General features: G+C 65.1%; 45 protein-coding genes (1 of these 45 running past the window's edge). 25 read left to right on the top strand and 20 right to left on the bottom strand.

All coding sequences use genetic code 11. The annotated features are described in order from the left end of the window. Positions 1-596: 596 nt before the first annotated feature. From IEW22_RS06870 to IEW22_RS06880, 3 genes are all read right to left on the bottom strand, one after another. Positions 597-1,988, bottom strand: a complete 1,392-nt coding sequence (locus tag IEW22_RS06870) for a DNA primase family protein (protein WP_188585875.1) — start codon at positions 1,986-1,988, stop codon at positions 597-599. A 522-nt stretch (positions 1,989-2,510) separates the two neighbouring features. After that, entirely contained in the window at positions 2,511-2,723 is a 213-nt protein-coding gene (locus tag IEW22_RS06875; RefSeq protein WP_308421370.1) for a helix-turn-helix domain-containing protein, read from the bottom strand. 146 nt (positions 2,724-2,869) lie between these two features. Continuing rightward, positions 2,870-3,967, bottom strand: a complete 1,098-nt coding sequence (locus IEW22_RS06880) for a tyrosine-type recombinase/integrase (RefSeq protein ID WP_188585877.1) — start codon at positions 3,965-3,967, stop codon at positions 2,870-2,872. Positions 3,968-4,323: 356 nt separating this feature from the next. On the opposite strand from IEW22_RS06880, the gene IEW22_RS06885 reads away from it, so the two are divergent. Further along, on the top strand, positions 4,324-5,877 hold the full coding sequence (locus tag IEW22_RS06885; RefSeq protein WP_229742249.1) for an acyl-CoA synthetase: 1,554 nt from the start codon (positions 4,324-4,326) through the stop codon (positions 5,875-5,877). Positions 5,878-6,047: 170 nt separating this feature from the next. After that, entirely contained in the window at positions 6,048-6,230 is a 183-nt protein-coding gene (locus IEW22_RS06890; protein ID WP_188585878.1) for a YegP family protein, read from the top strand. A gap of 178 nt (positions 6,231-6,408) precedes the next feature. Here IEW22_RS06890 and IEW22_RS06895 read toward each other — a convergent pair whose 3' ends face one another. Genes IEW22_RS06895 through IEW22_RS06905 form a run of 3 tightly spaced genes read right to left on the bottom strand, consistent with a single transcriptional unit; the run spans position 6,409 to position 9,032 of the window. Next, entirely contained in the window at positions 6,409-7,392 is a 984-nt protein-coding gene (locus IEW22_RS06895; RefSeq protein ID WP_188585879.1) for an NADPH:quinone oxidoreductase family protein, read from the bottom strand. A 53-nt stretch (positions 7,393-7,445) separates the two neighbouring features. Next, on the bottom strand, positions 7,446-8,198 hold the full coding sequence (locus IEW22_RS06900) for an SDR family oxidoreductase (RefSeq protein WP_188585880.1): 753 nt from the start codon (positions 8,196-8,198) through the stop codon (positions 7,446-7,448). Positions 8,199-8,252: 54 nt separating this feature from the next. After that, entirely contained in the window at positions 8,253-9,032 is a 780-nt protein-coding gene (locus IEW22_RS06905) for an SDR family oxidoreductase (protein ID WP_188585881.1), read from the bottom strand. Positions 9,033-9,212: 180 nt separating this feature from the next. Here IEW22_RS06905 and IEW22_RS06910 point away from each other — a divergent pair, with 180 nt between their 5' ends. Both IEW22_RS06910 and IEW22_RS06915 read left to right on the top strand, forming a co-directional pair. After that, entirely contained in the window at positions 9,213-9,689 is a 477-nt protein-coding gene (locus IEW22_RS06910) for a MaoC family dehydratase (RefSeq protein WP_188585882.1), read from the top strand. 49 nt (positions 9,690-9,738) lie between these two features. Then, positions 9,739-11,238: an AMP-binding protein gene (locus tag IEW22_RS06915; protein WP_188585883.1), complete on the top strand. Its 1,500-nt coding sequence runs from the start codon at positions 9,739-9,741 to the stop codon at positions 11,236-11,238. A gap of 79 nt (positions 11,239-11,317) precedes the next feature. Here the strand turns inward: IEW22_RS06915 and IEW22_RS06920 are convergent, their stop codons facing one another. From IEW22_RS06920 to IEW22_RS06930, 3 genes are all read right to left on the bottom strand, one after another. Beyond that, positions 11,318-14,614 carry an acetyl-CoA carboxylase family protein gene (locus IEW22_RS06920; protein WP_188585884.1) on the bottom strand — a complete coding sequence of 1,099 codons (3,297 nt, stop codon included), beginning with the start codon at positions 14,612-14,614 and terminating at the stop codon, positions 11,318-11,320. Between the two features lies 1 nt (position 14,615). After that, a complete protein-coding gene (locus tag IEW22_RS06925; protein ID WP_188585885.1) occupies positions 14,616-16,322 on the bottom strand; it encodes an AMP-binding protein in 1,707 nt (568 codons plus the stop codon). A gap of 177 nt (positions 16,323-16,499) precedes the next feature. Continuing rightward, a complete protein-coding gene (locus IEW22_RS06930; protein WP_229742275.1) occupies positions 16,500-17,858 on the bottom strand; it encodes an MFS transporter in 1,359 nt (452 codons plus the stop codon). A 303-nt stretch (positions 17,859-18,161) separates the two neighbouring features. Between IEW22_RS06930 and IEW22_RS06935 the strand changes: the two genes are divergently transcribed. Beyond that, entirely contained in the window at positions 18,162-19,121 is a 960-nt protein-coding gene (locus tag IEW22_RS06935; protein WP_188585887.1) for a phosphotriesterase family protein, read from the top strand. A 119-nt stretch (positions 19,122-19,240) separates the two neighbouring features. Continuing rightward, positions 19,241-20,770 (top strand): AMP-binding protein, encoded by a 1,530-nt coding sequence (locus IEW22_RS06940; protein WP_188585888.1) that lies wholly within the window; start codon positions 19,241-19,243, stop codon positions 20,768-20,770. A 42-nt stretch (positions 20,771-20,812) separates the two neighbouring features. Here IEW22_RS06940 and IEW22_RS06945 read toward each other — a convergent pair whose 3' ends face one another. The 4 genes from IEW22_RS06945 to IEW22_RS06960 form a co-directional block, all read right to left on the bottom strand. Then, on the bottom strand, positions 20,813-21,544 hold the full coding sequence (locus IEW22_RS06945) for a TetR/AcrR family transcriptional regulator (RefSeq protein ID WP_188585889.1): 732 nt from the start codon (positions 21,542-21,544) through the stop codon (positions 20,813-20,815). Positions 21,545-21,672: 128 nt separating this feature from the next. Next, on the bottom strand, positions 21,673-22,791 hold the full coding sequence (locus IEW22_RS06950) for a phosphotransferase family protein (RefSeq protein ID WP_188585890.1): 1,119 nt from the start codon (positions 22,789-22,791) through the stop codon (positions 21,673-21,675). Between the two features lie 44 nt (positions 22,792-22,835). Continuing rightward, on the bottom strand, positions 22,836-24,101 hold the full coding sequence (locus tag IEW22_RS06955) for an acyl-CoA dehydrogenase family protein (protein ID WP_188585891.1): 1,266 nt from the start codon (positions 24,099-24,101) through the stop codon (positions 22,836-22,838). Between the two features lie 154 nt (positions 24,102-24,255). Then, a complete protein-coding gene (locus IEW22_RS06960) occupies positions 24,256-25,077 on the bottom strand; it encodes an SDR family oxidoreductase (protein ID WP_188585892.1) in 822 nt (273 codons plus the stop codon). A gap of 343 nt (positions 25,078-25,420) precedes the next feature. Between IEW22_RS06960 and IEW22_RS06965 the strand changes: the two genes are divergently transcribed. The 8 genes from IEW22_RS06965 to IEW22_RS07000 all read left to right on the top strand — a co-directional run bounded on the left by IEW22_RS06965 (position 25,421) and on the right by IEW22_RS07000 (position 36,390). Continuing rightward, positions 25,421-27,946: an ATP-dependent Clp protease ATP-binding subunit gene (locus IEW22_RS06965; protein WP_188585893.1), complete on the top strand. Its 2,526-nt coding sequence runs from the start codon at positions 25,421-25,423 to the stop codon at positions 27,944-27,946. Between the two features lie 186 nt (positions 27,947-28,132). Beyond that, entirely contained in the window at positions 28,133-28,480 is a 348-nt protein-coding gene (locus IEW22_RS06970) for a UBP-type zinc finger domain-containing protein (protein ID WP_229742250.1), read from the top strand. Positions 28,481-28,709: 229 nt separating this feature from the next. Beyond that, the gene (locus IEW22_RS06975) at positions 28,710-30,266 is read left to right on the top strand and encodes an FAD/NAD(P)-binding protein (protein WP_188585895.1); all 1,557 of its coding nucleotides are present in this window, start codon (positions 28,710-28,712) and stop codon (positions 30,264-30,266) included. 2 nt (positions 30,267-30,268) lie between these two features. Then, positions 30,269-30,700, top strand: coding sequence for a hypothetical protein (locus tag IEW22_RS06980; protein WP_188585896.1), 432 nt, complete (start codon positions 30,269-30,271; stop codon positions 30,698-30,700). After that, positions 30,697-32,082 (top strand): FHA domain-containing protein, encoded by a 1,386-nt coding sequence (locus IEW22_RS06985; protein ID WP_188585897.1) that lies wholly within the window; start codon positions 30,697-30,699, stop codon positions 32,080-32,082. The genes IEW22_RS06980 and IEW22_RS06985 overlap by 4 nt, the downstream gene beginning before the upstream one ends. Then, a complete protein-coding gene (locus IEW22_RS06990; protein ID WP_229742251.1) occupies positions 32,079-34,376 on the top strand; it encodes a cation:proton antiporter in 2,298 nt (765 codons plus the stop codon). Before IEW22_RS06985 ends, IEW22_RS06990 begins: the two co-directional genes overlap by 4 nt. A gap of 52 nt (positions 34,377-34,428) precedes the next feature. Further along, positions 34,429-35,268 carry a protein kinase domain-containing protein gene (locus tag IEW22_RS06995; protein ID WP_229742252.1) on the top strand — a complete coding sequence of 280 codons (840 nt, stop codon included), beginning with the start codon at positions 34,429-34,431 and terminating at the stop codon, positions 35,266-35,268. A 48-nt stretch (positions 35,269-35,316) separates the two neighbouring features. Then, a complete protein-coding gene (locus IEW22_RS07000; protein ID WP_188585899.1) occupies positions 35,317-36,390 on the top strand; it encodes an Rv2578c family radical SAM protein in 1,074 nt (357 codons plus the stop codon). Positions 36,391-36,456: 66 nt separating this feature from the next. On the opposite strand, the gene IEW22_RS07005 is transcribed toward IEW22_RS07000, so the two are convergent. Further along, positions 36,457-38,001, bottom strand: coding sequence for an MFS transporter (locus tag IEW22_RS07005; RefSeq protein WP_188585982.1), 1,545 nt, complete (start codon positions 37,999-38,001; stop codon positions 36,457-36,459). 154 nt (positions 38,002-38,155) lie between these two features. On the opposite strand from IEW22_RS07005, the gene IEW22_RS07010 reads away from it, so the two are divergent. After that, on the top strand, positions 38,156-39,217 hold the full coding sequence (locus IEW22_RS07010; protein WP_229742254.1) for an Lrp/AsnC family transcriptional regulator: 1,062 nt from the start codon (positions 38,156-38,158) through the stop codon (positions 39,215-39,217). 18 nt (positions 39,218-39,235) lie between these two features. On the opposite strand, the gene IEW22_RS07015 is transcribed toward IEW22_RS07010, so the two are convergent. The 3 genes from IEW22_RS07015 to IEW22_RS07025 form a co-directional block, all read right to left on the bottom strand. Continuing rightward, positions 39,236-40,534, bottom strand: a complete 1,299-nt coding sequence (locus IEW22_RS07015; RefSeq protein WP_188585983.1) for an amidohydrolase family protein — start codon at positions 40,532-40,534, stop codon at positions 39,236-39,238. Positions 40,535-40,623: 89 nt separating this feature from the next. Beyond that, positions 40,624-41,559 carry a PDR/VanB family oxidoreductase gene (locus IEW22_RS07020; protein ID WP_229742256.1) on the bottom strand — a complete coding sequence of 312 codons (936 nt, stop codon included), beginning with the start codon at positions 41,557-41,559 and terminating at the stop codon, positions 40,624-40,626. Between the two features lie 155 nt (positions 41,560-41,714). Beyond that, a complete protein-coding gene (locus tag IEW22_RS07025) occupies positions 41,715-42,290 on the bottom strand; it encodes a helix-turn-helix domain-containing protein (RefSeq protein ID WP_308421372.1) in 576 nt (191 codons plus the stop codon). Between the two features lie 401 nt (positions 42,291-42,691). Here IEW22_RS07025 and IEW22_RS07030 point away from each other — a divergent pair, with 401 nt between their 5' ends. From IEW22_RS07030 to IEW22_RS07055, 6 genes are read left to right on the top strand one after another with little or no spacing between them, the layout of a single operon-like run. After that, positions 42,692-43,996 (top strand): amidohydrolase family protein, encoded by a 1,305-nt coding sequence (locus IEW22_RS07030; RefSeq protein WP_188585902.1) that lies wholly within the window; start codon positions 42,692-42,694, stop codon positions 43,994-43,996. A gap of 24 nt (positions 43,997-44,020) precedes the next feature. Then, a complete protein-coding gene (locus tag IEW22_RS07035) occupies positions 44,021-44,179 on the top strand; it encodes a hypothetical protein (RefSeq protein ID WP_188585903.1) in 159 nt (52 codons plus the stop codon). After that, positions 44,176-45,510 carry an FAD-binding oxidoreductase gene (locus IEW22_RS07040; RefSeq protein ID WP_188585904.1) on the top strand — a complete coding sequence of 445 codons (1,335 nt, stop codon included), beginning with the start codon at positions 44,176-44,178 and terminating at the stop codon, positions 45,508-45,510. Before IEW22_RS07035 ends, IEW22_RS07040 begins: the two co-directional genes overlap by 4 nt. After that, entirely contained in the window at positions 45,507-46,274 is a 768-nt protein-coding gene (locus tag IEW22_RS07045; RefSeq protein WP_188585905.1) for a creatininase family protein, read from the top strand. Before IEW22_RS07040 ends, IEW22_RS07045 begins: the two co-directional genes overlap by 4 nt. Before the next feature lie 3 nt (positions 46,275-46,277). Continuing rightward, positions 46,278-46,892, top strand: coding sequence for a pyridoxine/pyridoxamine 5'-phosphate oxidase (locus tag IEW22_RS07050; protein WP_188585906.1), 615 nt, complete (start codon positions 46,278-46,280; stop codon positions 46,890-46,892). Continuing rightward, positions 46,889-48,313, top strand: a complete 1,425-nt coding sequence (locus tag IEW22_RS07055; protein WP_188585907.1) for an amidohydrolase family protein — start codon at positions 46,889-46,891, stop codon at positions 48,311-48,313. The genes IEW22_RS07050 and IEW22_RS07055 overlap by 4 nt, the downstream gene beginning before the upstream one ends. 216 nt (positions 48,314-48,529) lie before the next feature. Here IEW22_RS07055 and IEW22_RS07060 read toward each other — a convergent pair whose 3' ends face one another. Beyond that, complete coding sequence (locus IEW22_RS07060; RefSeq protein WP_188585908.1) at positions 48,530-50,260, bottom strand: glycerol-3-phosphate dehydrogenase/oxidase; 1,731 nt, start codon at positions 50,258-50,260, stop codon at positions 48,530-48,532. 86 nt (positions 50,261-50,346) lie between these two features. Here IEW22_RS07060 and IEW22_RS07065 point away from each other — a divergent pair, with 86 nt between their 5' ends. Beyond that, positions 50,347-51,372 (top strand): sugar-binding transcriptional regulator, encoded by a 1,026-nt coding sequence (locus IEW22_RS07065; RefSeq protein WP_229742257.1) that lies wholly within the window; start codon positions 50,347-50,349, stop codon positions 51,370-51,372. Between the two features lie 41 nt (positions 51,373-51,413). On the opposite strand, the gene glpK (IEW22_RS07070) is transcribed toward IEW22_RS07065, so the two are convergent. Together glpK (IEW22_RS07070) and IEW22_RS07075 are read right to left on the bottom strand one after the other, a co-directional pair. Then, on the bottom strand, positions 51,414-52,931 hold the full coding sequence (glpK, locus tag IEW22_RS07070; RefSeq protein ID WP_188585909.1) for a glycerol kinase GlpK: 1,518 nt from the start codon (positions 52,929-52,931) through the stop codon (positions 51,414-51,416). Positions 52,932-53,077: 146 nt separating this feature from the next. Next, the gene (locus IEW22_RS07075; RefSeq protein ID WP_229742258.1) at positions 53,078-53,932 is read right to left on the bottom strand and encodes an MIP/aquaporin family protein; all 855 of its coding nucleotides are present in this window, start codon (positions 53,930-53,932) and stop codon (positions 53,078-53,080) included. A 250-nt stretch (positions 53,933-54,182) separates the two neighbouring features. Here IEW22_RS07075 and IEW22_RS07080 point away from each other — a divergent pair, with 250 nt between their 5' ends. The 3 genes from IEW22_RS07080 to IEW22_RS07090 form a co-directional block, all read left to right on the top strand. Beyond that, a complete protein-coding gene (locus IEW22_RS07080; RefSeq protein ID WP_188585910.1) occupies positions 54,183-54,947 on the top strand; it encodes an IclR family transcriptional regulator in 765 nt (254 codons plus the stop codon). Next, positions 54,944-56,440 carry a glycerol kinase GlpK gene (glpK, locus tag IEW22_RS07085; protein ID WP_188585911.1) on the top strand — a complete coding sequence of 499 codons (1,497 nt, stop codon included), beginning with the start codon at positions 54,944-54,946 and terminating at the stop codon, positions 56,438-56,440. The genes IEW22_RS07080 and glpK (IEW22_RS07085) overlap by 4 nt, the downstream gene beginning before the upstream one ends. A gap of 206 nt (positions 56,441-56,646) precedes the next feature. Next, positions 56,647-57,671 carry the 5' portion of an SAM-dependent methyltransferase gene (locus tag IEW22_RS07090; protein ID WP_188585912.1) on the top strand. 343 nt of this gene lie beyond the right edge of the window, so 1,025 of the gene's 1,368 nt are visible here — the first part of the coding sequence; its start codon is at positions 56,647-56,649; its stop codon lies off the right edge, out of view.

A 57,671-nucleotide genomic window follows, 5' to 3' on the forward strand; every position in this document is an offset into this window, starting at 1 on the left:
GAGAACTCGCGGCGCCGGATACGATTCCACTGCACCCGCGCCCAGCGGGCCAACATCCAGCAATTCCACTGCTGAGCAGTGCCCGGCTAACTTCGAAGAGCCGGTAAACCTATCAGCCGGTAGGGACACCTACCCGCCCGTCATCCAGGCAGGGTTGTCGCACTACCTGACTGTTTCCGAATCTGTGCCCGACCCTACTCAACCTCGGCCAATGCCCGTAACGATGCCTGAGAGCGATTCTAAGCCGATTTCTAACCTAACCCTAGGTCGATACACCAGTACCGTATTCTGGACGGTTGTAGGGCCATTGCGCGGCCAGCAATTGACTATTGAGGCAACAATCCCCGGAACAGATGACAGAATCGGGCTTGTTCTCGTCTAGCTCGTGAATGGACCGTTGTACGGGTACGAAACGAGCAGGTTTATCGCGAATCAGAATCGGCAGTCACGAACTCCTCCAACACCAACGCCAAATGCTCAGCCTCCCGCGCCGACAGCCAAACCGTCACCGGACCCTGAGTGAGCATCACCCCACCAGCCTTCCGGTCACGGACCACTACCGGCCTCTTATCACTTGGGATCGTCCACTCCATTACTTAGCCTTCCGCAATCTTGATACCGAGGTAGCAGCGTGGACGCTTACCATCGACACGACGTTGCCCGGTCTCAATACCCTTGTCATGCAGCCGCGCCCCGAACTGTTGGGCGGTCATCGCCTTGACGTTGCCCTGCTCGCACCACGCCTTGTACTTGCTGAACAGCACACTAACCGGAGTGACCGCATCATCGTCCAGAACGCATTCATCCTCAACGAACGCGGTCAGGGGCGAAGTGCTGCGCAACATATCCTTGGTGGCCTCGAGCGACGCCTCAGGCACCGAAAAAGCATGTTGTGCGGTAAGTCTGTCGAGTCCGTCAAGCGCCCAATTCAGGATGCCTGGTAACTCTGCACGTAACCTGCCCAGTAAGCCCGCATCCTCACGGCCTAGGAACGACTGTCGCGTCTCAAGGATGATGAACCGGTTCGCCAATGCCATCGACGTGTCTTCAAGGTTGGGCAACTCGTTCGACAGCATCATTAGTCGTACGGGCAACCGGGTGGAGAACATCGGCATATATTTCTCCTCCACCTGCACCATGTCCTGACCGGTGATAGACAAGAGCCGTTCCACCACAAGTGAGTTGGAGGACGCTAGCCGCGCATCTCCGATCACCGCCAGCGACTTACCGATGAGCGGTGCCATGCCGAACTGTCGTGTCAGCGAGTCCAGGGAGATACCAGTAGCACCACCCCCGATAATGTCCTCAAGGATCGTGGCAATGGTCGTCTTACCTGATCGTGGTGCGCCTTTGAGGAACAATGCTTTGTGGAGGTCGACGCGGCCCGAGAGCACGTAACCGAACCATTCTGCTAGGAGGTTCTGAGAATCCTCGTCGGGCAGTACGTCACTAAGGAACTTGAGCCAGGACGCCGGTTCTGGTGCGTCAGGATCGAACTCGACTGCCGTCGTAAACGTGTTGAACCTGTCCGGTGTATGCGGCAACAGCGTTCGAGTGGCCGGAATTAACCATCCGTTCGAGACGGGTATCGCTCCGTCCTCTTGCGTAGTCGATACGTCCGAGTCATCGACTTTGGCTTCGAGTGCCTGCATGATGTTGCGGACGTGGCCGGGGTTCGGCTTCCACGGTTCTGGAAGGCCCTTGCTGCCGATATACGGCCTGCCGTCCAGGAACTCATAAATGCGTGACCGCATGCTGGCCTTCTTCATCGTCTGCCAGTAGGTGCCGGTATAGATGTACAGCCGTTCGTCACATGATTTGAACGGGTGTCCAGTGGCTTCGCCGTATGTGGCGAGCATCTTGGCGACGCCGTACGGATCATTTGGACCCGACACACGTCTAGTGTCGTTGCCGACTTCTACCGTGATGTCAGTGAGCGTGGCGAACACGTCGTTGACTTGCTCAGCAAGTAGATCGTCATCGTTCATTCGATTGTTCCTTCCGTGGAACTCAAGGGGGTGTCACGCATGCATGCGTGACGCTCAAACGGTTTTGACCTGTGGTTTTGTTGTGGTGTCACGGGTGTCACGCGACTTTTCCTATTGTTGACGTATCTCAGTTACACGAATTGGTGATTATCTGAGTACAACTAGTTTTGGAATCCATGCGTGACATGCGTGACGCTCAACAGTAGATACAGGTCAGACGGCATTTATCCGTCACATTTCATGCGTGACACTTGTGTGACCCATGCGTGACAGGTGCGAAGAGTGCGGACTATTGCGCCCGCAGAATGCGGGGAACTCTCAATGATCTAGCCCACATAATAATCATAGCAAACGGGGTTATCCACAGAAAAAGTCAAAGAACACGCCTACCTGCGGCTTCTTTACTAATGCCTGTTAATGAATCTGTGGATAGATTCGAAACCCTGTTCGATTGATATGCAAATGTTACCTACGTCTCACATATTGGGATTAGCTAACCGTCCCACACTAAGGCTCAATACCTCATGCAACCCGTTCCACCATCGCCGCCAACTCGCAGCGTCGAATCCGGATCACACGCGGCGACAACCGATCCGCCTGCAAACGGCCCGACCGATACCAACGCCGGATCGTCTTCGTTGAGACTTGAGCCTCTGCTGCCGCTTGCTCGACAGTGAGCCAATCTATGTTCGTCATCCTCGGTGCCTCCGATTTGTGGTCGATAATGCCCTGCATTGGACATGAAAGACGTTATGCGGCAACCGATTTAATGTCCACGTGAGAGGTAGTTTTTTACCCCTACCGCATGGCCGAAACACTAAGAACCGCACGTCAGACGCCACAGAGACGAAGCCAGAAAGGGTAAAAAGTTTCATGCTCCATCAGCCGAGAGCGTTACGCACCGCATCCCACTGAGACTCCGCAGCATCCGCATACCGCTGGGTTGTCACCAGGTTGCTATGCCCCAAGAGCTTGCTCACGGTGTCAATCGGGACACCCTTCTGAACAAGCGAACTCGCCCACGAATGCCTCAAATCATGGGTCCGCACCGCACCCACACGCCGACGATCCTTACTGCCCTCTGCCCCAACAAATGCCGCATTACCCGCAGCCGTCAGCCCATGAGCGAACGACGTTGGATTGATCGGTAGACCATTCGCACCCCGCAACACGAGGCCGTACAACGGACGCCGCCCACCCTGGTATTCAACATCGGGAGGCGTACCAAGCCCCTCATCGTCTAACCGCTCCTGAATCAGTTCAGCCAGCCTGTCACTGATCGGAACGGTACGTGCCTGCCTGGTCTTAGGTGCCTTCATCAGATGATTCCTACGATCCCAGGCCCACCGAATCCTGATCGTCTTTCGGTGTAGGTCCACGTCGTCGTAGTGCAGCCCGACAGCCTCACCCCAACGGGCACCACTCCCCGCCAGCACTTCGAACGTGAAGAGGTACGACTCCGCGAGAACAGCGCGAATCGCGTCCATCTCATCGCTCGACAGCCAACGTTCAGGGCTAGGCGGGATCGGGGGCAGGTTCAACGCCGTAGCCTCATTCGTGGACAGCAGCCCCGCGTTCATCGCGGCCCGAAGAGACGAACCGAGCACCGCTATCACCTTGCGCACCGACGACGGGGCCAATGCCGACAGGTCACCATCAACCCAAGCCTGAACATCAGGGCGACGAATCTTCGAGAGCGGTACGTCTCCCCATCGCGGCATGATGTGGTTCTCGATCCTGGACTCGTCCCGAGCGGCTGTCGACTGCTCCACCTTGCGGGAACGCACCCACCGCTCCGACCATTCACGCCACGTCAGATCAGACGACGGTTGCCGCTTACGCGCCTCATCCTCAGCCGCCACAGCCTTGCCAAGAGCTTGCTTTTCAGTGGCAAACGATCCCGCGCTCCTCCGCTTGCCATTCTCATCCCGGTACATCGCCCTATAGGTTTTCGAGCGGTTGCGTTCAGTCCAAGCCATGCAAGTAGGGTGCGCTGTCGCATGGCACTGGTCAAGTTGCATGTCAGTGCATGGCAAATCGACCTCGTGCGGTGTCCACTCGTGGGTACGACCTGGACCCTAGGCTGAACTGAATCGCGCTCTACCTGCGGGTCTTCCGTGACTTGACCTGCGTCAATCTATCGTGTTAAGTGAACGCTTGAATGGCCTTAAAATCCGCCAAGTGTCGGTTCGAGTCCGACTGGGGGCACTCCGAACTCACCCCGATGCACGAACTTTGAGTTATTTGCAATTCACTGAAATCGCCGCTCCATGCGCACTACCCTGACGCCATCCGGAGCCGAGGACGTGCTCGGCCGACGACAACGGGAGTGCGGATGTCAGCAACGGTCACCACGCCGGAATCGATGGAGCTTGGCTCCTGGATCTCTCGTCGGGCAGCCATCGGACCCGATCGGCCCGCGGTCACCTACGGCGACTCGACGCTGACATTCGCCGACTTTCAGCACCGGATCGACTGTCTGGCAGCGGAATTGGCTGCCGGAGGTATCAGCGCAGGTGACCGCGTCGCCTATCTGGGCCCCAATCATCCGGCCTTCCTCACCACGCTGTTCGCCTGCGCACGCGTGGGCGCCACCTTCGTCCCGCTCAACTTCCGTCTCACCGCGCCGGAGATCGCCTACATCCTCGACGACTGCGGTGCGCTCACCCTGATCGCAGATGCGGCGCTGGCACCGACAGTTGACCAGATACGAGACCAGACACCGGTCCGACGCTTCATCGCACTCGGCGACGTTGACGGCTGGGAGAACTACGACGACCTCCTCGCCCGCGCACAACCGATCGCCGATCCTGCGCATCCGGCCCCCGAGGACGTCGCCGTCATCATGTACACCTCCGGCACCACCGGTCGCCCCAAGGGTGCGATGCTCTCGCACGGAAATCTGTTCTGGAACAACGTCAACTCACTACTCAGCTTCGACACCCTCAGCACCGACATCACCTATGTGTCGGCGCCGTTGTTCCACATCGGCGGACTCAATGTCACCACGCTGGTCACCCTGCAGAAGGGTGGACACGTTGTGCTGGCACCCGGCTTCGACCCGGCCGCCGCACTCTCCGCAATCGAAACACACCGGATCACAACGATGTTCGGTGTTCCGGCGATGTTCCTGTTCATGAGTCAAGTGCCGCAGTTCCAGACCGCAGATCTGTCGAGTCTGCGCTACCTGATGTGCGGCGGTGCGCCCGTCCCCGAACCTCTGATGCGGAAGTACGCCGACAGAGGGGTCACGTTCGCACAGGGTTACGGACTCACCGAGACCGCACCATTGGCGTTGGTGATGGGAATCGACGAGTCGGACAGAAAGATCGGGGCCGCGGGGAACAAGGTGCTGCCCCTGTCAGATGTGCGGCTCGTCGACGCCGACAACGCCGAGGTCCCGCCGGGGCAGCCGGGCGAGGTATGCGTCCGGGGACCGCAGGTCATGACGGGCTACTGGAAGAACCCCGGGGCCACCGAATCCGCCATCGACAGTGAGGGCTGGTTCCACACCGGCGACGTCGGCCGACAGGACGACGACGGGTACATCTACGTCGTAGACCGACTCAAGGACATGGTCATCAGCGGCGGGGAGAACGTGTATCCGGCCGAGGTCGAAAGCGTCCTCTACAGCCATCCCGCCGTCGCCGAGGTAGCGATCCTCGGGGTGCCCGACGACAAATGGGGCCAGGCGGTCACGGCCGTCGTGGCCACCGTCCCAGGGGAATCGGTGACACTCGACGAACTACGAGACTTCGCCGCTGCGACACTGGCCCGCTACAAGCTGCCACTGCGCGTCGAATTCGTCGACGCACTCCCCCGCAACCCGTCAGGCAAGGTCCTCAAGTACCGGCTACGCGAACAATTCGGTGCCGTACCCACGCCCTGATCGCGACCGCATCCGACAAAGAACACATACGCCGCAGCAGTCGTCGAAATATCAAGGGCAGCAGCAATGTTGATTCCGGCAAGCGGCACATAACGCACCGCGACAACAGTGTCGGTCGGCAATAATCATCACAGTTCCACCCACTGATCCGACGAGCCGTGGAGGCTGTGATGCCCGGTAAGTTCCATGTCAAGAAAAACGCCGGCGGAAAGTACTACTTCACGCTGGCCGCCGGAAACGGCGAGGTCGTGGCCACCGGTCAGGCGTACTCGTCGAAATCGGCGGCCATCGAGGGCACCCGCGCCGTGCAGCATGCGGCCGCGACAGCAACGGTGGTCGAAGAAGAGGAATGACCCTGCTCAGCGGCGGGCGGCGGATAGCAAAAATCGTCCCCGCCAGCCCCGCCAAGGCGAATCTGCCCTCGGCGGCCACCACGGGGACGATTTTTGCTGTCGCGCCCAGTCGAACAACCTGATCAGGGTCGAACAACCTGATCAGGGTCCGACCACCGTCAGTGCCCGAAGCGCACCGTCAGGGTTGAAACACCACTCGACCGACCGTGGAACCGTCGCCGAGCCGTCCGATGCCATCGGCCACCTCGGTGAGAGGCAGGCGTTCGGAGATCAGCGGTTTGACCAGTCCCTTGTCGGCAAGGCGGGTGAGTTCCACGTGGCATTCGTCGATCACCTGCGGGCCCTTGGCGTGGTAGAGGCCCCAGTGCAATCCGACGATCGAATAGTTCTTGATCAGTGCGTGATTGAGCGCCGGCCGGGGAATCGTCCCACCGGCGAAGCCGATGATCACGATCCTGCCCTCGAAGGCGATGCACTTGGTCGACCCGTTGTAGGCATCTCCGCCCACCGGGTCGAACACGATGTCGGCGCCGTGCCCCTTGGTGAACTCCTTGACGATGGGAACGAAATCCTCAGAGTGCCGGTCGATCACCAGGTCGGCACCGAGATCCTGCGCGTATTTCGCCTTGGCGGGGCCGCCAACGACCCCGATCACCGTCGCGCCGGCCGCCTTGCCCAATTGCACCGCAGCACTGCCGACCCCGCCCGCCGCGGCGTGAACCAGCAGGTAGTCACCCTCGCGGATCTGCGTACGGCGATGCAGCGCGAACCACGCGGTCTGATAGCCGATGGTCAAGGCGGAGGCCTCCGCGTCGTCGAGTGCCGACGGCGCAGCGAAGGTCGACTCCTGCGGCAGCACAGCGTATTCGGCGAAGGCGCCACCGGGGAGAATCGGATTACCCACCACGCGATCGCCCACCGCGGCCCGCGTCACACCCGCTCCCACGGCAACCACCTCGCCGCACAGTTCGACACCCGGGGTGAAGGGAAGCGGGGGTTTGACCTGATACTCCCCTCGGCACAGCAGGACGTCGGGGAAGTTCGCCGGAGCAGCGAGCACCTTCACCTTGACCTGCCCGGCGGCGGGCTCCGGTTCGGCGACGTCGTCGAGCTTCAGTACATCGCGCGGCTCGCCCAGTTCGTGCACTTGCCAGGCTTTCATCGTGGCATCTCCTCGAGAGTTGTTGCGTTGTGGCGCTCGCCGATCAGCGACGCTCAGTCCTTCGGGCCGCCGGCGACGTAGATGACCTGGCCGGAGACGAATCCGGCACCCTCACTGACGAAGAAGGAAGCGGTATGGGCGATGTCGGCAGGTTCGCCGACACGGTTGACCGGGATCTGGGAGGCAGCAGCCTTCTTGAAGTCGTCGAAGTCCACCCCCATGCGCGCGGCGGTGGCGGCGGTCATGTCGGTCTCGATGAATCCGGGAGCGATCGCGTTGGCGGTGACACCGAACTTGCCCAGTTCGATGGCCAATGTCTTGGTGAAGCCCTGCATACCCGCCTTGGCGGCCGAGTAGTTGGCCTGCCCGCGGTTGCCCAGCGCCGACGTGGACGACAGGTTGACGATACGACCCCAACCCGCATCGACCATGTGCTTCTGGCATGCGCGGCTCATCAGGAATGCACCGCGAAGGTGTACGGCCATCACCGAGTTCCAGTCGTCGACGCTCATCTTGAACAGCATGTTGTCGCGGATGATGCCGGCATTGTTGACCAGCACGGTCGGCGCTCCCAGCTGGTCGGCGACTTTGGCCACCGCAGCGGCAGCCGAATCCTCGTCGGACACGTCAGCGCCCACCGCGATCGCCTTGCCACCGGCGTCGGTGATCGCCGCGACGGTGTCGGCGCATGCGGCCTCGTCGAGATCGAGCACCGCGACGGCGAGACCGTCGGAGGCCAGCCGCTTGGCGATGGCGGCTCCGATGCCGCGAGCCGAACCTGTGACGATCGCTGTCTTGTCAGCCATGAGTACTTGTTGCCCTTCTGAATTCGATTGAGGAGATCTGGCGGTGGCGAGCGGTCAGCCCACCGACGCGCCCGAGCGGTACGGAGCGGCGTCACCGAGACGCTGCCCACCGTCGATGACCATAACCTCGCCGGTGACCCAGGAGGCCGAATCCGACGAGAGGAATGTGATGGCCGAGGCGATGTCGTCGGGCTCACCGATCCGGTCGAGTGCGGTGGCGCCGGCCACCTCGCTCTCATGTTCCTTCCACAGCGCCTCGGCCAGGCGCGTGCGCACCACACCGGGTGCCACCGCGTTGACCCGCACCCGGGGTGAAAGCTCGAGCGCGAGCTGTTTGGTCATGTAGATCAGCGCTGCCTTGGACACGTTGTAAAGACCGATGTTGGCCTCGTGTCCGAGTCCGCCGATCGAGGCGGTGTTGACGATGGAGCCACCGTGCTCGCCCATCCACGCCTGCACCGCGACAGAGGTCCACAGCAACGGACCCCACAGGTTCACGTCCATGGTCTTGGCGAAACGTCCGTGATCCTGGGCGATCAGCGGACCGAAGGCCGGATTGGTTCCGGCGTTGTTGACCAGGATGTCCAGCGAGCCGAAACGTTCGACGGTCTCCTCGACACAGCGCCGCGCATCGGCCTCCTCGGCGACGTGCGCGCCGATACCCACGACGTTCCCACCGATCTCGGCGGCCGCGGCCTGCGCCGACTCGGATTTCCGCGACGTCAGCACGACGTTGGCACCCGCGGCCGACAGTGACCTCGCCGCGGCGAACCCGATGCCGCGCGAGCCCCCGGTGACCACGGCCGTACGGCCCGTCAGGTCTGGATTGCCCATGACGATGAAACCCCTCTCCCCGCATGTGTGGCGGCCGCGGCCTCGATGTCGAGCATCGAGACCGATCTCCGCTTCGTGATGTGTCCGATGCCCGAGTTACACCGAAAAGGTGACGTGCATCTCTTGGGTCCATCTATAGTTGAAGTCAGTTTCAAGTTCAAGTTCCGACAAGGAGAGTCCATGGACACCACCACCCTGCCCGTCGCGCCGACCACCCCCGCCGATCTGGCCGAACTGATCGGCGTCGAACTCGGGCCGACGCAGTGGTACGAGGTCGACCAGGACCGGGTGAATGCGTTCGCCGACGCCACCGACGATCACCAGTGGATCCACATCGACCCCGAGCGCGCGGCAGCGAGTCCCATCGGCCACACCATCGCCCACGGGCTGTTGAGTCTGTCCCTCGGCCCGCATCTGAGTCACCAGCTCATCGACTTCAGCGGGTTCGCACATTCACTCAACTACGGCTACAACAAGGTTCGCTTCCCAGCACCGGTTCCGGTGGGCTCACGCGTGCGCATGCGCGTCACACTCGTCTCCGCCGACGAGGTTCCGGGCGGGCTTCAGGTGACCACCGCCCAGGTACTCGAACTCGAAGGCTCCGACAAACCCGTGATGGTTGCCGAGTCGATCGCGCGCATCGTCGCCGGCGACTGACCGGCCGTACTCGACCCCTCATCCCGCACCTTCCAGGAGGAACATTTCGATGCCCAATGTCATCGACACCGTCGCCCGGCACGCCACCACCACACCGGATGTGATCGCCATCCGCAGCGTGGGTGATCCTCTGTCCTATCGGCAGCTCCTCGACGCGAGCCTGCGTTACGCGGGCGCTCTGGCAGCCGCGGGTATCGGCCGTGGCGACCGGATCCTGCTCGCCGCGCCGTCGAGGTCGGAATTCGTGGTCGCCTACATGGGGATTCAAGCGCTCGGGGCAACAGTGGTCACCGTCAACACGATGTCGACCGCCGCCGAGACCGAGTACTTCCTGAGCAATTCCGGCGCCTCGCTGGCGATTCGATGGCATGAACTCGGCCCGGCGGTCGCCGACGCCGCTGCCGTGCTGGGGATCCCGGCCTGGGATCTCACGGAGGGAGCGCCGGTCGATGCCGATCCGGTCGCCGACATCGTCGACCGGCCCGCCGACGACACGGCCGCGATCCTCTACACCTCCGGGACCACCGGAAGGCCCAAGGGCGCCGAGCTGACGGTGGCGAATCTGCTCGCCGCCGGGGAGACCGGGAACCGCGTCAGCCGCGGCACAGCCGACGATCGCATCGGCACCGGGCTGCCGCTGTTCCATGTCTATGGACAGGCCTCGGTGATGATGGCGGGATTCGCCGGCGGCGGCTCGATCTCGCTGCTACCTCGATTCACCCCCGACGGGATGATCGAGATGCTGCGACGTGACGCCATCACCGTGATGTGCGGTGTACCCACCATGTGGAATGCATTGCTGCACAGCGCTCCCGACGACGCCGCCGCACAGTTCTCAGGTCTGCGGGTGGCGGTGTCGGGCGGCGCCTCGCTGCCGGGCGAGATCGCCCGGGCGTTCGAGAGTCGTTTCGGTTGCACACTTCTCGAGGGTTACGGTCTCACCGAGACCACCGCAATGGCCACATTCAACGACATCGACAAGGGCGGGAAGATCGGGTCGGTGGGTGCGGTGAACCCCGGCACCGAGATCGAGATCCGCGACACCGAGGGCACTCGCTGTCCGACCGGCACCATCGGCGAGGTGTGCATCAAGGGGCCCACGGTGATGAAGGGGTACTGGCAACTACCCGAGGCGACCGCAGCCGTGCTGTCGGCCGACGGATGGTTCCGCACCGGCGATCTCGGTGTCTTCGACGAGGATCAGGATCTGCGGATCGTGGATCGGTTGAAGGACCTCATCATCCGCGGCGGCTACAACGTCTATCCCGGCGAAGTCGAGGAAGTCCTCTACAGCCACCCGGAGGTCGTCGAGGCGGCAGTGGTGGGTGTGCCCGACCCCCACTACGGCGAGGAGGTCGCCGCGGTCGTGGTCACCACACCCGGTTCGGCGATCACCGCCGACGACATCTCGGCGTGGTGCCGGGAACGGCTGTCGGCCTACAAGATCCCCCGGATCATCGATTTCACCGATGCGCTGCCGAAGGGTTCCACCGGCAAGATCCTCAAACGCGACATCAACCGCACCGACCTGCGCAAGACCCAGGTCTGACACGGAGATCAGACTCCCCCGCCCATCGGCGCCCGGTCCCCATGCGGGAAGGGGCGCCGATGTCGTGTCGGGGGGTGGTTCAGCTGCGTGAACGGCCCAGCTGGGCGATCCACGTCCGCGAGGCCGCCGGGTCGATCACGTCGTCGAGTTCGAAGGTGGTCGCCGCGTGCATCGCCTTGCCGCGCTGGTAGGCCTGCGCGACCAGCTCGTCGAACAGTTCGGCCTGGGCCGTGGGATCGCCAGCTGCCTCGAGTTCCTTGCGGAACCCCAGTCGAACGGCTCCCTCCAGCCCCATCGGACCGATCTCACCGGTCGGCCAGGCGACGGTGAACTCCGGGGCTGCGAACGAACCACCGGCCATCGCCATGGCACCCAGGCCGTAACCCTTGCGCAGGATGATCGTGCCGAACGGGACACTCAGTCGTGCACCGGCCACGAAGAGCCGCCCGAAGCGGCGCACGGTGGCCTCGGTCTCGGACTCCGGGCCGACCATGAATCCTGGTGTATCGCACAGCGTCACCACCGGTAGGCCGTGTGACTGGCACAGGTCGAGGAACTCCACGGCCTTGTCGGCCGCCTCCCCGTCGATCGCGCCACCCAGATGCGCACTCGAATTGGCAAGGACGCCATAGGCGACGCCCTCGACCCGGATCAACGCGGTCACCATCCCACGCCCGTAGTCGGCCTGCAGTTCGAGGACCGAGTCGACGTCGGCGATCGAGTCGATCGCCGAACGGACGTCGTAGGCGCGCAATCTGTTCTCGGGCACCACATGTCGGGAGAGTCGCACATCCGGCGCCGACCAGTCGTCGGTGTCGCCCTGGAAGTACGAAAGGTACTTCTGCGCGGTGGCCACCGCATCCGCCTCGTCCCGGGCCCGCACATGCACCACACCGTTGCGTGACTGCACGTCGATCGGTCCGATGTCCTCGGGACGGTGCACACCCAGCCCACCGCCCTCGATCATCGCCGGGCCACCCATCCCGATATTGGCGTCGGGGGTCGCGATCAACACGTCGCAGGCACCAGCCAATGCAGCGTTACCCGCAAAGCAGCGACCGGAGACGATCGCCACCGTCGGCACCTGGCCCCGAAGAGCCGCCATTGCTCGGAACGTGGGCACATCGAGTCCCGCCGCACCCGCAGCGTCGGTGTCACCCGGACGACCGCCACCGCCCTCCGCGAACAGCACCAGCGGTATCCGCTTCCGGCGCGCCACCTCTAGCATGCGATCGGTCTTGGCGTGATTGCGCTTCCCCTGCGTGCCGGCGAGGACCGTGTAGTCGTAGGAGATGACCACCGTCTCGGCGGCCTGCGCTCCGAATCGGTCGGCCCCGATGGTCGCGACGCCGGCAACCAGACCGTCGGCCGGGGTGTTGGCAATGAGGTCCTCCTCGGTACGCCTGCTGCGCTGCGCGGCAAGGGCGAGGGCCCCGTATTCGGTGAAGCTGCCATCGTCGACGAGGGCGTCGATGTTCTCTCGCGCGGTTCGACGTCCCAGCTTGTGCCGCTTTGCCACCGCGGCCGGACGCGACCGATCGAGTGTCACCTCATGCCGCTCGAGCACCTCGGCGAGGTCGGGCCGGATGGCGTCGGGATCGACGTCTGCGACGTCGCCGGCACCCTCGGGTGAGTCGGCGGGCGCGATGATCACCAGCGGTTCTCCGCTGGCCACCGACTGCCCCGTGCTCACCAGGACGCGGCGGACGAGGGCCGCAGAGGGTGCGCCGACCACATGTTCCATCTTCATCGCCTCGAGCACCACCAGCGCCGATCCGGCGGCCGCGGTGTCGTGGGCAGAGGCGACATCGACCACCACCGCGGCCATCGGTGCGCGCAAGACCTCTTCGTCCTCGGCCAGATCGAGGTCGGCCTCGGTGAGCACGGCAGCCCCCGACGCCCCCGGGCGCGAGCCGGCCGTAGCGGCGGCGGTCAGCGTCGCCGCCGTCCCCACCAGATCGTCGATCCGGTTCTCCAGATAATCGGTGGTGGGGTGACCGTCGGTGAATTCTTTGTCGGTCAGAATCGCTTGCAGCAAAGTGAGATTCGTCGACACCCCGTCGATCACGAATTCGCCGAGCGCGGTGGCGACCTTGCGTGCGGCCACGTGTGCATCTCCGCGCGTGTGGCCGATCACCTTGGCCAGCAGCGAGTCGTACCGCGGGCTGATCACCAGGCCGGGGCGACCGTAGGTGTCCACCCGGATTCCGGGTCCGGTGGGCGGGGTGAACTCGACGATCTCCCCCGCGTCGGGCACCGTCGTGCCGTCAGCGGTGATGGTCTCGGTGTTGACCCGGGCCTGGATGGCGACCCCCGCCGCCCTTGCCGTCTCACCGGTCGCGGCGCCGGTCCCGAGGGCGTGCACACCCGCGGGTAGCCCCAGCTGGTCGAAGGGCGAACCGCCGGCGATTGCCAGTCCGACCTGCACCAGGTCGGTGCCGGTCACCTCCTCGGTGATGGTGTGCTCCACCTGGATGCGGGGATTGACCTCGAGGAACACGAACCGGTCGCCGTCGACGAGGAACTCTACGGTCGCCAGACCGCGGTAGCCATTGGATGCGCACAGTCGAGCCGCGGCTGCATGCAGGCCCTCACGCACATGCTGTGCGAGACCCTGTGCCGGTGCGATCTCGATCATCTTCTGTCGCCGCCGCTGAACGCTGCAGTCACGGTCACCGAGAGCCAGTGCCACCGACTCCTGTTGTCCTGCACCCCCATCGGCGGCGCCGACGATCTGGATCTCGATATGCCGCGCACCGGTGAGCAATTCTTCGGCGAACAGCGACGGATTACCGAAGCCGGACTGGGCCTCATTCGTGCACGCTCGGTAGGCGGCGTCGAGTTCGGCGGCCTGGCGTACCGGCCGCATTCCGCGGCCACCGCCGCCGGCCACCGCCTTGAGCATGATGCCCGACGGGTGTGCCGAGAGGAACTCACGCGCCTGTTCCTCGGTGATCCCGCCGGGGGTCGCATCGAGTACCGGCACACCGGCCTGTCGCGCCGCCGCGCGTGCGGCGGCCTTGTCACCGAACATCTCGAGGAGTTCAGGCGCGGGACCGACGAACACCAGTCCCGACGTCACACACGCTCGGGCGAATTCCGCGTCCTCGCTGAGGAATCCGTATCCCGGGTGCACATAGGTGGCACCCGACTCGACGGCCGCAGCGATCATGGCGTCGCGATCGAGATAGGCCGCAGCGCCCGTGCCGGGCAACGCCACCGCACGCGTCGCCGCGGTGACATGTGGCGCCCGCGCGTCGTCGTCGGCATACACCGCAACGGTGTCGAAGCCGAGTTCGGTCGCGGTCCGGATGATGCGCAGCGCGATCTCGCCTCGATTGGCGACCATCACCGTCGCCGGATGACCCACTGCCATCTCAGTTCTCCTCCACTTTCTTGAACAGGTCACCCTTGCGCACCTTGCCGGTCGAGGTCATCGGCAACTCGTCGATCACCTCGATCTCGGGCACCTTGTAGCCGGCCATGTTGTCCCTGGCCCACGCCACCAGGTCGGCAGCAGTTGTGGCGTCGCCGTCGACCACCTGCACGAACGCGAAGGCGATCTGGCCACGCCGCGGGTCCGGTTTGGGCACCACACCCGCCTTCTCCACGGCAGGGTGCAACATGAGCAGTGCCTCCACCTCAGCGGGGAAGACGCTCATGCCATTGGTCTTGATCATCTCCTTGTCGCGGGCGAGGTAGTGCAGGGCTCCTCGCTCGCTGAATTTCCCGCGGTCACCGGTCTGCAGCCAGCCGTCGCGGAGCGCGTCGGCGGTGGCCGTCGGATTGCGGTAGTACCCGGTCATCACCGAGGGGCTGCGCAGGATGATCTGCCCGTCTTCGCCCAGCGGCACTGGTTGTCCGTCGTGATCGACGATGAGGATGTCTGTTCCGGGTACCGGTAGTCCGCAGAACACCGGTTCGCCTTTGAGGTCGTAGTCGTCGTCCTGGAATCCGAGCGTCACGGTGTCGGCGGTATGGGTCTCGGTCATGCCGTAACTGCCCTCACGCAACACCTGCCCGGTTGCCGCGCGCCACCGCGCCCTGATGTCGGAATCGAGCTTGAGTACGAACGAAACCGCCTGCGGCCCTTCGAGTCCGGATAGATCATGGTCGGCGAAGTCCGGGTGATTCATCAGCTCGACGTAGTTGTCGACGGTCCCGATCATCGCCGTCACGCCTACCGCGTCGATCGTCTCGAGCACCGTGGTGGCATCCCAGCGTGTCAGCAGCACCGAGGTCCCACCGTTGATGAGCGGGACGATGATGCCGAAATCCTCGCCGGCGATCCAGAACACCGGCAAGAACACCAGCGCGACCGTCGGAGCGGTGCCGACCTGTGCACCTTTGGCCACCGTCGCGGTCCCGGCCGTGTAGACCATGTGACGCTGGGTGTGCTCACAGCCTTTGGGCAGGCCGGTGGTACCGCCGGTGTAATTGAGTGACGCCAACGCATCCGGGTCGGTCCTGATCGCGGCTGCGCGCTGTGAGGCGATGATCGACTGCCAGTCACTGTCACCGCGATCGACAATCGGGAACGGTGTGCGCCGCGCATCCGGGGCGACCATGTCCGACAGATGTGTGGTCGCCACCACGCGCACGTCGGTGCGGTCAGCAACGGTCGCGATGGTGTCGGCGAGATCGGGCTGGGTGAGCACGATCGTCACGCCCGCATCGGAGAGTTCGTGTGCCAGTTCGTGTTCGCGCAGCATCGGATTGATCGGCACGTGAACGGCGCCGATCTTGAGAATGCCCATCATCGCGATCAGGAACTGTGGGCAATTGCCCAGATGCACGCCGACCCGGTCGCCCGCAACGGCACCGTTGGCCTGAAGCCAGCCGGCAAACCGGTCGGAGAGCTCGTCGTACTCGGCGTAGCTGATCGCACTTCCGTAGAAGGAGATCGCGGTGGTATCCGGGCGCACCAGGGCCCAGTGGCGTAGGTAGTCGACCATCCCCATCACGTCGAGGGGGTAGTCGACCTCTCGCGGCACCTGTTCGGGCCAGTTCGCCTGCTGCAGATCTCGCATCTGCGCGGCCGCGGCGTCGAGTTCAGCCGCACCGACCGAGCCGGATGTCCCCATTTCTGCTCCTTCCACTCACCTCGCGCCCGCCGTCCATCGGATCGACACATGGGCGCGTCACAATTGTCGGATTGATGTGACCCACGCTACTCCTAGCTGAACCTGACGTCAGTATCAGGTATGGCAGAAGTCGACCCCGGTACGTCTGACGTACCGGGGCCGCTCCGGCGACATGGGTCAACCGATCGTGGGCTGCGCCATGCCCGGCAGCGCCTCTGGATCGTCACGCACCTCGGCCGGGTTGGTCTCGCGCAACCGCCAGACGCACAGGAAGGTGATCAGCCCCATCAGGGCGACGAACACCGCGACCAGCGTGGTGGTGCCGGTCTTGGCGACGAGTGCGGTCATGATGAACGGCGTACCGCCGCTGACGGTGATCGCCGCGAGCTGATAGGCAAGCGAGACACCGGAATACCGCACATTCGGGGCGAACAGTTCGCTCATGTAGGCCGCGAGCGGGCCGTAGGTCATCGACTGCAGAATCGAGCCGACGCTCACCGCGAGCAAGAAGTTGCCGAGGTTGCCGGTGTTGACCAGCCAGAAGTACGGGAACGCCCAGATGACGATGCCGATGGCACCCAGCGCGATCACCGGACGCCTGCCGATGCGGTCGGAGACCCATCCCGACCAGACGATCACCGGAATGGCCAACAGGCAACTGATCATCGACATCGCCAGCAGCTGGTCGCGCTTCATGCCCAGCTCCTCTGTCGCGTAGTTGAGGATGCCCGCAATCGACAGATAGAACAGCGCGTTACTCGCCGCCAGCAGACCGCAACCCAGCAGGATGGTCCGCCAATGTCCCTTGATGGCCTCGAGCAGCGGAGCCTGGGGCACCACTTCCTTACCCGTGGCCGCCTTCTTCTCGAGTTCGCGGAACTCCGGGGAATCCTCGACACGCGTCTGGATGAAGTACACGACCGGGAACAACAATGCGCTGAGCAGGAACGGGATCCGCCAGCCCCACGACAGGAATGCCGAGTCGCCGACGGCACTACTGGACCCCAGGAACACGAGGTTGCCCAACAGCACACCGAAGGAGACGCCCATCTGGCCGAATGTTCCCGAGAAGCCGCGGCGTTTCGGGCTGGCCGATTCGGTGAGCAGCAACACGATGCCGCCCCACTGGCCACCACATGCGAGCCCCTGGATGAAGCGCAACACCACCAGCAGGATCGGCGCGGCCACGCCGATGACGCCTGCGGTCGGGAGACAGCCGATCAGAAAGGTGCACGCTCCCATCAGGAACAGGCTCACCACCACTGCGGGCTTGCGTCCGTACTTGTCCCCGAAATGGCCGGCGACAAGTCCGCCGATCGGCCGCGCCACGAACCCCGCCCAGAATGTGCTGAACGACAACAGCGTGGCGGTCAAGGGGGACGACTCGGGAAAGAACACATGCGGAAACACCAGTGCCGCAGCGGTTCCGTAGAGGAAGAAGTCGTACCACTCAATCGAACTGCCCACGAGTCCTGCGGTGAGCAGTTTGCGGTGTGCACGTCTGGTCGACGTGGGTCGCGACTCCTGGACCCCCATCTCGGCGGCCCCCGAATGTGTTGATGATGCCATGCCTCACTCCTCATCGACTGTCGGCAGACTGTGGCCATGAACTTGAACTCAGCTTCAAGTAATCTCACCGTCTCAAAGGTTGTCAGTGATGTCAATCACGTTTGTCGATCTTCGTGATCGACAGAACTGGCAAAATTGACATGAACCTGAAATCAGGCTCGAATAGGCAGTGACCTGAGACACACTGAAGGACGTGAGGGAGCTGTCGCAGGAGCGCGGCGGCTCCTCACCGTCATCTCAGAAGTCACCAACGAAGCGAAAGGGGTGTTCATGACCGCCGTCAGCACCGCCACCGGTCAGATCGACAGCAGCGAACTGGGCAATGTCCTGGTTCACGAGCACGTCTTCGTCGTCGGCGAGGAGTTCCGCGAGAACTACCAAGACGATTGGGACGAAGACGCCAAGGTCGCCGACGCGGTCCGCGACCTCACCGAGCTCAAGGCTCTCGGCATCGACACGATCCTCGACCCGACCGTCCTCGGTCTCGGTCGCTACATCCCGCGGATCAAGCGCATCGCCGAACAGATCGACCTGAACATCATCGTCGCCACCGGCGTCTACACCTACAACGAGATCCCCTTCCAGTTCCACTACACCGGCCCCGGACTGCTCTTCGACACCGAGGAGCCGCTGGTGAACTACTTCGTCAAGGACCTCACCAAGGGCATCGCCGATACCGGCGTACAGGCGGCATTCCTCAAATGCGCCATCGAGGAGCAGGGCCTCACACCCGGCGTCGAGCGCGTGATGCGGGCAGTCGGTCAGGCGAGTGCGCAGACGGGAGCGCCGATCACCGTGCACACCAATCCGCACACAGAATCCGGCCTGGTGGCCCAGCGTGTGCTTGCCGAGGAGGGTGCCGACCTCACCAAGGTGGTGATCGGACACTCCGGCGATTCGACCGATCTGGACTATCTGATGAAGATCGCCGACGCCGGTTCGATCCTCGGCATGGACCGGTTCGGACTCGACGTCCTGCTGCCCTTCGACGACCGGGTGAACACCGTTGCCGAGCTGGCCAAGCGGGGATATGCCGACCGGATGGCCCTGGCACACGACGCGTCGTGTTTCATCGACTGGTTCGACCCGGAGGCCAAGGCCCAGGCCGTGCCCAACTGGAACTTCCGCCACATCAGCGAGGACGTCCTGCCGGCACTGCGCGAACGAGGTGTCAGCGATGCCGACATCACGACCATGCTCGTCGACGTGCCACGCCGCTACTTCGAATAAGCCCGGGAACGTCGGGCACGACTTCGACAGTGCCTGTCCCCCAACGATAGTGCCTGTCCCCAACGACAGTGCCTGTCCCCCAATCGAACTCCTCACACCGATCGACGAGAAGGTCTGACATGAGCAATCTGGTGAGCCGCCTGTGGAGCATCGCCGAGAACACGCCTGAGCGCATCGCACTGCGCGACCAGTCGCGCACCATCACCTATGGACAGCTCCGAGAGCAGATCGCCTCGACCGCAGACCACTATTCGTCGATCGGTGTGCGGCGCGATGACCGCGTGGTGTTCATCGCGCCGTCGATCCCGGAATTCGTGGTCACCTACTACGCGCTACACGCTCTCGGGGCCACGGTGATCACGATGAACGTCATGTCGACCCGGCCCGAAATCGACTATGTGGTCGGTGATTCCGGCGCCACGACGCTGATCGCCTGGCACGAGTGCGCAGATGCGCTGCGCGGCGTCGCCGACGACCGCGGTCTGACATTCGTCGCGGTCGCGCCGTTGGCACTGGGTGCCGAGGAGGAGAGCCACCACGACAGCGCGCGCAGCGCCGCTGTCGCCGACGCCTACGTCGACAGGTCCGACGACGATGTGGCGATGGTCCTCTACACATCGGGTACCACCGGACGGCCCAAGGGTGCCGCGCTGACGGTGTCGAACATCAACGCCATTCCGGACGCCTTTCGACCGGCCCTGAAACTGACACCCGACGACCGGTGGGCCACCGCTCTGCCGCTGTTCCACTGCTTCGGCCAAGGGGTGGTCATGCACACCGCACTCAGTTTCGGCTGCTCTCTGTCGCTGCTGAGCCCGTTCACGCCGAACGGATTCATGGACATGCTGCGCGATCACCACACCACCATCGCGTGCGGCGTGCCGACCATGTGGAATGCCATGCTGCAGGCGGCGGACGATCGTTCTCCCGATGACTTCGCCTCACTGCGACTGGCATGTTCCGGCGGCGCCGCACTGCCTGCCGAGGTGATCCGCGCATTCTCCGAGCAATTCGGCGCAACGATCCTCGAGGGGTACGGGCTCACCGAGACCGCGGGCACGGCGACATTCCACAACCTCGATCGCGGCCCGAAGGTGGCTACGGTCGGCTCGGCGCTGCCGGGCTTCAGTGTCGAAGCGCGCGACACCGACGGTCATCGCGTTCCCGAGGGTGAGGTCGGCGAGATCTTCATCTCGGGCCCCACCGTGATGCGCGGCTACTGGAACCGGCCGGATGCGACAGCGACAACTCTCGTCGACGGATGGCTGGCCACCGGGGATCTGGGGACCATCGACGCCGACGGCGACATCCGTATCGTCGACCGGACCAAGGATCTGATCATCCGCGGCGGATACAACGTCTACCCGCGCGAGGTCGAGGAGATCCTCTACGAACACCCCGACATCGTGGAGGTGGCGGTCATCGGTGTGCCCCACGCGCATTACGGCGAGGAGGTCGCCGCGGTGATCGCACCACGACCCGGTGCCACCATCGACACCGACGCGCTGCGCACCTGGGCCAAGGAGCGACTCTCGGCCTACAAGGTGCCCCGGATATTCACCTTCGTCGACGAGTTGCCCAAGGGGGCAACCGGCAAGATTCTCAAGCGCGCCATCGACCGGGACTCTGTGGGCGCCGTGACGCAGTAGACCTGGTCTGACCGCACCGGTGTCGGTGACCGACAGCAGAAGTCAGCTGTCGGTCGCCGGCCGCGTCATTCCCAGGGCGTTGGCCCACAGTCGGGTGGCGGTGAAGACCAACGCGTCCATCTCAGCGGTCGGGTCCTCGGAGTCCCCGCCGAGCGCGAATGCCTCGTAGGCCATGCGTGACACCATCCCCGAGAGCGCGCCGGCGGCCGCGGTCGGGTCGAGGTCGCGATCGGCCAGACCCTGATCCTGCAATTCCTTGATATGTCTAGCGTTACGCGCGGAGAACATGTGTCCGCGCTGACGACGCTTCTCACGAAACTCCGGGAAGTTCGCCGACACCTGCTCGAGAACCAGGCGCAACTTGGCATTTCGTCGATACGCCTCGAAGTATGCGCGATTGGCGGCCGCGAGAACGGCGACCGGATCGGCCTCGAGTTCGGGGTCCACGTGCGGGTACCCGGGATGCAGCATGTCCTCATGTGCCTGCGCGAGAACAGCATCGAGGATCTCCTCTTTGCTGTCGAAGTAGGTGTAGAAGGTGCCCGTGGAGCACTTGGCCTCGGCGGTGATGTCGGTGAGCCTCGCATCGGAGAAACCGTCACGCTCGAAAACCGTTCGAGCGGCCGAGATGAGCGCGGCTCGGGTGCGTTCACCTCTCGCGGTCACCGGAAGCGCCTTCTCGGCATCGCGGGTGGACAGCGGCGGGAGTGCATCCAGGCGGCGGGCCGACGCGGCCGGCTCGGCGGCAAGGTGGGTCTCGGTGCGCGGCGTCATCGTCTCATCCTCCCAGGCGAGGACGCGACGCGCACCCGGCCGCCGCGGCGGATGCCGCGGCGGCCGGGTGCGTTCGACGGTCTCACCACGTCTGTGCTTTCACCGGGTCTGTGCTTTCACCGGGTCGCCTAGCTCACCGGTCTGACGCCGGGTGCGATGTCCGACCCCGGTGCCGAGGAGTCGGGTTCGGCGAGACCCGCGCGGTCGGCGACCTCGGTTGCTTTCTCGATGAGCATGTCGACCATCTGCACGGTCGGGACTCCTGCGGCGGCCCGGTTGGACGGGTTGTCCATCGCCCGGCGCACCACGCCCTCACAGATGATCGCCACCTTCCAGAGTCCCAGCGCATGCCAGTACTCCAGCGCCTTCGGGTCCCGGCCGGTGCGCGCGATGTAGGCGGCACCGATCTCGTCGCGGCTGGGGAAGCCGTCGAGGAGTTCGACCGGGGCGGCACTACGGGCCGGCTCGTCGGACGACGGCCAATACGCCAGGGTGCTGCCGATGTCGGCGAGCGGATCGCCCAGGGTCGCCAGTTCCCAGTCGAGTGCCGCCCGCACGTCACCGGTCTCGGGATCGATCATCACGTTGCGGATGTGGAAGTCGCCGTGGACAAGTCGCGTCTCGTGTTGCTCGGGGATCGACGCGGCCAACCGCCTGGTCAGCGCATCGAGTGCGGGCAACTCACGTGTCTTGGACTTCTCCCACTGTGTGCCCCACCGCTTGAGTTGCCGCTGTGCATACGGTGAATGGCTCGCCAGATCCGAGAGCCCCACCTCGTCGATGTCCACGGCGTGGATCTTCGCCAGGGTGTCGACCATCGACTCGGTGATGTGCCGGCGGGTGTCGATGTCGATCGCCTCGGCGGCAGGCAGGTTGTCGAGCACCACTGCGTCGACGTGTTCCATCACCACCAGCGGCACCGGACTCACGTTCTCGTCGGTACACACGCCGTAGACCTTCGGCACCGGGACGTCGGTGTCGGCCAGCGCGTTGAGGATCTTCGCCTCGCGCGCCACGTCGTGGGCCGAGGCGAGGAGGTGGCCGAGCGGGGGGCGCCGCAGCACCCACCGTCGGCCGTCCTCGTCGGACAGCAGGTAGGTCAGATTGGATTGTCCGGTACCCACGCGCGCCGCCGACACCGTGCCGGTCGGATGGATCCCGATCTCATCCAGCCAGCCGAGCAGGGCGTCCGGATCCACCTCGGCGATGGTCTCCAGTCCCGCATGACCGGTCTGCGATGGGTTCATCTGTCTCCTCGTCTCCCCTGTCCGTTGCTCCACGTGAACCGAACCTAGCTGCGCGCCACCAGCGCGTCGTCGGACACCCCGACAACGGTCTCGGTGAGTACGGTGTCGCGGTATTTGCGCAGCTCGCGGCGCGCGATCGCGCGCTTGTGCACCTCGTCGGGCCCATCGGCCAGTCGCAGCGTCCGAATGTGTGCGTAGGCCATCGCGAGCGGGAAATCGTCGGTCACACCCGCTCCCCCGTGCACCTGGATCGCTCGATCGATGATCTTGAGTGCGACATTGGGTGCGGCGACCTTGATGGCCGCGATCTCGGTGGCCGCTGCCTTGTTCCCGACCGTGTCCATCATCTCGGCGGCCTTGAGTGTGAGCAGCCGGACCATCTCGATGTCGATGCGCGCCTCGGCGATCCAGTCCTGGATGTTGGCCCGTTCGGCCAGCGGCTGACCGAAGGTGACGCGGTAGGTCGCTCGGGCGCACATGAGTTCCAGTGCGCGCTCGGCCATCCCGATCGTGCGCATGCAGTGGTGGATACGACCCGGCCCGAGCCGCGCCTGCGCGATCGCGAATCCCTCGCCCTCACCCTTCAAGACGTCTTTGGCCGGAACTCGCACATTGTCGAAGATCAACTCGCCGTGGCTCTCCCGATCGACGTATCCGAAGACGGGGAGGTTGCGCAGGATCGTCAGACCCGGGGCGTCGGTGGGCACGACCATCATCGACTGTTGGCGATGCTTGGGGGCGGTCGGATCGGTCTTGCCCATCACGATGAGCACCTTGCAATCGGGTCGAACAGCGTTGGACGCGAACCACTTACGACCGTTGAGCACATATTCGTCGCCGTCGCGCACCATCGACAGTTCGATGTTGGTGGCATCCGAGCTCGCGACGGCGGGTTCGGTCATCGCGAAGGCCGAGGCGATCTCACCGTCGAGCAGCGGCTTGAGGTAGCGCTCCTTGTGCTCGTCGGTGCCGAACAGCGTCAGCACCTCCATGTTGCCGGTGTCGGGTGCGTTGCAGTTGAACACCTCCGAGGCCCACACCACTCGGCCCATGATCTCGGCGAGCGGTGCGTACTCGAGGTTCGTCAGCCCCGGCCCCCACTCGGCGTAGGGGTGAAAGAGATTCCACAGACCGGCGTCCTTCGCCCGCTTCTTGAGCTCGAGCATGATCGGCGGGGTGCCGTGCGGATTGTCGAGTTCAGCCATCTGCTCCTCGAACACTGCCTCGTTCGGGTAGATGTACTCGTCCATGAATGCCAGCAGCCGCTCACGGTAATCCGCTGCGCGGGGTGACAGCTCGAACGCGGTCATGTTGGTGCCTTCCTCGTTGTGCCCGATATTCGGTATGGGGCCCATGTGCTTGGTATGGGGCCGAAGCCCGCCGGTGTGGCTTGGGGGGTGTGATGAGTGCCTGCCTGGCCACGAGCGGCTCGTGCCACGACGCGAACAGGCGGTCACCGGGACGTCAGGATCCTGTCGGCGCCATCAGCGATGCCTGATAGCGGCGCATCCCACCGAGCCATCGGTCGTAATCACTTCCCTTGTAGCGGTACATCTTGAGTACCTCGGGATGCGGCAGGATCAGGAACCGCTCGTCGGCGATGCCTTCCATCACCGCATCGGCGACCGCGGCAGGAGTCAACACGTCGCCTGCGGTCTCGACCGCGTTCTGCATCAGCTTCTCGGCATCGTCACCGTCGATCCCGTCAGGACGCAGGAGCTTGGTGTCGACACCCATCGGGCACAGACAGCTCACCGCGACCCCGGAGTCGCCGTAGGTGACAGACAACCACTCGTCGAATCCGATCACCGCATGTTTGGTCACCGAGTAGGTCGCCGAGCCGATCTGGGTCAGCAGCCCGGCCGCCGAGGCTGTGCTCAGGAAGTACCCGGAACCGCGTTGCACCCACTGCGGGACGAGACGACGGGCGGCGCGCACATGTGCCATCAGGTTCACGTCGATCGCGTGCTCCCAGTCGGCATCGGTGGCCGCGAGTCCGGCAGCGCCACCGATGCCCGCGTTGGCGACATACATGTCGACGGGCCCGAACTCCCGCTCGGCCAGTGCGACCACTGCGTCGATGTGTTCATTAGACGACGCATCTCCGCTGGTCACCGCGACAGCGCCGCCGTCGGCCTCGATCGCGCGAGCCGTCTCGGTCACCGCCGCCGCATCGAGATCGGTCAGGACCACCTTGCCTCCGGCCGCGGTGAAAGCCCGCGCCAGCGCGCCGCCGATCCCGCCACCCGCTCCGGTGACGATGATCACTTTCCCTTGCATCTCCATGGCCCGACCGTACTTGAATCCGATTTCAGATTCAATCGATTCCGGACTATTCGATCACCTCTCGGGAACCGCCACGACACGGCCACGACCGCGCCCGCACGCAACCCCTGTGACTTGACCTCAGACCTCGCCGGTCGACCGCACCACTCCATCGTGCACCCCGACGACGCCCAATGCGGGCGATACGACGGAGAATGCTCGAAATCGACCATTTGGGTGTTTTGCCTGATGTCAAGTGCACCAACATCTTTCAGTGATTCCGGCAGCCATGCTGACTAGACTCGAGCCATCACGACCATGACTGCAGACGAGATCGGAATCGACCGAGAGGCGCACGATAACCATGACGCAGAGCTGGATGGGCGGCGGCAACGACCCGTTCGACGAGATTTTCAACCGATTCTTCGGATCCTCATCGAGCAGGCCACGGAGTCAGGTCCAACGTGTCGATCTCAGCCGTCTCCTCAACGACGACGCCAAGCAGCTGTTCTCCCACGCCCAGCAGGCGGCCCGAGACTGGGGTAACTCCGAGATCACCCCCGAGCACCTGCTGTACGCGGCCACACTCGACGATCCCACCCGTGGCGTGATCTCGCAGCTGGGGGTGGACCCCGACAAACTCGCCGAACAGATGCAGAAGATCGGGACCGCTACGAGCAATGAGTCGCCCGACGGTTCGATCACTCTGAGTCCGGCCACCAAGCTCGCACTGCGCACTGCCCAGCAGCAGGCCGCCGACTCGGGTCTGAGCTATATCGGACCCGAGCACATCCTCGTGGGCGTCGCATCCAACTCGGAGAGCCCAGCGGCCAAGGCGCTGTCTCGCGACTCGAAGATCGAAGGTCCCAAAGGCTCGGCGCCCGAACCGAGTTCGACACCGACGCTCGACGAGTACGGGCGTGATCTCACCGCCGAGGCCCGTGCCGGCAAGGTCGACCCGGTGGTGGGTCGCAACGACGAGATCAGCCAGACCGTGGAGATCTTGTCCCGGCGCCGCAAGAACAACCCGGTCCTCATCGGCGACCCCGGTGTGGGCAAGACCGCGATCGTCGAGGGTCTCGCCCAACGCATCGTCAACGATGACGTCCCCGACACCCTTGCGGGCAGGCGCGTGATCGCATTGGACCTCTCCTCGATGGTCGCCGGATCGAAATACCGTGGCGAGTTCGAGGAGCGCTTCACCAAGGTCCTCGACGAGGTACGCGAACACTCCGACGAGTTGGTCCTGTTCATCGACGAGTTGCACACGATCATCGGCGCCGGCGGCACCGGTGAAGGCTCGATGGACGCCGGCAACATGCTCAAACCCGCACTCGCACGCGGCGAGCTCCACACGATCGGCGCGACGACCATCGACGAGTACCGCAAGTACATCGAGAAGGACGCCGCCCTCGAGCGACGTTTCCAGCCGGTGATGGTCTCCGAACCCTCCGTCGACGACACCATCGAGATCCTGCGCGGACTCGCCGACGCCTACGAGGCACACCACCAGGTGCACTACAGCGACGAGTCGCTGGTGGCGGCGGCCGAACTGTCCGACCGCTACATCACCGACCGGTTCATGCCCGACAAGGCGATCGACCTGATCGACCAATCGGGTGCGCGGGTTCGACTGCGCAACAAAACTCCCGACGACGAGTCCCGAACCGCCCGCGACGAACTCGCCCGGCTCGAACGCGAGAAGGAGTCTGCGGTCGCGAACGAGGACTACGAGCGCGCCAATCAGATCAAGGGTGAGATCGACGCCAAGCGCGAGTCGCTCGGCGACGTGATAGACGACAAGACCCCGGAGGTGACGGTGGTCGACATCGCCGAGGTCGTCTCGCGCCAGACCGGTATCCCGGTCTCCGAACTCACCTCCGAGGAGCGCGAACGACTGCTCAAACTCGAGGACGTGCTCCACGATCGCGTCATCGGGCAGGACAAAGCCGTGGTCGCCGTTGCCGAGGCCGTCCGGCGCGCACGTGCCGGACTCTCGAGCCCCGGACGTCCGATCGGTTCCTTCCTGTTCCTCGGCCCCACCGGCGTCGGCAAGACCGAGCTGGCAAAGGCGTTGGCAGAAGCAGTGTTCGGTGACGAGGACCGGATGATCCGCTTCGACATGAGCGAGTTCCAGGAAAAGCACACCGTGTCGCGTCTGGTCGGCGCCCCTCCCGGGTATGTCGGTTATGAGGAGGCGGGTCAGCTCACCGACAAGGTTCGGCGCCAGCCCTATTCGGTGATCCTGTTCGACGAGATCGAGAAGGCTCATCCCGATGTGTTCAACGTCCTCCTGCAGCTGCTCGACGACGGGCATGTGACCGACGCCCAGGGACGGACGGTGGACTTCAAGAACACCATCGTGATCCTGACCTCCAACATCGGCTCCGACCTCATCCTCGACGCGCCCGAGGGTGACGTGTCGGCGATCGAGGAACCGCTGATGGAACGTCTGCGCTCACACTTTCGCCCCGAGTTCCTCAACCGGATCGACGAGACCGTGGTGTTCAGCAGGCTCGATCGGGCCGAGTTGCGCAAGATCGTCGAGATCATCCTCGGCAAGACCAAGCGACTGCTCAAGTCGCAGGATGTGGCGCTCGAGGTCTCCGATGCAGCCGAGGACTGGCTGGCCGAACAGGGCTACGACCCCGCCTACGGCGCCCGTCCGCTGCGCCGCAGTGTGCAGAAGCAACTCGAGAACAAGTTGTCGAATATGCTGCTCGACGGTTCGGCGAACAAGGGCGACACCATCCACGTGGATGCCGCCGACGACGACCTGACCTTCTCGGTCAGCTCCGGTGATGCGTTCGCAGAAGACAATTCGGGATCACAAGAGGCCGACGCCGAGAAGACGCTGGCCGAGCCGGCCACCGCGGACAGTCAGGCCTGACGCTCACCCGTGACGGCACCGCCGGCGCTCTGCAGGACTACCCCGCCGGCACCGGCGGTGTTGTTCATCCAGTCGGCACCGGCGGTGTCGTTCGCGCCCGCCGGCCGGGCAGTGTCATCGCGTCACATGCGGGGCAAAACCGTCGGGGACAACGACCGGGGCAGACAACCACCGAGAGGAACGATGATGAGCAGTCCCACCGAATCCCAGATCAACCCCCAGGCCGAGCCGAGTGGAAAGGGTTGTGTCGAATGCCTTGCGACAAGCGATGGTTGGTGGTTTCATCTGCGCCGGTGCGCGGCATGCGGTCACGTCGGCTGCTGCGACTCCTCCCCCGGCCAACACGCCACCCATCATGCGCGCGACACCGGGCACCACATCATCCAGAGCTTCGAACCCGGTGAGGACTGGTTCTTCGACTACGCCGCGGATGCGGCAGGGACCGGACCCGAGCTGGCCCAGCCGACCAGCCATCCCGACATCCAGCCGGTGCCCGGCCCCGATGGCCGCGTACCCAAGGACTGGATGGAGTGACTCCACCAGTAGTTGCGCGGGGCGCCGCACGTATTGAGGTAGTGCACTACTCGTGCCGTGCTCGACTGTCCTGGGAATAGTTCATGGCACCGACCGCGACGGAGGCGGTCGAGATCCTCCACAGGAGTGCACCATGACAGTCCCAGGCCCTCGTCCCTCACCGGTCGGTCACTCGGCCCCGACGGTCGTCACCCGTGCTGCGACTACGGCACCACCGCAAGACCTGCCGATGGCCGCCGATCGAGGGCGCGATCTCACCGCTGAACTTGTCGACACCGACATCTGGGACGACGGGATGGTCCGCGCTGCGGGGATCCCCGTCGTCGACATACCGTTCGTGACCGTCGGTTCGGGAATCGGATCGTTCGTCACCGTGGACTACCTCCGGATATCGGGCGTTCCTCTCGACCGGATCGCAGTACTGGGCCCGCAGGACGTTCCGTGGCGCAGCTACGAGTACCTCACAAAGGTCTCGCAGATCCCGCGCACCGAGCGCCTGCGCTCGGACTCGTCGTCGACTCCGGACAACATCTGGGGCTTTCCGTCATATGCCGTGCGGGAGGCGATCTCGACAAAGTCGATCAAACCGCTGTGGAATGTCGCGGTCGAACCGATCTTCGCCAACTACTACACACCGACGGCCGGACACGCATTCGAGTCGATGGAGCGCGAGTGCAGGCGTATCGGATACCTTCAGTGCCTCCACACCGGACAGGTCCGTATGATCCGGCGCCGCGCCGGCGGCGGCTACTACACGATCCTCACACCGCCTGCGGGCTCCTCGCCGACACGACGGATCGCCTTTCGCAGCCAGTGGGTTCATGTGGCGGTCGGATACCCCGGCATCAAACTCCTTCCCGACCTCCAGACGTTCCGGCGCACCTACCGCGACCCGGGCAGGATCGTCAACGCCTACGAACCCCACGAACACATCTATCAGGCGCTGCAGCATCGATCCGGAACGGTCATGATCCGTGGTGCCGGCATCGTCGCCTCGCGGGTTCTCCAACGCCTCATCGACGATCGCGACAAGTACGGTCTGCAGACACAGATCGTCCATCTGTTCCGCACCTACGTCGACAAGTCACACGGACCGCACGCCTTCATGCGACGAAAAGGCAAGGACGGCTGGGCGTATCAGGGTTTCAACTATCCGAAGTCAGTCTGGGGCGGCCAGCTCAAGGCGCGCATGCGCACGCTGGAGGGGCATGAACGCGCCGATGCGTACAAGCAGATGGGCGGCACGAACACACCGGTCCGCGACGACTGGCAGGAGCAGCTCGCCCGCGGTCGACGTGAAGGATGGTACCGAGTGGCTGTCGGCAAAGCGGTCGGGCTCGAACCAGCCACGAGCGGATCCGGGGTGGTCACCACCGTCGCAGTCGACAACGATGCACCGGTATCCCAACAGGCGGCCGCAGACGGGACCGTCGACATCCACGCCGACTATGTGATCGACTGCACCGGACTCGAAGCCGACGTGCGTGAACACCGCCTTCTCGCAGATCTTCTCGATCACAGCGGAGCGGGGATCAACCCGATCGGCCGGATGGATGTGGCCCGCAACTTCGAACTCATCGGCTCGAGGAACGGCGGAAAGATCTACGCGTCCGGGAGTGCGACCCTCGGTGGCTATTTTCCCGGCGTCGACACCTTTCTCGGACTGCAGATCGCAGCGCTCGAAATCGTCGACGACCTCGCGGCACAGGGATTCTGCAAGAAGCTGACACCGGCACGATCGACCGCACAGTGGTGGCGCTGGCTGCGGGACAAAGGAGTTGACTGACAATGGTACCCACGCTCTTCGGTCGTATACAGACCCGAATCGCCCTTCTCGCGGTCATCGGTGGCATCTGGACGCTGATCATCGCTCCGCTGCTGCCCGGTGCCACGTCAGCCGGAGCGGCCTACCGCGTCGCCTTCACCGTCCTCGCCCTCATCATCGTGGCCGGTGTGGTGTGGGAGTTCGTGTACCACTTCCTGCAGCAGTTCCGCTGGGAGAAGGACTGGCCCACACTCTTCGGCCTGCTGACAGCCATCAACGAGGGAGTCGTGGTGTGGCTGCTCGCGCGGTACGTGCTCCCACCGGACCTGCGGCCCTCGGCGATCGCGTTCGCGATCCTGTTCACCACCACCTGGCTGATCGTCTGGCTGGTCGCCAACGGACCCATACGAGCAGTGTTCCCCCACTGGCGATTCAACGGAGGTCGATTCGCATGAATGTCCCAACACGCGTGCCCGCGGAAATCGCGGTCACACTCGTCCCCGGCAACGGGATCGTCATCCGCACAACATCGTTCCTGTGCGTTCTCGGCGAGGGCTCGCGCGAACATGCGGACGCAGTTCTCGCACTCGGACGTAACCATCCCGAATTCGCCGGTGACGCCCGCAGGCTCGTCCGCTCACTCGTCGACGATCTCGGTGGTGGTCAGGGTGAACCGGCCGACATCGCCATCGCAGCCACCGACGACCTCGGAGTAGCGCTGTATCTGAGCGGCTCGATGTTCGCCGACATGAACGGCCGGCTGCTGGCCGACGCCTGCTCGGGCAGACTCGAGCTGGCAGTCCCGTGGAATTTCGACAGCCTCGGGTTGTACACCGCGGGGGTCGACACCTCCGGTGCCGTCGACACGATGTTCACCCTGGGCGAGGGTGCGGTTCCCGCCGCCGGAGCCGTCATCGGATGCCCCGTCGAGATGCGCGTCACCGAGTCCTATCGATTTGCGTCGCCCGAGCAGATTCCCCCGAGGAAGGCTGCGGCACAGCCGATCCCACCCCGCTCCGCTCCGATTCCCAAGCCCAGCCCGATTCCCCATCCCAGCCCGGAGCCAGTGCCGACACCGATTCACCGATCGACCCCGACACCGGGTGCGATGGCTGCACCGGTGTCCACCGCGGACTCCGCGCGTGGCGAGACGATGCCGGATGTGCCGACCGCACACTTCACGATGGCCGCAGACGAACCGATGCTCGTCTCGCTCACCGATGGTGACGATGCCGGACATCATGACGATCCAGCACGCGACAAGAACGATCGGGCACACGACGAGAGCGATGAGGCGGGTGTCGAGCCGCTGCCGGTCGTCTCGGGTGACCCTGCGTCGGCGATCGACACCACCGCCGAACACCATGGTCCGCCGGTGATTCACGGGATCCGTTGTTCTCGAGGTCATCTCAATCACCCTCAGTCCCTGCTGTGTGGGAGCTGCGGCATCCGCATGGACCAACTCACCCACATCATCGTCGAGGGTGAACGCCCCCCACTGGGATCGATACTTTTCGACGACGGGTCGGTCCACCAGCTCGACGACGACCTGCTGATCGGACGCGAGCCGATAGCGCCGGACTCCGGCCATGGGACGACAATCCAGATCGATGACAGCACCGGACAGCTATCGCGGCAGCACGCCGAGATCCGGCTGGTCGAATGGGATGTCACCCTGGTCGACGTGGGCTCGGCCAACGGGACCTTCGTCGTGGATCCCAGCGCCGACCGCGAGGTGCAACTCGCACCGCACCAGCCCTACACGCTGTCACCGGGTTCGGTCGTACGGCTCGGCGGCCGACAGTTCACCTTCGAGACCCCGCACGCGCGAGCGTGATCGGTTCGAAGGGGTGCAGCGCGCAGACATCGACACTGGTCTTCCTCCTCCTCGGCGTTGCCGTCGTCGTCGCGGCCGCACGGATCGGCGGCCGCCTCGCGCGACGGCTCGGCCAGCCGGCGGTCGTCGGGGAGATCGCCGCCGGCATCGCGCTCGGACCGAGCCTCCTGGGATTGATCCCCGGCGACCCGACGAGTTGGTTGTTCCCCCACCAGGTCCGCCCGCTTCTCGGCGCACTCGCCCAGATCGGGCTCGTACTGTTCATGTTCATCGTCGGGCTCGAGCTCGATATGCGCCTCGTTCGCGGCAGAGGTAAGGCTGCTGCCACCATCTCACTCACCTCGATCGGAGTGCCCTTCGGCCTCGGGATCGTTCTCGCCCTGGTGCTCTACCCGCATCACGACATCGTCGGAGGGCATCGGATCGGCTTCACCGGGATGGCACTGTTCCTCGGAATCGCCATGTCCATCACCGCCTTTCCGGTGCTCGCCCGGATCATGACCGACAGAGGTATGCAACACACCGCACCCGGAGTGTTCAGTCTGGCCGCGGCCGCCGTCGACGACATTCTGGCGTGGATCCTGTTGGCGTTGGTAATCGCGGTCATCGAAGGCGGCTCGCCGGCAGCCATCGCCCGTATCGTCGCACTGACCGCGGGGTATGTGGCGATCATGTTCGCGGTGGTCCGACCACTGCTGCGTCGTCTGATGAGATGGCGGGAGCGGGCCGGCCGCCTGACGCCAGACATCCTCGCCGTCGTGGTGATCGGACTGTTCGTGTCGGCGGCGGTGACCGAACTCATCGGGGTGCACCAGATCTTCGGAGCGTTCGTCTTCGGCGTGGTGATGCCCAAAGTCGGTTCTCTACAGATCAACACCGAGATCGCCGAGCGACTCGAACACGTGAGCGTCCTGGTGTTGCTCCCGATGTTCTTCGTCGTCACCGGACTGGGGGTGGATCTCGCCGCAATCGGCCCGGACGGCTGGTGGCAGCTCGCGCTCGTCCTGGTGGTGGCCATCGGCGGGAAGTTCGCCGGCGCCTACGTCGGTGCCCGGTGCAGCCGTATCCGCGGCAGACAGGCCGCCGCGGTCGCTGTGCTGATGAACACTCGCGGCCTGACCGAGCTCGTGATCCTCTCGGTGGGAAGGGAACTCGGCGTTCTCAGCGACGAGCTGTTCGCGATGCTGGTGGTGATGGCACTGGTGACGACGGTGTTGACCGCACCCCTGCTGCGCATCGTCTACCCCGACAGCGTCATCGCCAGTGACGTCGCCGCTGCCGAACGGCGCAGACAGGCGGCCGGAAACCGCAGACGAGTGATGGTCGTCATCGCCAACCCCACCGACAGCGTCGACAAGCTCGTCCGCGAGACCACCCGCGCTGTGGATTTCGCGCACGGCGCCGACCTCGTCCTGGCCGGAATAGTGCTGCCCTCACGGCGCACTCGCGAGGTCGGTACACCCGCGGTGCCCGACTTCGCAGCAGCGGCCGACGCCGTCGAGACGCTCACCTCGTTGAGTGCTCGCGTCAGCGGGGTCGCAACGGTCTGCGTGATGACCAGAATCGTGAGCGCCACCGACCATCGGGTCGCAGCCGAGATCGACGACATGGCGGGCAACAGCGATGCCGACTTCGTCCTCATCGACGCTGGGTCGGCCCAGCTGGCACGTGGTGTCACCGCTGCACCCGTAATCGTCACGAGCAGCGGCGACGGAGACCCGGATGACCGACACCGGGGCGACCGACACCGGGGCAGCGGTCACCAGGGGAGCCGACCGGACTGTGTCTCCGCCACAACGGAATCGGGAATTCTCTGCATCACCGACGACAGCCGTAGCGGCCGAACGGCCATACTCGCCGCAGTGGGCCTTGCCCTGCACCGGGGTCAGCCGTTGACGATCGCGACGCCGGGGTCGCGCAGACGTATCCGCTCCGACGTCACCGCGTCGCTCGGCGAGAACATCGATCTACGTGTGGTGTCACTCGCACACGGCAGCGAGGTACACGGCAGCGCGGCGAACGGGGGCGATGCGAACGGCGAGGCGCGATTGACCATTGCCCCCTACTCGGCACGCTCGTCGGACAGCCCGTGGACGTACACGGTTGACGATCACACCAGCACCAGCGAGGAGGCACTCGATCAGCGCATCGCGCGGGCGTATGCCTCCGACAGGGCAGATTGTGCCAACACAGGTCCCGGGGCCAACCCAGATCCTGCCGACGATCGCGACACCACCGGAACGTCGGGCCAGATCGAGGCCACCACACCGGCAACACCAGCTGCGACAGGGTGATCGAATGCACCAGGATGAGCGGAGACAACAGGGGCACGATGCACGATCCCGGATGGCCGACTACACGATAGTGGCGTCACTCGGCGCTGCTGCCAACGGCGAACTCTTTCTCGCCACCCCACCGCCACGACTGCGCCTGTCGACCGACCGAGTGGTGATCAAGGTGTTCGACGCGGTATGCGATGCCGCCGCCCACCGACGTGGGGTGCGGGAACTGCGCGCCTTCGCCGCCGTCACATCGCCTTATCTGGCAAGGGTTTTCGATGCGACACTGTCCGGGCAGTTCATGTACGCCATGGAGTATTTCCCGCTCGGTTCGCTGGGAGAGCCCACCGCGCCACTCACACGGTGCGAGATCCTGTCGGTAGCGGCAGATGCGACTCGCGGCGTCCATGCGCTACACGAAGCGGGCATCGCCCACGGGAACATCACCCCGTGGGCGATGATGATCGCGAGCACGGGAGGGCAGACGGTCGGCGGACGGATCTGCGATCTGGGGCTGTCGCGCGCACTGACCACGAACGACCCGTTGACGAGCTTCTCTCGGCCACATGCGGTGTCCTACGTCGATCCCGTTCTCCTGAGCACCGCGGCGACTCCCTCTCGCGCGACAGACATCTGGTCGCTCGGTGCCTCGCTGCATTTCGCTCTCACCGGCGAGACCGTGTACGGCGCCGACTTCTCCGACCAGCCGCTCCTGGCGGTGCGGGCGGCTATGTCGGGGCATGTCACGGTGTCGGCCCAGCTCGATGACGCAAACGCCGAGCTGATCCGATGCTGCCTGGGCGATCCCGGGGCACGGCCGTCAACGGCTGCCGAACTCGCCGACCGGATCACTGCACTCGGAGTCGGGTCGACCACACGGTCTGCACCTGACGGTCATCATATGTGAGAGGACCCAGGCTTGACACGGTGTCGCACGCATGTTCGACTAGACGCCATGCGTTGGGCGGGCCAAGACATCGACGCCGACGACGGCGCTCTGCCCGGACTCGGCCGGGCCGGGTTGGTCCGGTCGATTCAGACTCCCGAATTCGAGGGAGTCACCTTTCACGAGGTGCTGTGCAAGTCCGCGTTGAACAAGGTCCCGGAGGCGTCGAATCTCCCTTTTCAATTCACCGTCAACACCTTTCGCGGCTGCACCCACGCCTGCCGGTATTGTTTCGCGCGTCCCACCCACGAGTATCTCGACCTCGATGCCGGCTCCGACTTCGACCGACAGATCGTGGTCAAGCTCAACGTTGCGGCGGTTCTGCGCCGCGAACTGCGGCGACGCTCCTGGCATCACGACCACGTCGCACTGGGCACCAACACCGACCCCTATCAGCGCGCCGAGGGGCGCTACCGACTCATGCCCGGTGTGATCACCGCACTCGCCGAATCGGGTACCCCTTTCTCGATCCTCACCAAGGGAACGCTGCTTCGACGTGACCTGCCGTTGCTTCGCCTTGCCGCGCAACGGGTCCCGGTGTCGGTGAGCATCTCCTTGGCCATCGCCGAACCCGATCTGCAGCGTCAGATCGAACCGGGAACACCGTCGCCACGGGCACGACTGGAGTTGATCAGGGCGGTCACCGAGGCCGGGTTCGACGTGCACGTGATGGTGGCCCCGGTGATCCCCTATCTCACCGACTCGAGCGCCCATCTGGACACACTGCTGTCCTCGATCGCCGAGGCCGGAGCCACCAGTGTGAGCGCCTTCGCCATGCATCTGCGCTCGAGTACCAAGCCGTGGTTCCTGTCGTGGCTGGCCGACAATCACCCAGCACTACTACGCAAGTACCGAGTGCTCTACGGTCATGGCGCCTATGTGAGTCCGGAGTACTCGGCGTGGCTGCGCGCACGGATCGATCCGCTGATCGACAGATACGGCCTACGGCCCGCAGCGAGCGAGGGTGCCCCGTCGCGCGGCAGCGCGCTGACCGGGGACCACGAGCTCAACCCGACGAGTGCACTCCCCGAACCCCAGACGGCAGAACCCCAGACGACAGAACCGGTCCTCACCCTCTTCTGAGTGTGAGGACCGGTTCGGCCTGCCGTGCGGCTGATTCATCGCCCGCTGATCACGCGGGACAGAGCGCTACGCCGGTTGGCCCTGCGGTTTCTGCGTGGCGTGCGGAGCATGACTGACCACGAAGTCCTCTCGACGGACGAGCGCCATCGCACACAGGCCACCGATGATCGCGACGATGCCGCTGACGAGGAACAGCGTGTTGAGTGCGTCGGCGAATGCCGAGTGCACCGCCTCCCCTACCACCGCCCGATCAGCCGGCGGCAGCGTCGTGATGATCTGTCCGATGGTGCCGTTGTGCGCCGCATCCGACAGTTCCGAGGATCTGCTCGCGACCGGTGTCGAGGACAGGTGATCGCGCATCGACGAGCTGACCAGGGCACTGAAGATCGACCCGTACACCGCGATCCCCACGGCTATACCGACCTGTCGGAAGGTGTTGTTGATCCCCGACGCCATGCCCGATCGGTGCACCTCGACCACTCCCACCGCAGTCGACGCCAGCGGCGGGTTCACCAGACCACTTCCGATTCCGGCGATGATCAGACCGGGGATGAGGTGGGTCCAGTTGGAGTCCTTGGTGATACCCATCATCAGCAGCAGTCCCACACCGACGAGCAGCAGACCGGGCCCGATCAGCCAACGCACCGGGACATGGGCCGACACCCGCCCCGAGATGGTCGCGAACACCATGATGCAACCCGACATCAGCAGCAGCCGCACGCCGGTTTGCAGTGACGTGTACCCCAGTGCGTCTTGCAGGTAGATCACCAGATACAGCAGCATCGCGAACAGTGAGCCGTTCATGGTGAAGGCGGCGATCGAGCCCCCGACGAAGGTCGGCGTACGGAACAGCGACAGGTCGAACATCGGCTCGGATACCCGCATCTCGATCACCACGAACGCGATGAGCAGCACCGCGGCGACGATGAACGACGTCACCACGACGGCGTCACCCCACGATCGCTGTCCGGCCTCGGTCAGTCCGTAGACGAGGGCGAGAAGGCCGACGGTGAAGGTGAGAACGCCTGGCCAGTCGATCCGTCGGGCGTGCGGCGACTTGGACTCGTCGACGCACGCCAGCGCGATGACGATCGCGATCACGCCGAACGGCACGTTCACCAGGAAGATGCCGCGCCAGCTGATCCCGGTGGTGATCAGACCGCCGAGAATCGGGCCCAGTGCCACGGACACACCGGTGATCGCACCCCAGGCCCCGAAGGCGACCCCGCGCTCCTTGCCGTGAAATGTCGAGGCCAGCAACGCCAGTGATGTGGAGAACAGCATCGCGCCGCCCACACCCTGGATGGCTCGGGAGGCGATCAGCATGTTCGGGTCCTGGGCCACACCGCACAGCACCGATCCCAGGGTGAAGATCACCAGACCGATGACGAAGATCCGTCGCCGACCGAATCGGTCGGACAGCGATCCCGAGGTCAGCAACAACGCTGCCAGCGCGAGCGCATAAGCATCGGTCACCCACTGCAACTGGCTGAAGTTCGCGCCGAGCGAGCGCTGAATATCGGGAAGCGCGACCACCACGATGGTGATGTCGAGCAAGAGCATGAACGTCGCCACGCAGACGACGACCAGCGTCCACCATTTACGTTCCATTACCAGGTGTTCACTTTCGACGGAGAAATCCATTACCCGCAGTTGACCTGCGGCGATGTCGGGCACCAGTGCCCCGGATGTTTCGGTGTCACCAGTCTTGCCGGAGGCACCGACGAAAGTCGCATTCGTCGACTCGCCACGTACGCTTGCTGTCATGGGCGCGATCCACATGGGCAATTCCGCCACAATGGACCGGCTGGACACACAAATCGCTCGCTGCATCCAGATCTCCCCGCGCGTCCCCCTGCGTCAGGTCGCCGACGTGCTGGGAGTGGCCGAACAGACCGTCGCTCGACGATATCGTCGGCTCCGACGCGACGGACTCATCCGCGTGACGCTCGCCTACAACCCGGTGGCACTCGGCGCGACGGTCTGGTTGGTCCGCGTGCGGTGTCGACCCGAGGCCGTGGACGGAATCGCCGAAGCGCTGGCGCGCCGACGCGACGTCTCGTGGGTCTCGATTCATTCGGCGGGCTGGGAGGTGATGTTCAACCTGCGATCAGCCAGCGACGCCGAGAGTGCGGAGTTGCTCACCCGGATCCTGCCGAGTGCAGCTCAGGTGATCGATGTGTCACCCGCGTCGATCCTGCACGTGTTCGCCGGTGGGAGCCCCACAGATTGGGAGGGCTGGCGGGATGTGCTCACCCGCGACCAGGCTGCCGCGATACGCGCCACCATCGACACCGAACCGGACGAGCGCACACGATCGGCGACCGCTCCCCCGTTCACCACTCTGACCACCGAGGATCGCCGCCTCATCGAGACGCTCAGCCGTGACGGCCGGACGCCCTACACCTCGGTGGCCCGCACCCTGGGCACCACAGTGGGGCGGGTGACCCGGCGCGTCGAGGCCCTGATCGCCGACGGTGCCGTCTACCTCGACGTCGACATCGCGCCCGGCGCCACAGGGAGTTCGTCGACGACAGTGTGGCTCACTGCGCAACCCGCCCGACTCGAGGCCATCGGCACCACGCTGGCCGCCGATCCCGACGTACCCTTCGTCGCGGCGACGTCGGGCAGGACCAATCTCACCGCCAGCGTCATGTCCGCAGGACAGGCGCAGCTCTACGAGTTCGTCACCGGCTCACTGGCCCGGATCGAGGGCATCACCGGCTACGAACTGGTACCCCTCACCAGACGGGTGAAACATGCTGCGAGCCTGGTGTCCGGGGATCGCCTTGCGCCGCCGGGGGTTCCGGTCCGTTCACGCCGCTGATGCACCGGCCCATTCGATTCAGTCGACCCGCGCGGCGAGTGCAGCGCGCAGACGTGCGGCGAACTCACGAGAGTCCGCAGTCACCAGCCGGCCGTCACGCACCACCCACCGTCCGGCGACCATCACGTCGCGGGGACGCCGGCCCGGCGAGGCCCACAGCAGCCCCGCGACAGGGTCGGCCACTCCAGCGTCATGCACATCGGAGACATCCCAGACGCACAGATCCGCAGCAGCGCCGACCCGCAGATGACCCAGTTCGGATCTGCCGAGACCGGCCGCCGAACCGGCGGTCGCCATCGCGAGAAGTGCTGTCGCCGAGACGGGTTCGCCGACCAGTCCCGAGACCTGCATCGCCAACCGCGCGTCGGCGAGCAGGTGACCGGCGTCATTGCTCCCGCCGCCACTGGTGCCGAGGCCAACGCTGATCCCACGGCCGAGCAGACGCGCGACGGGCGCCACACCCCACCCCATCGGGACATCACAACCCGGCGCATGGGTGGCGGTGGCGCCCGAGTCGGCGATCAGCGCGATCTCGTCGTCGGTCACCTCGCACAGGTGCGCGATCGTGACATCGGGTGCCAGCCAACCCCATTCGTCGAGCAGTTCGATCGGTCGGCGCCCGTACCGCTGTGCGGCGATCTCGACGTCGACCTGTTCGTTGGCCTGGGTCCGACGACGCAGACCGTACTCGGCAGCCACCTTCGCCAACGCGGCGAAGGTCTCGGGTCCGTCGGCGTGCACACCTGACGGGCCGACGGCGATCTGGAGCATCCCGTCATCGGTGACCCCCGCGCCGACGTCCCCGGAACGGTTGTCCAGCAGCAGCGCCTCCACGATCGCCGACACGGAGTCGGCGGCCGCCTGGGGATCGTCACGTGCGGTACCGCGCACGAATGCCACGCGGGCTCCGAGGGTTCGCCCTGCCTGAGCGGTCGCGGTGGCCATGGCGACCGGATCCACACCGGCCGGCCATGTCAGATGGTGATCGGCCACGGTGGTGACGCCGTTGAGCAGTGATTCGGCCAGACCCACCGATGCGGCCAGACCGGTGAGTTCGGGGTCGGTGTGCGCGGCAGCGTAGGCACCGGCCATCGTGGTCAGCCACTGCGCCATCGGAACGAAGCGGGTGCCCGGAAGTGTGCGGAACGCCGACTGGAGAAAGTGGTGATGTGCGTTGACCAGACCGGGTGTGACGATGCATCCCGTGACATCGACGACGTCAGCCGCCACGCCCGTCACAGCGACGTCATCGGCCTTCGAGATGGTCGCGGAGTCGATCACGACGTCGCCGGTCGTCACAGTTTGCCCATCGACCATCACCGCTGCCGCACCACGGAGCACGGTTGTCAACGCGCGTGCGGAATCCCCGTCGGCGCTGCGGCCGGTCACGGCAGGAGAACCATCCGTCACAGCTCGAGAACCAATCGCCCACTGGTGCAACGTGATACGCACACCATCATCGACTCGTTCTCGGACTGTTCCTCCGGGGTCAGCACCGAGTCGCGGTGATCGAGTTCGCCGCTGACCACACCCACCTCACACGTGCCGCACATCCCCTCCCGACACGACGACGGCGCGAGCACGCCGTTGTCCTCGAGAACTTCGAGAATGCTCTTGTCCGCCGGAACGGTCAGGGTGTCCCCCGAATACGCCAGCGCAACCTCGAAAGGCTGATTCACGCGGTCACCGGTGTCCACGACCGTGAATCGCTCGAAGAAGGCATCCACGGCCACCTGATCGGCACACGCCGCCTCCACGTCGGCGATCATCGTCGCCGGACCGCACACGTAGACCGCCGTACCCCTCGGGAGGTCACTCAGTGACTCCGCCAGGTCCAGACGGCCGTCGTGTGCACTCTCGTGCACACTCACCCGCTCGCCGTACAGTTGCGTCAGCTCGTCGAGATAGGCCATGTCCGCACGGGTTTTGGCCACGTAGATCAGCCGCCACGGACGAGACGCGGCCTGCGCCTGCGCGATCAGCGGCACCATCGGCGTGATGCCGATGCCGCCGGCCACGAAGACGTAGTGCAGCGCCCTGGTGAGCTGGAAGTGATTGCGCGGAGCGCTGATCGTCAGCGTGGCGCCCACCGCCAGAGTGTCATGCGCGTACTGAGATCCGCCGCGGCCGTCGCGATGCCGGTCGATGGCCACGGTGTAGGTGGACAGATCTGCCGGGTCAGAGCACAGCGAATACTGCCGCACGAGGCGTTCGCGCACGCCCGGAGAGCCGAGAACGAGGTCGATATGCGAACCAGGTGTCCACCCGGGCAACTGCGACCCGTCAGTCGCCGCCAGGGTGAACTCGTCGACCCGGTCGGTCAACGGACGTCGCGCGATCACCGTCACCTCCACCGCGGCGGGTGCGACGGGAGCGGGGGTTACCGCGGGATGCGCGGATGATGGTGTACCAGTGGACGATGAAGGTGTACCAGTGGACATAGTGGGAGTCTCCTCGAAGGACGGAATCCCGCGGTCCCAGCCAGGGCCGTCCGCACCTAGGACGCCTGGACGACGATCAGGCGCGCTGTCGCATCACCGATGACACGCCACCGATGCGGAATGCCGCCAGCGTAGTAGAGGCTGTCACCGGCGCGCAATTCGACCGGTCGGCCGTCGTCGAGGTCCACCTCGATCGCCCCTTCGACCACATGAACCCACTCATCCTGCGGGTGCCGATAGAACTCCCCGAACACCCGGCGCCGCTGAACCTGTTCCTGCGGATAGAAACTCGCGGTCCCGCGCACGAGCAATCTGCTGTACCCGGCGGTGTCGCCGTCGTCGGCCTGCGGCAGGTGGACACCGGCGTCGGCACGCACGAGATCGACACCGGCAGGCATCTGCGAGTCATCGCGGGCCGCCTGTGCCGTATCGACGCTAAGCATCAATCGCACCTGAGTGGTGCCTAATGCTCGGGCGATGCGCTCGAGGGTCAGCATGCTGGGGCGGGCGTATCCACGTTCGAGCTGCGACAGGAATGGATGCGAGATCCCGGCCTGTTCGGCGACCGCCGTCAGGGTCAACCCCAGTTCCTTTCTGCGACGGCGTATCTCGGCGCCCAGGGATTCCTGCACTGGGTCTGGTGTATCGAGTGCCATCCGCGGCGCCTTTCGCGTCGGACCGTTGTCAGCCGGATCGGTGGGTGGTGGGAGAGTTCGGTGAAGCACAGTTCGGTGGAGAAGACGGTCAGCCGGGGTGCGCGAGCCCGAGCCGACAGGATATCGGGAGAGCACGGGCCATCCCCATGTACGTACCTCGCGGTACCCCGATGTCACATGAGCGATACCGAACGTAACAACCACGAAATATGACGGTCCTACCGTTCTTCGTTGTTGACCACGTCAACATTTTCTCGCCGCAGCACCGATACTGCGCGCCGAGATCCCGAACCGCCAACCAGCCAGGGCGAACGGACACGACAACGAGGTCGAACGGCACCTCACACATCACAGCCTCCGGAAGGCGACACACGCGCATGTATCACTCGCTTCCCGCGACGACACTCGCCGGTGTCGTCGGCGCGACCACACCCGACAGCCAGGTCGTCGACGCGACCTTCGGACGCGGCGACGACGGCGACGTCGTGGTCACGCGGATCACCCCACACGACCGGCAGCACACCGCACCGGTGTCCGACCGGCCCGGTTGGCTCGACCTACGTGGACACGTCGTCGTCGCAGCAGCAGCCGAGCCGCATGCACATCTGGACAAGGCGCTCTCGTGGCCCGTGATCTCTCCCCCGACCGGCGATCTTCGTGCCGCGGTTCAGGCATGGCACCGAGCCACGCCCGGCCTCGACGAGGACTCGTTCCGTGATCGAGCCCGAACCGCCGCGCTGATGATGCTGCGCAACGGCATCACCGCGGTCCGGACCCACGTGGACATCATCACCAGCGGTGAGCCGACCGCCGCCGATCACGATCCAGTGCGTGCGATCCGAGCCGTCGATCAGGTCCGGCGTGAACTCGCCGGGCTCATGCACATCGAAATCGTCGCCCTCGCACCGGTGGACTGCCCGGTCGAGCTGATCGAGCAATCACTCGACGCCGGCGCCGACATCGTCGGGGGCGCACCGCATCTGGCCGACACACCGGCCGAGAATGTGACGAAACTCGTCGACATCGCGGTGCGGCGCGGTGTCGGGGTGGATCTGCACACCGATGAATTCCTCCTCGGCGATGAGCTCACCATCTCCGAATTCGCCCGCCTGGTGACCGACTGGCCGGCCGAGCGCACCAGGACCGCAGGACACTGCTGCGCGCTGGGAACACTCTCGGAATCGACCCTGCGTCCGCTCGCGCAGATCCTCGCCGACGCCCGGATCGGCGTCGTCGCGCTCCCGATCACCAATCTCTACCTGCAGGGCCGCGAACCGCGCTCACGCGGACTGCGCGGTATCGCGCCGATCGACGAGTTGCGGGCTGCAGGTGTGACCGTGGCCGCGGGCGCCGACAACATCCGTGACCCGTTCAACCCGGTGGGACGCGCCGACCCCCTGGAAACGGCGTCGCTCCTCATCACCGCTGCTCATCAGAATCCCGACACCGCAATCGATCTCGTCACGAATTCGGCACGATCAGTGATGGGATTGCCACCGGCGGGATTGACGGTGGGAGCGCGCGCCGACCTGCTCGCCGTCGCGGGCGCCGACCTCGTGGAGATCATCGGCGCCGCACCGGCCGACCGCTCGGTGATCAGCAACGGTGTGCTCGTCTCGCGCAGCGAGACCCGCCATCAGATGGCCGCGATACCCACCCCGTCAGCATCCGTTCCGTCCTGACAGCACACGATCGGAAATCCACACATGACCCACGCCACCTCGTCGGTCTCGGCGCTCTTTCAGCGCATGATCGACATCACCCGCCCGATCTTCGAGGCGCAGAAAACTCCGGTAGCGTCCGATCTGACCACCGAACAGGTTGCGACCAACAAGTTCCTCGACCCCTCGATCGGACTGTCATGACGACTGCACCGCTGTTCCCCACCCCCACCGACGAGGGACGGCCGCCGTTCACCCCCGCCGACGTCGACGCGCTGATCGACGAGCTCGTCGCGATCGTCGGGCCGCGTAGCGTCTCGACCCTCGACCGCTCGCTGGACCGTGCATCACGCGACGGCTCCTACATGAGTCCGATCCTGTCGGCGCTGGAGACCGGTGCTCCCGACGTCGTGTGCTATCCGCGCACGGTGGAGGCCGTGCCGCAGATCGTGCGTGCGGCGGTACGCCACGGCGTACCGATCACCACTCGCGGCAAGGGCACCGGCAACTATGGTCAGGTGGTTCCCCGATTCGGCGGGGTCGTGATGGACATGACCTCGTTGTCGACGATCCACGAGGTCACCGACCATGCGATCACCGCCGACGCAGGTGCGCGCATGATCGCCCTGGAACAGGCCGCCTGGGCACACGGCTCACAACTGTGGATGTATCCCTCGACGGTGCAGTCGACTCTCGGCGGGTTCCTCGCCGGCGGTTCGGCAGGCACCGGGACGATCGTGCACGGCCGCAATCACATGGGATTCGTCGAGGCCGTCGACGTGGTCTTCGCCACCGAGGACGCCGAGATCATCCACCTCGAGGGCGCCGAGGCCCAGCCGTTCGTGCACACCTACGGGGTCGCAGGCATCATCGTGCGTGCGCGCATCCGGGTGGAGCCGTTGCAGGACTGGAAGTGCCTGTACGCCAGCTTCGACGACCATCACAGCGCCTTCACGACCGCGATGGAGATCTCGACGATCTCGCCGTTGCCGCGGCTGCTGTCCGCCGACCGCGCGGAGGTCGTGGCGGCGCTCCCGAAGGATCCGGCGTTCGTGACCGGCCGGGCCAACCTGCGGGGGATCATCGACGCCGACAGTCTCGAGGCCACCGAGGATGCGATACGCGCCGCCGGTGGACGTATCGAGGACGTCCGCGACGGACTCGTCCAGAGCATCAAACTGTCGACGCTGTCCTACAACCATCCCACCTGGTGGCTGCAGAAAGCCCACCCGGGCAAGTACTTTCACTTCGAGTGTCAAGGCAATGCGCTGGTCGAACACCTCGACGAGGTGGAGGGCGTCTACGACGGCGGGATGCTCCACCTCGAAGTCGGCTACGAGATGATGTTCGGAATGCTCAACGGCATCTACTCCTCGCCCGAGCAGATGGCTGCCGGTGTGCCGAAGCTCCGCGAACTCGGCGTGGGCATCCACTCGCCACATCAGTGGTACGTCGATCTCGATGCCGACCGTGTCCAAGCACTGGCACACAAGACAGACCCACACGGACTACTCAACCCCGGGAGGTGGATGTGATCGGACCCGATCGCCGCTTCAGTGACCTGTCCACCGCCGAGGTCGAGTCGGCCCTGTCCCGCGATTCGGTGATGGTGCTGCCCACCGGAGCCATCGAACCGCACGGACCGCATCTGCCGCTGTCGACGGATCTCACTGTCGCCGAGGCACTCTCCGCCGAGGTCGTGCGGCGCAGTGCGGCCGAGGGCCACGACGCGTGGCTGCTCCCGGCTCTGGGATACACCAAATCCGACGAGCACGCCCGGCTGCCCGGCGCCATGTGGCTGCGCGCTTCGACGTTCTTCGAGACCGTTGTCGACATCGGCGCGGCGATCGCCGCGACGCCCGCGCGTCGGCTGCTGTTCGTCAACTGCCACGGCGGCAATTCGGCTCTGCTGGAAGTCCTTCTGCGAGAGCTCCGCCGGCGGTTCGACCTGCAGACATTCATCGTCTCGGCACCCCCGATCGCCGGCGAGAGCGAACACGGCCTGGGTATCCATGCGGGATGGGCGGAAACCTCGATGATGCTGCATCTGCGCCCCGATCTGGTCGACATGTCCGTCGCCGAGTCGGCAGTCCCCAAACCTGTGGTCGATTCGACGCATGTCGGATTCGGCAAACTCATCAAATTCGGTTGGCTGTCCACTGATTTCGCCGAATCCGGCGTGGTGGGCGACCCCACCGGCGCGAACGCCGAGATCGGCGCTCAGCTGTTCGAGACGCGGGTCGGCGAGATCGTGGCCGCGTTGCCGGAGATCGCATCCTTCAATCCCGGGCGGATCTGACCGATGATCACCTCGGGCAACGATTTCGGGAGCGACTGCGCACCCGAGGAGATGACCACCATCGACCCTGCCGAGCTGCTGTCGATGTGGATCCCCGCCGCCGGCACCTCTGCACCGCTGCTGATGGCACTGTCGACCGTCGGTACCGACGGATACCCTCGGTTGCGCCATGTGCTGCTGTCGGAATTCGCCGGTGGCGCAGTGTATTTCCATACCGACGCACGCTCGGCGAAGGTCGCCGAGATCGAGGCCACACCCCGCGCCGCCGCGTCGGTCGCCTGGCCACACCTGGGTCGCCAGTTCACCCTGCACGGTGACGTGTCCCGCGCTGATTCCGACGAGGAGAAGCGGATCTATGCCCATCGCGGACGCTATCTGCAGCTGCTGGCGTGGCTCAACGATGCGTCAATGACCGCACTGCCCGAATCGGCGCGTCACGACGCGTGGGCCCGGTTCGATGCCGAGCACCCGTCGCTGACTCCCCCGGCCGACTGGGTGGGCTACCGCATCATCCCCACCGTCATCACCTTCTGGCGCGGTGATCCCGAGGGCCCGTCGCAGCGCGTACGGTTCACCGCCTCCTCCGACGGCTGGCGCACAGAGGTGCTGCCGGGATGAGTCCCGTGACACGCTTCGTCAATGCGATCATCCTCCCGGTCGACGGACGCCGGGAGTGGTTCACGGGGTGGCTCGAGGTGACCGACGGTGTCATCTCCGGCATCGGCGAGGGTGCGCCGACGCAGCCTTGTGATCCGGCGACCACCACCGTGCACGACCTCGACGGCGCCTTCCTCGCACCGGGTTTCGTTTCGGCGCACAGCCACATCTACACCGGCGGTATGCGCGGGGTGGCCGCGTCGAGTCCGCTCTACGCCTGGGTGTCGGACAACGGGCGGATGCTCGCCGGGGCCGACCCCGACACGATGTACTGGCTCTCGCGCGCCGGCGCGGTCGATCACCTGTCGGCCGGGGTCACCTCGGTCTACAACTTCACCCAGAGCCGCGTGGTGTCGGTGTTCGACTATGAGACCTCGACGCTGCGTGCCCGCAGTGTGCACCCGGTCTCGTTCGTGACCCGGCAGATCGACGGTGTGGCCGACAGCGGGATCCGGTTCGTGACCAGCGTGCGTCTCGACGACGAACAGCTGCCCTCCGACGATGCCTTCGCGGGTTTCGATGCGGTGATGCGCCATCTCGGCGATTCTGTTGCCGGAGAACAGAATCTGGGCGGTTCCGTCTACGGCGCGGTGCAGTGGTCGTCGGCGGCGGTCACCGCCGAACGCGAGAAGTGGCTGATGGACCGGTACGGCATCACCAATCAGGCACATTTCGTCGAGACCGCCGAACAGATCGACATCCAGCAGGCAAAGTTCGACTGGTATGACGAGGCGGGCGTGCTCGGCGAGGATTTCGCCTTCGGACACTTCGTCCATCCCACCGCACGCATGATCGAACGCGTGGCCGAATCCGGCAGTTCGGTGGTGTGGCAACCCATGTCCAACGGACGCCTGGGCTCAGGTGTCGCCGACATCCCCACGCTGCTGCGACGTTCGGTGACTGTCGGCATCGGCGTCGACGACCAATCGTGCACCGATCTCACCGACCCGTTCGAGAACATGCGCACCGGCCTGTTCACCCAGCGTGCCGTACACAGCGATGCAGCGGTACTGACCCCGACCCAGGTGTTGCACGCGCACACGCTGGGTGCGGCGCAGGCCATCGGCGTGGCCGATCGGGTCGGTTCACTGGAGGTGGGCAAGTACGGCGACGTCGTCGTCGTCGACCCGAAGCGCCCCGACACCGGGCCGATCTGGGATCCGGTGGCGACCTATGTGCTGGCATGCGGTCAGCGAAACCTTCGCGATGTGTACGTGGGCGGCACCCGGATGTGGCCCGCCGCAGACGAATTGCTCGACGAATTGCGCGCCCAGACCCACGGACGCATGATCGCCTCGGCGGCCAAGGCGGGTGTCCATCCCGCCGTCATCCATCCCGCCGCGGTCCCTCCCGCCGCCGTCCGTCCCGCCGCCGTCGACTGAGTTCGCTCAGGCTTGCGTCAGCGCCTCGAGCCGCATCCGCGAGAGTTCCCGCGCCGCGCCCTGACAACCGGCCCGGACGGCAGAGCACGCCGGCACAACTGGGCCGCCGACACGTCGATGCCCCCGTGGCCAACCGAGAATCGGTGTGGCACGGGGGCATCGGTGTCGTCACGGCGTCCGGGCTCGATGATCGTCACACCAACGAGCCCGAGACGGTCAGCTCGCCACGCTCGTCGCTCCCACCGTCACGCGGTGAGCGTCACGCAGCACGGCCACGGCGTCGTCGATCTCGGCGCTGCGCTTGGCGGCGTCCCAGCCGAGGATGTCGCCCATCGCATCGGCGATCTCGCGCAGTGCCTCAGTGGTGACCTTGCCGGTGAAGGCGAGATCGGTACGGCGAAGAACGATGTCGATCACATGGGCGGCGAATTCTCGCTCGACCATGTAGCGCAGTTCGGCAGTCGACAGGCCCGACTCCGCCAGGGGCTCGTCAGAGCCGGCCTCGATCGCGTCGATGACCTCGGTGGCCCGGGTGCCATAGCGTTCGAACAGCGCAGCGGCACGCGTTTCCGACAACGATCCGCGATGCGTCTCGACCCAGGCGATACGGCCGACCTCGTCGATCGGGTAGTCGTGTCCACCGCCGATCGGCACACCCACCGTCGAGGTACGGCGCGGCTTGCCGAGTGCCTCGAGGATGTGGTCACTGACCTGCTCGCCGAGTGCGCGGAAGGTGGTCCACTTGCCACCGACGAGGCTGAAGACCGTGGACTTCACACCGGGGATGGTGGTGGTCTGCACGTTGTAGTCGCGGGAGACGAACCCCGGTGTGGTGTCGTCGTGGCGAGGCAGCGGGCGGATTCCCGAGAACGAATACACGATCTGCTCGGGCGAGACCGAGATCTCGGGGAACACATGATGGATGAGGTCGATGAAGTACTCGATCTCGGCATCGGTGCACACGGTCGGCTTACTCGGGTCGGCGTCGATGTCGGTGGTGCCCACCAGAACCCGGCCCTTGAGCGGATAGATCAGCACGATACGGCCGTCCTCATGCTCGAAGAACAGCTCGCGACCGCGGGTGGCGGCGAGCAGCTCGGGGTGTTCGAGGACGATATGCGAACCCTTGGTGCCGCCCATGTATTTGGTCGATCCGCCCAGATCCGAGTTGGTGATGTCGGTCCACGGACCGCTGCAGTTCATGATCACATCTGCGGTGACCACGAATTCGTCACCGGTCTCGTTGTCGCGCAGCGTGACGCCGCCATCGGCGACACCGACGGCCTCGAGATAGTTGGCCGCGCGTGCATTCGAGCCGTTACCCAGCCCGTCCTTGAGAACGTCGAGCGCCAGCCGCTCGGGATCATGAACCGAGGCGTCGAAATAGGTTGCCGTGTACTTCAGGTCGGCGTTGAGGCGCGGCATGTCCTCGCGGGCCTTCTTGCCGACCCGGAACTTGTGCCGCGGAACACGATTGGAGCCGGCGCCGGAGTAGGCGTCATACATCTGCAGACCGGCCTCGATCAGCAGTGCGCCGCGCTCATTCGGCTTGCCGGTGTTGTGGGTGAGGAAGCGGCGCGGGGCGTTGAGGATTCCGCTGAAGGTGGAGAAGATCGGGATGGTGGTCTCCAGCGGCTTCACGTAATGCGGAGCGATCTTGAGCAGACCGTTGCGCTCGTGCACCGATTCCTTGACCAGCCGGAACTCGCCGTTCTCCAGGTAGCGGATGCCGCCGTGGATCATGTGGCTCGACGCCGATGACGCACCCGACACCCAGTCGTTGCGTTCGGCGATGATCACGTCGATGCCCTGCATCGCCAGATCACGGAAAGTCGAGATGCCGTTGATTCCGCCGCCGATGATCAGGACCTGGGCGTGGGGCCGGTCCGCGATCGCCGCGACAGCGGCACGGCGCGTTGTATTGGTTGTGCCGGATCGATCGTTCATGACTTCATCCTCCGCTCGTGCGCAACAATGCGCAAGGCCTGTGCACATATGTGCACTATTGGGTATTCGCTGGTAGAAGTTGTCGAGTGAGTCCGCAGAGCCCCTCTTCCGACGACCGCCGCATCGGCCTCGCCGTACGCGCGGCTCGCCTGTACTACCTGCAGGAACTCGACATGGCGACGATCGGGCGAGAGCTCGGCATGTCGCGATCGTCGGTGTCGCGGTTGCTGGCCTTCGCCAGATCCACCGGCCTGGTCGACATCACCATTCACCCGCCGGCCGACCGGACCGGCGAACTCGCCGGGGAATTGCGGCGGCGGTTCACGGTCGAGGCCGAGGTGGTCCCGACCACCTCCCAGACCACCGACATCGACCGGCTCGAACGTGTGGGCCAGGCCGCCGGACGATTGTTGTCGCATGTGGTCGACTCCGACATGACACTCGGCATTGCCTGGGGCACAACCGTGTCGGCGATGAGCAGGCATCTCGAACCCCGCGAGTTGTGGAATCTGTCGATCGTGCAGCTCAACGGGGCCGGCAATTCGACGACCAGTGGTATCGACTACGCCAGCGCCATCCTCGAGCGTTTCGCCGACGCGTACTCCGCACGCGTGGAACACTTTCCCGTTCCCGCGTTCTTCGACGAGGCCGACACCAAAGTCGCCCTGTGGCGCGAACGCAGCACCCGCCGTGTCCTCGACGTGCAGCGCCGCATGGATGTGGCGCTGTTCGGTCTGGGAACCCCGGACGCCGATGTCCCCGGACATGTCTACGCCGGCGGCTATCTCGCCCCCGACGACTTCGCCGCATTGCGACGAGACGGAGTGGCCGGCGACGTCGCGACGCGGTTCTATCGACACGACGGCAGTGACGCCGGGATCGCCCTCAACGAACGCTCCTCGGGGCCCGACCTCGACACCATTCGCAGCGTGCAGCGCCGGATATGCGTGGTCGCAGGAGAATCGAAGGCCGCCGCGACCGAAGGCGCCTTCGCCGCCGGGCTGATCACCGATCTGGTCGCCGATGAGAGCTTGGCCCGGCTGTTGATCCACCGCGACGACCTGCGCCGCGGTGCACCCGACACGCAGAGCCGCGCGCGGCGCAGGGGCTGACCACAGCTCCCCGCGCCGCCACGCGACGCCACGGCTCCACATCAGTCCACATCAACCCAGTCGAGGGTCCGCTGCACGGCCTTCTTCCACTGCTTGTATCCCGTCTCGCGCTGCTCCTGCGTCCACTGCGGCTCCCAGCGCTTGTCTTCCTTCCAGTTCTGGCGCAGTTCGTCGGTGTCCTTCCAGAACCCGACGGCCAGACCGGCCGCGTAGGTGGCACCGAGTGCGGTGGTCTCGGCCACCACCGGGCGACTCACCGGCACACCCAGCACATCGGCCTGGATCTGCATCGCCAGGCTGTTGGCGGTCACGCCGCCGTCGACCTTCAGGACATCCAGTGCCACACCGGAATCGGCGGTCATCGCCTCTGTCACGTCACGTGTCTGGTAGCAGATCGATTCGAGCGTCGCCCGCGCCAGATGCGCATTGGTGTTGAACCTCGACAGGCCGACGATCGCGCCGCGGGCATCCGAACGCCAATACGGTGCGAACAGACCGGAGAACGCCGGGACGAAGTACACACCTCCGTTGTCGGGAACCTGCGCGGCCAACGCTTCGGACTGCGATGCGCCGCTGATGATCCCGAGCTGATCACGCAGCCACTGGACGGCCGATCCGGTGACGGCGATCGATCCCTCGAGTGCGTAGACGGGAGCCTCGTCGCCGAACTTGTAGGCCACGGTGGTGAGCAGCCCCGACTTGGAGCGCACGATGTCGTTGCCGGTGTTGAGCAACATGAAGTTGCCGGTGCCGTAGGTGTTCTTGGCCTCTCCGGGCGCGAAGCACACCTGACCCACGGTGGCGGCCTGCTGGTCGCCGAGGACACCCGCGATCGGGATCGCAGCTCCGAACGGGCCGGTCTCCGTGGTGATCCCGTAGGCGTCCGGGGATGAGGACGGACAGATCTCGGGCAGCATCTGCTTGGGGATGCCGAAGATCTCGAGCAACTCGTCATCCCACTGAAGGGTCTCCAGATCCATCAGCATCGTGCGGCTGGCATTGGTCACGTCGGTGACGTGACGACCGCCGCGGAAACCGCCGGTCAGTTGCCACACCAACCAGCTGTCGGTGGTACCGAACAGAGCGTCGCCCTTCTCGGCCGCCTCGCGCACACCGGGGACGTTCTCGAGGATCCACTTGATCTTGCCGCCTGCGAAGTAGGTGGCCGGTGGCAGACCGGTCTTGCGGCGGATGACCTCGCCGTGGCCGGCGCGTTCCATCGCGCTCATGTCCCGGTCGGTGCGGGTGTCCTGCCACACGATCGCGTTGTAGTACGGCCGTCCGGTGTGGCGGTTCCACACCACGGTCGTCTCACGCTGGTTGGTGATGCCGAGCGCGGCGAGATCGGTGGCCTGCAGGCCCGCCTTGTTGAGCGCACTCTGGATCACCGAGGCGGTGCGCTCCCAGATCTCGACCGGGTCGTGCTCGACCCAACCGGCTCGAGGCAGGATCTGCTCGTGTTCGAGCTGGTGGCGTGCCACTTCACTGCCCGAGTGATCGAAAATCATGAAACGTGTACTGGTGGTTCCCTGGTCGACGGAACCGACATAATCTGCCATGTCTCTAGGTCCTTGTTCTGACGCGACGTAGTTGTCCTGACGCGACGTGGTCGTTCTGAAGATGTGGTCGTTCTGAAGATGTGGAGTGAGACGCCGTGCGGGTCTCGCGTGGCGTGAGACGGTGCCGCGGATCTCGCGGCGGGCGCTCAGTGCGACACGGGCGCGTTGTCGCCGGTATCGACCGGCTTGTCCGCCACCGGCTTGTCACTACCCACTTCCTGCTCCCCCGCGGCGGGAAGATAGCGCTCGATGAAGAACACGAAGATGGCGCCACCGATGAGCCCGCCGATGATCGGTGCGACGATCGGCACCCAGAAATACAGCTGCGGCCCGTTGGCCGAGAACATCGCATCGCTGTAGCCGGTGAGCCACGAGGCCACGCGGGGGCCGAAGTCACGAGCGGGGTTGATCGCATAACCGGCGTTGGTACCCCACGCCATACCGATCGCCACCACGAGGATGCCCACGAGAAGCGGGCCCATGTTCGCCAGCGGCGGGTTGTTCACCACGCTGGTGAGCGCGAAGATCACCGCGACGAGGATCGCCGTGCCGACGATCTGATCGAAGAAGGCGGTTGTCATCGAGACGTGCGGACCAGGTGAGGTCGAGTAGATGCCCTGAGTGGCCTTGGTCAGGCCGGGATCGACCGCCTTGATCTGATCGGCGTAGACGAAGCGCACCACAAGTGCCGCGAGGAATGCGCCGACGAACTGAGCGCCGATGTAGGGCAGCACTTTTCGCCATTCGAACCCACGAAAGGCCGCCAGTGCGATCGTCACGGCGGGGTTGAGGTGGGCGCCGCTGAGTCGGCCGGCGACATATGCACCCATCGTGACGCCGAAACCCCATGCCCACGCGATGGAGTCGTGATCACCCGAACCGAGCGCGTTGGGGAATCCCCCTCCGGTCACCTGCGCGACGACGCCGCAGCCGAAGAGAATGAGGATCGCCGTGCCGAGGAATTCGGCGGACAACTCCCCGATGAATCTCTTGTTCATCATCTGGTGTTTCACTCCTTTGTGAAAGTCAACCCAAGTCCGACTGCTGCGTCGGCGACGAATGCCCTCGACCGTCGGATGTGGGAAAACTATGACGTAATGTGATCCAGATCAATGACAGGCGTTCGACAATGTCGGATCGTGGGTACGGGTCGTTCGTCTCATGAGCACAAGCGAGCCGTAGAGTCGAACGAATCGGTCACGCGCGGTGACGGCGAGCGGCTAGCGATGTGGGGAAGGAAGCAGGCGGAGAGTGCCAGGATCCATCCAGTCCATCGAGCGCGCTGCCGCGCTGCTGGACCTGCTCTCGGCGAGCTCACGCCCCTTGCTGCTGCGCGAGATCGTCGATGAGCTCGAACTGCCGAAATCCACCGTTCACGGGCTTCTGCGCACGCTCGTCGAACTCGAGTACGTCGAGCAGGCCGACGGCAGCGGGGCCTATAGCGTCGGCGAGCACCGCGGTATCCGCGCCGGCGCCACGCTCGACGGCAATGTCTTGCGGTCGGTGTCGATGGGCTGGTGTGACACGCTGGCCTCGATCACCGGGCGTGCGGTGATCCTCGCCGTCCTCGACGACCAGGTGGCCACCGTCGTCCACCATGTGTTCCGCCCCGACGACACCCCGCAGCAACTGCGGGTGGGCGAAAACCTTCCCCTGCACGCGACGGCATCCGGCAAGGTCCTGCTGGCCAATCTGCCCTCGCGCAGCCGACTGCTGCGCAACCTCGTACTCGAGCGCTACACGCCGGCGACCATCGTCTCCCGCCGCGATCTCACCGCCGAGATCGACTCGGTCCGCCACTCGGGGATCGGCGTCTGCAACACCGAATACGAACCCGACAGCGCGTCGATCGCCGCACCCGTGCGAGGGCCGAGCTTCGGATCGGTCGGGGCCGTCGCAGTGACCGGAGCCCCCGCGGTGATGCTCGGCATCAGCGGCGAACCTCGCCCGGAGCTCGTCGACGAACTCCGCAAGACCGCCACCGCGATCAGCCAAGCAATGGAGCCTCGACGATGAGTGACGATCCCGGCGTGGTCGTCGCCGTCGACGTGGGCACCACCTCCTCGCGAGCGATGGTCTTCGACCACCACGGCCGGATGCTGGCGATCGCCCAGATCCAACAGCGCCAGTTCTTCCCCCGACCCGGGTGGGTGGAGCAGAACCCGGCCGAGTTGTGGTCCGCGGTGCAACGCGTCATCCCACAAGCCCTGAAATCAGCCGGCCGATCGGTGTCCGACGTGGTGGCGCTCGGACTGGCCAATCAGCGTGAGACGACGGTGGTGTGGGACCGCCGCACCGGTCGGCCGCTGGCACCGGCGGTCACCTGGCAGGACACCCGCGCCGAACCGATCGTCGAGGCTCTCGCTCCGAACACCGACGAGATCCATCAGGTGACGGGATTGCGACCGGCGACCTACTTCGCCGGCCCGCGTTTGCGCTGGCTGCTCGACAACGTGCCCGGCCTCGAGGCCGCCGCACACGCCGGCGAGGCACTGTTCGGCACGCTGGAGAGCTGGATCATCTGGAACCTGACCGGCGCGAACAAGGGCGGCATCCACGTCACCGATGTCACCAACGCCAGCCGCACACTGCTGTTCGATCTGCGCCGGGGCCAGTGGAGCAACCGGATGTTGCGATTGCTCGACATCCCGCCCGCGATGCTGCCTCGCGTGGTGGGTAGCAGTGAGGTGTACGCCACCTGTGCGCGCGTGCTGCCCGGCGTCCCGATCGCCGGCGCACTCGGCGACCAGCAGGCGGCACTGTTCGGACAAACCTGTTTCTCCAGCGGCGAGGTCAAGTGCACCTACGGCACCGGCGCCTTCGTCTTGATGAACGTCGGCTCGGCGATCGTCGACTCCGAGCAGGGGCTCGTCCCGACGATCGCTTATGCACTGCCGGGTGAGCCACCGGTGTATGCGCTCGAGGGGCCGATCGCGATGACCGGGTCGCTGGTGCAGTGGTTCCGCGACTCGCTGGGCATCATCGACTCCCCGGCCGAGATCGAGACGCTCGCTTCGACCGTCACCGACAACGGCGGTTGTTACATCGTGCCCGCGTTCTCTGGTTTGTATGCACCGCACTGGAATTCGCACGCACGCGGGATCGTGGTCGGCCTGACCTCCTATGTCACCAAGGGCCACCTGGCGCGGGCGGTTCTCGAAGCGACCGCGTGGCAGACCGCCGACGTCGTCAACGCGATGCGCATCGACTCCGGTCTGGAGCTGTCGAAACTGTCCGTCGACGGCGGGATGACCTCGAACAACCTTCTCATGCAACACGTCTCCGACGTCGCAAATGTCCAGGTGGTGCGCCCGTTCGTCTCCGAGACGGTGTCGCTCGGCGCCGCTTATGCCGCAGGCCTGTCGGTCGGGTACTGGCCGGATCTCGACGCCCTGCGCCGCAACCGGCATGTGGCGGCGTCGTGGTCTCCGCAGATGGATGCGCAACGCAAGCGGCGCGAGGCCGCCGGGTGGCGATCAGCGGTCGCGCGGGCCACGGTCGAGGTCTGATCGCGCCGGGATTGTTCGGATCTGGTCGAATGCTGGACCAGTCGAATGCAGGTCCAAAGATGCTGGTGCGCATCCGATTCGGGTGGTTGACGCAGTTGGCCCGGTCATCGACTTCGTCACGAAACCTTCCGTGGGAGCGCCAACACGACTAAAATGGTTGCGTCAGCTAACTACTTCGCGGAGTCTCGCGTCTCGTCGGAGGTGACATGTCGTTCCTGACCTTGCTTCACTCACCGCGCCCTCGCACCACGACGGCCTCGGCACTGCTGTCGGCCAGTGAACGCCTGCTCGGCGCACCGCTCAACATCCGGCTGCGCGCCTGGGACGGAAGCGAAGCCGGGCCCGACGGATCGCCGGGAACCATCGTCTTCACGTCCTCAGATGCGCTGCGACACATCTTCTGGTCGCCGAATGAGCTGGGACTGGTCCGGGCATTCGTCGCCGGCGACATCGACATCGAGGGCAACATCGTGGCGGTCCTCGACCAGCCCGATGTGATCGCACGCTTCGGACACCACCAGCTCGCCGCGATCAGCCCGGCCGCTGTCCTGCGCACGCTCAGAACCCTTGTCTCCCACGGAGGTCTGGGTCGACCGCTGCCGGCACCGTCGACCGAGACGCCGCCCGAACCCGGATTCCTCCACCGGCACGGTGTTGCACGCCGCCACAGCAAGGAGCGTGACGCGCAGGCCATCTCGCACCACTACGACGTCGGCAACGACTTCTATCGGCTGCTACTCGGTCCCACGATGGTGTACTCCTGCGGCTACTGGCAGAACGGCCCCGACGGTGATCTGGAGTCGGCGCAGATCGACAAGCTCGAACTGATCTGCCGAAAGCTCGATCTGCGACCCGGTATGCGGTTGCTCGACGTGGGATGCGGCTGGGGATCACTGGCCATCCACGCGGCGCGCAGGCATGGTGTGACAGTTGTGGGTGTGACACTGAGTCACGAGCAGCGCGACCTGGCACTCGAACGTGTGGCCGCCGCCGGTTTGTCCGATCAGGTGGAGATCCGCTTCCAGGACTATCGCGACGTCACCGACGGACCGTTCGACGCGATCGCCTCGGTGGGGATGAGCGAACACGTGGGTCACGACGAACTGGCCGGTTACGCAGACCATCTCGCATCACTTCTGCGACCACGCGGCCGTCTGCTCAACCACGCGATAGCCGCGGTCCGGCCGGTGCAGCCACGCAAGAAGAATGCTCCCAGCTTCATCGAGCGCTA

Source organism: Gordonia jinhuaensis, assembly GCF_014639795.1.
In the GTDB taxonomy this organism is placed as follows: Bacteria; Actinomycetota; Actinomycetes; order Mycobacteriales; family Mycobacteriaceae; genus Gordonia_B; species Gordonia_B jinhuaensis.

Coding starts and splice junctions, on each gene's coding strand:
- IEW22_RS06895 (WP_188585879.1), bottom strand. CDS start 7,392: ATGAAAGCCTGGCAAGTGCACGAACTGGGCGAGCCGCGCGATGTACTG.
- IEW22_RS07015 (WP_188585983.1), bottom strand. CDS start 40,534: ATGGTCGATGGGCAAACTGTGACGACCGGCGACGTCGTGATCGACTCC.
- IEW22_RS07010 (WP_229742254.1), top strand. CDS start 38,156: ATGGGCGCGATCCACATGGGCAATTCCGCCACAATGGACCGGCTGGAC.
- IEW22_RS06955 (WP_188585891.1), bottom strand. CDS start 24,101: ATGACCGCGTTCGAGCTGTCACCCCGCGCAGCGGATTACCGTGAGCGG.
- IEW22_RS06900 (WP_188585880.1), bottom strand. CDS start 8,198: ATGGCTGACAAGACAGCGATCGTCACAGGTTCGGCTCGCGGCATCGGA.
- IEW22_RS06975 (WP_188585895.1), top strand. CDS start 28,710: ATGGCCGCCGATCGAGGGCGCGATCTCACCGCTGAACTTGTCGACACC.
- IEW22_RS07035 (WP_188585903.1), top strand. CDS start 44,021: ATGACCCACGCCACCTCGTCGGTCTCGGCGCTCTTTCAGCGCATGATC.
- IEW22_RS07075 (WP_229742258.1), bottom strand. CDS start 53,932: ATGATGAACAAGAGATTCATCGGGGAGTTGTCCGCCGAATTCCTCGGC.
- glpK (WP_188585911.1), top strand. CDS start 54,944: ATGAGTGACGATCCCGGCGTGGTCGTCGCCGTCGACGTGGGCACCACC.
- IEW22_RS06935 (WP_188585887.1), top strand. CDS start 18,162: ATGACCGCCGTCAGCACCGCCACCGGTCAGATCGACAGCAGCGAACTG.
- IEW22_RS07000 (WP_188585899.1), top strand. CDS start 35,317: ATGCGTTGGGCGGGCCAAGACATCGACGCCGACGACGGCGCTCTGCCC.
- IEW22_RS06880 (WP_188585877.1), bottom strand. CDS start 3,967: ATGGCTTGGACTGAACGCAACCGCTCGAAAACCTATAGGGCGATGTAC.
- IEW22_RS06950 (WP_188585890.1), bottom strand. CDS start 22,791: ATGAACCCATCGCAGACCGGTCATGCGGGACTGGAGACCATCGCCGAG.
- IEW22_RS07030 (WP_188585902.1), top strand. CDS start 42,692: ATGTATCACTCGCTTCCCGCGACGACACTCGCCGGTGTCGTCGGCGCG.
- IEW22_RS06875 (WP_308421370.1), bottom strand. CDS start 2,723: ATGCAGGGCATTATCGACCACAAATCGGAGGCACCGAGGATGACGAAC.
- IEW22_RS06940 (WP_188585888.1), top strand. CDS start 19,241: ATGAGCAATCTGGTGAGCCGCCTGTGGAGCATCGCCGAGAACACGCCT.
- IEW22_RS07060 (WP_188585908.1), bottom strand. CDS start 50,260: ATGAACGATCGATCCGGCACAACCAATACAACGCGCCGTGCCGCTGTC.
- IEW22_RS06995 (WP_229742252.1), top strand. CDS start 34,429: ATGGCCGACTACACGATAGTGGCGTCACTCGGCGCTGCTGCCAACGGC.
- IEW22_RS07040 (WP_188585904.1), top strand. CDS start 44,176: ATGACGACTGCACCGCTGTTCCCCACCCCCACCGACGAGGGACGGCCG.
- IEW22_RS07055 (WP_188585907.1), top strand. CDS start 46,889: ATGAGTCCCGTGACACGCTTCGTCAATGCGATCATCCTCCCGGTCGAC.
- IEW22_RS07005 (WP_188585982.1), bottom strand. CDS start 38,001: ATGGAACGTAAATGGTGGACGCTGGTCGTCGTCTGCGTGGCGACGTTC.
- IEW22_RS07050 (WP_188585906.1), top strand. CDS start 46,278: ATGATCACCTCGGGCAACGATTTCGGGAGCGACTGCGCACCCGAGGAG.
- glpK (WP_188585909.1), bottom strand. CDS start 52,931: ATGGCAGATTATGTCGGTTCCGTCGACCAGGGAACCACCAGTACACGT.
- IEW22_RS06945 (WP_188585889.1), bottom strand. CDS start 21,544: ATGACGCCGCGCACCGAGACCCACCTTGCCGCCGAGCCGGCCGCGTCG.
- IEW22_RS06890 (WP_188585878.1), top strand. CDS start 6,048: ATGCCCGGTAAGTTCCATGTCAAGAAAAACGCCGGCGGAAAGTACTAC.
- IEW22_RS06980 (WP_188585896.1), top strand. CDS start 30,269: ATGGTACCCACGCTCTTCGGTCGTATACAGACCCGAATCGCCCTTCTC.
- IEW22_RS06885 (WP_229742249.1), top strand. CDS start 4,324: ATGTCAGCAACGGTCACCACGCCGGAATCGATGGAGCTTGGCTCCTGG.
- IEW22_RS06910 (WP_188585882.1), top strand. CDS start 9,213: ATGGACACCACCACCCTGCCCGTCGCGCCGACCACCCCCGCCGATCTG.
- IEW22_RS06960 (WP_188585892.1), bottom strand. CDS start 25,077: ATGGAGATGCAAGGGAAAGTGATCATCGTCACCGGAGCGGGTGGCGGG.
- IEW22_RS06930 (WP_229742275.1), bottom strand. CDS start 17,858: ATGGGGGTCCAGGAGTCGCGACCCACGTCGACCAGACGTGCACACCGC.
- IEW22_RS06915 (WP_188585883.1), top strand. CDS start 9,739: ATGCCCAATGTCATCGACACCGTCGCCCGGCACGCCACCACCACACCG.
- IEW22_RS06870 (WP_188585875.1), bottom strand. CDS start 1,988: ATGAACGATGACGATCTACTTGCTGAGCAAGTCAACGACGTGTTCGCC.
- IEW22_RS06970 (WP_229742250.1), top strand. CDS start 28,133: ATGAGCAGTCCCACCGAATCCCAGATCAACCCCCAGGCCGAGCCGAGT.
- IEW22_RS06925 (WP_188585885.1), bottom strand. CDS start 16,322: ATGGGGACATCCGGCTCGGTCGGTGCGGCTGAACTCGACGCCGCGGCC.
- IEW22_RS06965 (WP_188585893.1), top strand. CDS start 25,421: ATGACGCAGAGCTGGATGGGCGGCGGCAACGACCCGTTCGACGAGATT.
- IEW22_RS06905 (WP_188585881.1), bottom strand. CDS start 9,032: ATGGGCAATCCAGACCTGACGGGCCGTACGGCCGTGGTCACCGGGGGC.
- IEW22_RS06920 (WP_188585884.1), bottom strand. CDS start 14,614: ATGGCAGTGGGTCATCCGGCGACGGTGATGGTCGCCAATCGAGGCGAG.
- IEW22_RS06985 (WP_188585897.1), top strand. CDS start 30,697: ATGAATGTCCCAACACGCGTGCCCGCGGAAATCGCGGTCACACTCGTC.